This is a genomic window from Pseudobacteroides sp. (assembly GCF_036567765.1).
Taxonomy (GTDB): domain Bacteria; phylum Bacillota; class Clostridia; order Acetivibrionales; family DSM-2933; genus Pseudobacteroides.
This window is the reverse complement of record NZ_DATCTU010000093.1, coordinates 1-57671: the sequence shown is the minus strand read 5'-3', so window position 1 is coordinate 57671 and position 57671 is coordinate 1. Positions and strand designations below refer to the sequence as shown.

General features: G+C 34.7%; 52 protein-coding genes, 1 tRNA gene and 1 riboswitch (1 of these 54 running past the window's edge). Of the genes, 23 read left to right on the top strand and 30 right to left on the bottom strand.

Annotation, left to right across the window (positions count from 1 at the left end):
- The 3 genes from VIO64_RS14400 to VIO64_RS14390 all read right to left on the bottom strand — a co-directional run.
- Nucleotides 1–465: the beginning of an AMP-dependent synthetase/ligase gene (locus tag VIO64_RS14400; RefSeq protein WP_331919425.1), read on the bottom strand. It extends 1359 nt beyond the left edge of the window; only the first 465 of its 1824 coding nucleotides appear in the window; it begins with the start codon at nt 463–465; its stop codon lies beyond the left edge, outside the window.
- 41 nt (nt 466–506) lie between these two features.
- On the bottom strand, nt 507–1088 hold the full coding sequence (gene yihA / locus VIO64_RS14395) for a ribosome biogenesis GTP-binding protein YihA/YsxC (RefSeq protein WP_331919423.1): 582 nt from the start codon (nt 1086–1088) through the stop codon (nt 507–509).
- A gap of 102 nt (nt 1089–1190) precedes the next feature.
- The gene (locus VIO64_RS14390) at nt 1191–1907 is read right to left on the bottom strand and encodes a lysophospholipid acyltransferase family protein (protein WP_331919421.1); all 717 of its coding nucleotides are present in this window, start codon (nt 1905–1907) and stop codon (nt 1191–1193) included.
- Between the two features lie 177 nt (nt 1908–2084).
- On the opposite strand from VIO64_RS14390, the gene VIO64_RS14385 reads away from it, so the two are divergent.
- Nucleotides 2085–2525, top strand: coding sequence for a transcriptional repressor (locus tag VIO64_RS14385; protein WP_331919419.1), 441 nt, complete (start codon nt 2085–2087; stop codon nt 2523–2525).
- 28 nt (nt 2526–2553) lie between these two features.
- On the opposite strand, the gene VIO64_RS14380 is transcribed toward VIO64_RS14385, so the two are convergent.
- The 4 genes from VIO64_RS14380 to VIO64_RS14365 form a co-directional block, all read right to left on the bottom strand.
- Complete coding sequence (locus VIO64_RS14380; RefSeq protein WP_331919417.1) at nt 2554–3252, bottom strand: SDR family oxidoreductase; 699 nt, start codon at nt 3250–3252, stop codon at nt 2554–2556.
- 62 nt (nt 3253–3314) lie between these two features.
- On the bottom strand, nt 3315–5120 hold the full coding sequence (locus tag VIO64_RS14375; RefSeq protein ID WP_331919415.1) for a MutS-related protein: 1806 nt from the start codon (nt 5118–5120) through the stop codon (nt 3315–3317).
- Between the two features lie 41 nt (nt 5121–5161).
- Nucleotides 5162–5482 (bottom strand): DUF2752 domain-containing protein, encoded by a 321-nt coding sequence (locus VIO64_RS14370; protein ID WP_331919413.1) that lies wholly within the window; start codon nt 5480–5482, stop codon nt 5162–5164.
- A 139-nt stretch (nt 5483–5621) separates the two neighbouring features.
- Nucleotides 5622–6059: a DUF4190 domain-containing protein gene (locus VIO64_RS14365; RefSeq protein WP_331919411.1), complete on the bottom strand. Its 438-nt coding sequence runs from the start codon at nt 6057–6059 to the stop codon at nt 5622–5624.
- 307 nt (nt 6060–6366) lie between these two features.
- On the opposite strand from VIO64_RS14365, the gene VIO64_RS14360 reads away from it, so the two are divergent.
- The gene (locus VIO64_RS14360; RefSeq protein WP_331919409.1) at nt 6367–7563 is read left to right on the top strand and encodes a putative glycoside hydrolase; all 1197 of its coding nucleotides are present in this window, start codon (nt 6367–6369) and stop codon (nt 7561–7563) included.
- Between the two features lie 79 nt (nt 7564–7642).
- Here VIO64_RS14360 and VIO64_RS14355 read toward each other — a convergent pair whose 3' ends face one another.
- The 3 genes from VIO64_RS14355 to VIO64_RS14345 all read right to left on the bottom strand — a co-directional run bounded on the left by VIO64_RS14355 (nt 7643) and on the right by VIO64_RS14345 (nt 13672).
- The gene (locus VIO64_RS14355; RefSeq protein WP_331919407.1) at nt 7643–8509 is read right to left on the bottom strand and encodes a cation diffusion facilitator family transporter; all 867 of its coding nucleotides are present in this window, start codon (nt 8507–8509) and stop codon (nt 7643–7645) included.
- A 65-nt stretch (nt 8510–8574) separates the two neighbouring features.
- Nucleotides 8575–8665, bottom strand: a riboswitch (NiCo riboswitch).
- 49 nt (nt 8666–8714) lie between these two features.
- The gene (locus VIO64_RS14350) at nt 8715–11831 is read right to left on the bottom strand and encodes a bifunctional diguanylate cyclase/phosphodiesterase (RefSeq protein ID WP_331919405.1); all 3117 of its coding nucleotides are present in this window, start codon (nt 11829–11831) and stop codon (nt 8715–8717) included.
- Nucleotides 11832–12253: 422 nt separating this feature from the next.
- Nucleotides 12254–13672: an MATE family efflux transporter gene (locus VIO64_RS14345; protein WP_331919403.1), complete on the bottom strand. Its 1419-nt coding sequence runs from the start codon at nt 13670–13672 to the stop codon at nt 12254–12256.
- Nucleotides 13673–13991: 319 nt separating this feature from the next.
- Here VIO64_RS14345 and VIO64_RS14340 point away from each other — a divergent pair, with 319 nt between their 5' ends.
- Complete coding sequence (locus tag VIO64_RS14340) at nt 13992–14882, top strand: AraC family transcriptional regulator (protein ID WP_331919401.1); 891 nt, start codon at nt 13992–13994, stop codon at nt 14880–14882.
- Between the two features lie 88 nt (nt 14883–14970).
- Here VIO64_RS14340 and VIO64_RS14335 read toward each other — a convergent pair whose 3' ends face one another.
- From VIO64_RS14335 to VIO64_RS14315, 5 genes are all read right to left on the bottom strand, one after another.
- Complete coding sequence (locus VIO64_RS14335) at nt 14971–17292, bottom strand: vWA domain-containing protein (protein WP_331919399.1); 2322 nt, start codon at nt 17290–17292, stop codon at nt 14971–14973.
- Between the two features lie 60 nt (nt 17293–17352).
- Complete coding sequence (locus VIO64_RS14330) at nt 17353–18132, bottom strand: copper amine oxidase N-terminal domain-containing protein (protein WP_331919397.1); 780 nt, start codon at nt 18130–18132, stop codon at nt 17353–17355.
- Nucleotides 18133–18219: 87 nt separating this feature from the next.
- Nucleotides 18220–18387: a SymE family type I addiction module toxin gene (locus VIO64_RS14325; RefSeq protein WP_331919395.1), complete on the bottom strand. Its 168-nt coding sequence runs from the start codon at nt 18385–18387 to the stop codon at nt 18220–18222.
- Nucleotides 18388–18476: 89 nt separating this feature from the next.
- Nucleotides 18477–19349, bottom strand: a complete 873-nt coding sequence (locus VIO64_RS14320) for a DMT family transporter (protein WP_331919393.1) — start codon at nt 19347–19349, stop codon at nt 18477–18479.
- A complete protein-coding gene (locus VIO64_RS14315; protein ID WP_331919391.1) occupies nt 19336–20082 on the bottom strand; it encodes a YebC/PmpR family DNA-binding transcriptional regulator in 747 nt (248 codons plus the stop codon). The genes VIO64_RS14320 and VIO64_RS14315 overlap by 14 nt, the downstream gene beginning before the upstream one ends.
- A gap of 200 nt (nt 20083–20282) precedes the next feature.
- On the opposite strand from VIO64_RS14315, the gene VIO64_RS14310 reads away from it, so the two are divergent.
- Complete coding sequence (locus VIO64_RS14310) at nt 20283–21404, top strand: HAMP domain-containing sensor histidine kinase (protein WP_331919389.1); 1122 nt, start codon at nt 20283–20285, stop codon at nt 21402–21404.
- Between the two features lie 22 nt (nt 21405–21426).
- Here VIO64_RS14310 and VIO64_RS14305 read toward each other — a convergent pair whose 3' ends face one another.
- The 4 genes from VIO64_RS14305 to VIO64_RS14290 all read right to left on the bottom strand — a co-directional run bounded on the left by VIO64_RS14305 (nt 21427) and on the right by VIO64_RS14290 (nt 25469).
- Nucleotides 21427–22080, bottom strand: coding sequence for a YigZ family protein (locus tag VIO64_RS14305; RefSeq protein WP_331919387.1), 654 nt, complete (start codon nt 22078–22080; stop codon nt 21427–21429).
- Nucleotides 22081–22224: 144 nt separating this feature from the next.
- A complete protein-coding gene (locus VIO64_RS14300) occupies nt 22225–22650 on the bottom strand; it encodes an NUDIX hydrolase (RefSeq protein ID WP_331919385.1) in 426 nt (141 codons plus the stop codon).
- Nucleotides 22651–22932: 282 nt separating this feature from the next.
- The gene (gene hflX / locus VIO64_RS14295; RefSeq protein WP_331919383.1) at nt 22933–24663 is read right to left on the bottom strand and encodes a GTPase HflX; all 1731 of its coding nucleotides are present in this window, start codon (nt 24661–24663) and stop codon (nt 22933–22935) included.
- A 185-nt stretch (nt 24664–24848) separates the two neighbouring features.
- Nucleotides 24849–25469 (bottom strand): PilZ domain-containing protein, encoded by a 621-nt coding sequence (locus VIO64_RS14290; protein WP_331919381.1) that lies wholly within the window; start codon nt 25467–25469, stop codon nt 24849–24851.
- A gap of 207 nt (nt 25470–25676) precedes the next feature.
- On the opposite strand from VIO64_RS14290, the gene VIO64_RS14285 reads away from it, so the two are divergent.
- Together VIO64_RS14285 and VIO64_RS14280 are read left to right on the top strand one after the other, a co-directional pair.
- Complete coding sequence (locus VIO64_RS14285) at nt 25677–25874, top strand: cold-shock protein (RefSeq protein ID WP_331919379.1); 198 nt, start codon at nt 25677–25679, stop codon at nt 25872–25874.
- Between the two features lie 258 nt (nt 25875–26132).
- Nucleotides 26133–26330, top strand: coding sequence for a zinc-ribbon domain-containing protein (locus VIO64_RS14280; protein WP_331919377.1), 198 nt, complete (start codon nt 26133–26135; stop codon nt 26328–26330).
- Between the two features lie 40 nt (nt 26331–26370).
- Here VIO64_RS14280 and VIO64_RS14275 read toward each other — a convergent pair whose 3' ends face one another.
- Entirely contained in the window at nt 26371–28149 is a 1779-nt protein-coding gene (locus VIO64_RS14275; protein ID WP_331919375.1) for an ankyrin repeat domain-containing protein, read from the bottom strand.
- A 442-nt stretch (nt 28150–28591) separates the two neighbouring features.
- On the opposite strand from VIO64_RS14275, the gene VIO64_RS14270 reads away from it, so the two are divergent.
- Nucleotides 28592–28664, top strand: a tRNA-Met gene (locus VIO64_RS14270).
- A gap of 53 nt (nt 28665–28717) precedes the next feature.
- Here VIO64_RS14270 and VIO64_RS14265 read toward each other — a convergent pair.
- From VIO64_RS14265 to VIO64_RS14255, 3 genes are read right to left on the bottom strand one after another with little or no spacing between them, the layout of a single operon-like run.
- Nucleotides 28718–29611, bottom strand: coding sequence for a hypothetical protein (locus VIO64_RS14265; protein ID WP_331919373.1), 894 nt, complete (start codon nt 29609–29611; stop codon nt 28718–28720).
- A 24-nt stretch (nt 29612–29635) separates the two neighbouring features.
- Nucleotides 29636–30223: a hypothetical protein gene (locus VIO64_RS14260; protein WP_331919371.1), complete on the bottom strand. Its 588-nt coding sequence runs from the start codon at nt 30221–30223 to the stop codon at nt 29636–29638.
- Between the two features lie 47 nt (nt 30224–30270).
- Complete coding sequence (locus tag VIO64_RS14255) at nt 30271–31245, bottom strand: hypothetical protein (RefSeq protein ID WP_331919369.1); 975 nt, start codon at nt 31243–31245, stop codon at nt 30271–30273.
- A gap of 385 nt (nt 31246–31630) precedes the next feature.
- Between VIO64_RS14255 and VIO64_RS14250 the strand changes: the two genes are divergently transcribed.
- Together VIO64_RS14250 and VIO64_RS14245 are read left to right on the top strand one after the other, a co-directional pair.
- Entirely contained in the window at nt 31631–33610 is a 1980-nt protein-coding gene (locus tag VIO64_RS14250; RefSeq protein ID WP_331919367.1) for a DNA gyrase/topoisomerase IV subunit B, read from the top strand.
- A gap of 54 nt (nt 33611–33664) precedes the next feature.
- Nucleotides 33665–35848, top strand: a complete 2184-nt coding sequence (locus VIO64_RS14245) for a DNA topoisomerase (ATP-hydrolyzing) subunit A (RefSeq protein WP_331919365.1) — start codon at nt 33665–33667, stop codon at nt 35846–35848.
- A gap of 150 nt (nt 35849–35998) precedes the next feature.
- Here VIO64_RS14245 and VIO64_RS14240 read toward each other — a convergent pair whose 3' ends face one another.
- Both VIO64_RS14240 and VIO64_RS14235 read right to left on the bottom strand, forming a co-directional pair.
- Complete coding sequence (locus tag VIO64_RS14240) at nt 35999–36151, bottom strand: small, acid-soluble spore protein, alpha/beta type (RefSeq protein ID WP_414705291.1); 153 nt, start codon at nt 36149–36151, stop codon at nt 35999–36001.
- A gap of 509 nt (nt 36152–36660) precedes the next feature.
- Entirely contained in the window at nt 36661–37101 is a 441-nt protein-coding gene (locus VIO64_RS14235; protein ID WP_331919361.1) for a CBS domain-containing protein, read from the bottom strand.
- A gap of 185 nt (nt 37102–37286) precedes the next feature.
- Between VIO64_RS14235 and VIO64_RS14230 the strand changes: the two genes are divergently transcribed.
- Nucleotides 37287–38423 (top strand): alpha/beta hydrolase, encoded by a 1137-nt coding sequence (locus VIO64_RS14230; protein WP_331919359.1) that lies wholly within the window; start codon nt 37287–37289, stop codon nt 38421–38423.
- A 307-nt stretch (nt 38424–38730) separates the two neighbouring features.
- On the opposite strand, the gene VIO64_RS14225 is transcribed toward VIO64_RS14230, so the two are convergent.
- From VIO64_RS14225 to VIO64_RS14215, 3 genes are all read right to left on the bottom strand, one after another.
- The gene (locus tag VIO64_RS14225; RefSeq protein WP_331919357.1) at nt 38731–40266 is read right to left on the bottom strand and encodes an ArnT family glycosyltransferase; all 1536 of its coding nucleotides are present in this window, start codon (nt 40264–40266) and stop codon (nt 38731–38733) included.
- Between the two features lie 78 nt (nt 40267–40344).
- Nucleotides 40345–42495 (bottom strand): transcription termination factor Rho, encoded by a 2151-nt coding sequence (rho, locus tag VIO64_RS14220; protein ID WP_331919355.1) that lies wholly within the window; start codon nt 42493–42495, stop codon nt 40345–40347.
- 457 nt (nt 42496–42952) lie between these two features.
- The gene (locus VIO64_RS14215; RefSeq protein WP_331919353.1) at nt 42953–43627 is read right to left on the bottom strand and encodes a hypothetical protein; all 675 of its coding nucleotides are present in this window, start codon (nt 43625–43627) and stop codon (nt 42953–42955) included.
- A 184-nt stretch (nt 43628–43811) separates the two neighbouring features.
- On the opposite strand from VIO64_RS14215, the gene rd reads away from it, so the two are divergent.
- The 12 genes from rd (at nt 43812) to VIO64_RS14155 (ending at nt 54000) form a co-directional block, all read left to right on the top strand.
- Nucleotides 43812–43976: a rubredoxin gene (gene rd, locus VIO64_RS14210; protein WP_331919351.1), complete on the top strand. Its 165-nt coding sequence runs from the start codon at nt 43812–43814 to the stop codon at nt 43974–43976.
- A gap of 367 nt (nt 43977–44343) precedes the next feature.
- A complete protein-coding gene (locus VIO64_RS14205; protein WP_331919349.1) occupies nt 44344–44685 on the top strand; it encodes an STAS domain-containing protein in 342 nt (113 codons plus the stop codon).
- Between the two features lie 241 nt (nt 44686–44926).
- A complete protein-coding gene (gene glnA / locus VIO64_RS14200) occupies nt 44927–46261 on the top strand; it encodes a type I glutamate--ammonia ligase (protein WP_331919347.1) in 1335 nt (444 codons plus the stop codon).
- 167 nt (nt 46262–46428) lie between these two features.
- Nucleotides 46429–47004: an ANTAR domain-containing response regulator gene (locus VIO64_RS14195; protein ID WP_331919345.1), complete on the top strand. Its 576-nt coding sequence runs from the start codon at nt 46429–46431 to the stop codon at nt 47002–47004.
- A gap of 48 nt (nt 47005–47052) precedes the next feature.
- Complete coding sequence (locus tag VIO64_RS14190) at nt 47053–47769, top strand: gamma-glutamyl-gamma-aminobutyrate hydrolase family protein (protein ID WP_331919343.1); 717 nt, start codon at nt 47053–47055, stop codon at nt 47767–47769.
- Between the two features lie 355 nt (nt 47770–48124).
- Nucleotides 48125–48991 (top strand): hypothetical protein, encoded by an 867-nt coding sequence (locus tag VIO64_RS14185; protein WP_331919341.1) that lies wholly within the window; start codon nt 48125–48127, stop codon nt 48989–48991.
- A gap of 33 nt (nt 48992–49024) precedes the next feature.
- On the top strand, nt 49025–49150 hold the full coding sequence (locus VIO64_RS14180; protein ID WP_331919339.1) for a cyclic lactone autoinducer peptide: 126 nt from the start codon (nt 49025–49027) through the stop codon (nt 49148–49150).
- A gap of 198 nt (nt 49151–49348) precedes the next feature.
- On the top strand, nt 49349–50170 hold the full coding sequence (locus VIO64_RS14175; protein ID WP_331919337.1) for a mechanosensitive ion channel family protein: 822 nt from the start codon (nt 49349–49351) through the stop codon (nt 50168–50170).
- Between the two features lie 74 nt (nt 50171–50244).
- Entirely contained in the window at nt 50245–50442 is a 198-nt protein-coding gene (locus VIO64_RS14170; RefSeq protein WP_331919334.1) for a DUF951 domain-containing protein, read from the top strand.
- Nucleotides 50443–50533: 91 nt separating this feature from the next.
- Nucleotides 50534–51169, top strand: coding sequence for a response regulator transcription factor (locus tag VIO64_RS14165; protein WP_331919332.1), 636 nt, complete (start codon nt 50534–50536; stop codon nt 51167–51169).
- Between the two features lie 636 nt (nt 51170–51805).
- Nucleotides 51806–52531, top strand: coding sequence for a sensor histidine kinase (locus VIO64_RS14160; RefSeq protein ID WP_331919330.1), 726 nt, complete (start codon nt 51806–51808; stop codon nt 52529–52531).
- A gap of 113 nt (nt 52532–52644) precedes the next feature.
- Nucleotides 52645–54000 carry an ATP-binding protein gene (locus VIO64_RS14155; RefSeq protein WP_331919328.1) on the top strand — a complete coding sequence of 452 codons (1356 nt, stop codon included), beginning with the start codon at nt 52645–52647 and terminating at the stop codon, nt 53998–54000.
- A gap of 288 nt (nt 54001–54288) precedes the next feature.
- Here VIO64_RS14155 and VIO64_RS14150 read toward each other — a convergent pair whose 3' ends face one another.
- Together VIO64_RS14150 and VIO64_RS14145 are read right to left on the bottom strand one after the other, a co-directional pair.
- Nucleotides 54289–54954, bottom strand: a complete 666-nt coding sequence (locus tag VIO64_RS14150; RefSeq protein WP_331919326.1) for a hypothetical protein — start codon at nt 54952–54954, stop codon at nt 54289–54291.
- A gap of 175 nt (nt 54955–55129) precedes the next feature.
- Complete coding sequence (locus tag VIO64_RS14145) at nt 55130–56404, bottom strand: hypothetical protein (protein WP_331919324.1); 1275 nt, start codon at nt 56402–56404, stop codon at nt 55130–55132.
- A gap of 975 nt (nt 56405–57379) precedes the next feature.
- Here VIO64_RS14145 and VIO64_RS14140 point away from each other — a divergent pair.
- Entirely contained in the window at nt 57380–57550 is a 171-nt protein-coding gene (locus VIO64_RS14140; RefSeq protein WP_331919322.1) for a sigma factor-like helix-turn-helix DNA-binding protein, read from the top strand.
- Nucleotides 57551–57671 lie beyond the last annotated feature (121 nt).

Here is a 57671-nt window from a genome sequence, read left to right as displayed (position 1 = left end):
AAAACATTTTATTCTATTATTGGAAGTTGCAACCTCATCCATTACACTCTGGTAGGATGAACTGTAAAATATAGCCTCAACTCTTCCTCTTTCAATAAGGTTTTCAACCTCTTTTGCCGGAAGGTATTTATCCATAGGCACCATAACTCCTACACCATTTACTACAGATAAATAGCAAACCCCCCAGTCATATCTATTTTCACTCAGTATTGCAATGGATGCATCTTTTAAACCCATTGATATAAGTGCCGTACCGAGGCAGTCAATGTCGTCTGCAAACTCCGTATATGTTTTGCCTGTTATTTTTCCGCTCTTGTCTTTATATCTAAAACCTATATCATTACCGTATTTTCTTGCAGAGTCAACAAGCTCCTTGAGGTCTTTTACTACTCTCGGCTCATAGTATCCTGTTCCCTTTACTATCCTTCTGCCGTCTTTATTATAAATCTCAATGCCATTTTTCATATTCAGCACCATCCTTTTTGTTTTTTAAGGTGATTCATAATTTACAATAAAGTTCCTATTATCTCAAGTATATCCTCCTTGCCCTGCCTCGTTTGGGATGAAAACGGTATTATTTTTATATCAGGAGATATTTGCAGCTCCGTCCTAATAACCTGTACATGCTTTAAAATTTGCCCCTTTGATATTTTATCGGCTTTTGATGCAACTATTATATAGGGTATTTCACTATCCAATATCCATTTGTACATTATTTTATCATCTTTTGTAGGACTATGCCTTATATCAAGCAGCATAATTACCATCTTGAGGTTGGATCTTGTAAAAAGATATTGTTCTACAATAGTTTCCCATGACGATTTCTTGCCCTTGGATACACTTGCATATCCATAGCCCGGTAAGTCAACAAAAAACATTCTTTCATCTATATTAAAAAAGTTAATTGTTTTAGTCATTCCAGGAGTGCCTCCCACCCTGGCAAGATTTTTTCTATTGGTCAATGTATTCAAGATTGAAGACTTACCTACATTTGAGCGTCCTACAAAAGCAACCTCTGGAAAATCCGACACCGGATACTGTGCCGGACTAACCGCAGTAATTTCAAAATCAGCGTTTTTTATAATCAACTTTAGTCCTCCCGTTTTTCAATTAATGAAAAGTGGTTTATCTCTTAAACTTTTCACTCTGTATATTTTATTTATATTGTTTACTTTTTATAAAATAAATACTTATTTCAACTTCTCCATAATTGCACTTCTTATCTTTTCTGTAAGATCATTCGTATCCTTCTTTGCCACTTCGTCCTGTAAAATAGGCGGAAGAATAAATATTTCTACATTGGAAGGCTTTATAGCAAACTTCTTTTTAGACAGTATATTAATGGTACCTTTTATAACAACAGGCACAATAGGTGCACCGGATTTTACAGCAAGCTTTAAGCTTCCGGGCTTAAACTGACCCAATGTACCGTCAGAGCTCCTGGTTCCTTCCGGAAATATAACCATGGATTTACCTTTTTTAACCTGCTCTGCCCCTTGATTAATAGCTTTTAGTGACTGTTTGGGGTCATTTCTAACTATAAATACCCCGCCTAATTGCCTTATCCACATATTTAAAATAGGTATTTTTAACAGCTCAATCTTTGCAATAAATCCTTTTGGCTTCTCTATAAAACCTATCATTACGGGAATATCCAAATAACTCTGGTGGTTTGCTATAAACACAACACCTTTATCCTTCGGGATATTCTCCTGCCCAAAAACAGTCACCTTAGAGCCGGTAACCCAAATCACATGACGTGCCCACAAAGCTGCACGATAATTAATAAATTCGTTTGCTTCCTTTTCCAATCCCCTTTTATTTAATATGGCAAGCCTAACCCAAAATGTAAGGGAATACAAAAGATAGCCTATAAAATAAAGCAGAACAATTAAAGCTCTAATCATTTATACCTCCAAATATTTTACAAAAACCATTTTATACAATACTTGTTTTTATTATAGATAACCTTCTTTAAATCTAATATAATATATTTGTACCCATTGTGAAATATTAAAGTTAATATTTCACAATATTTTATGACAAAAACAAACTTTTGTCGATGTAACAAAGGAGCAGCCCAAATGGATTCTAGATCAATAAATTTAAGTGCCCTTCTCAAAGAGAAGGGGTGTAAACTAACCCTGCAAAGGCAGATTATCCTTGATATAATAGGAAGCTGCCAGGAAAAACATTTAAGTGCTGAAGAAATACACGATATGGTAAAAAAGTCTAACCCTGATATTGGCCTGGCAACCGTATACCGCACCATGCTTTTATTTAATGAAATAGGCATTGTCCATAAGCTTGATCTTGATGATGGGCTAGGTAGATATGAGCTTAACAGACAAAAAAGCAGCCATAGGCACCATCATCTTATTTGCACTTCCTGTAATGCGGTTATAGAAGTTGAAGAAGATCTTTTAGAATCTCTTGAGCAGCAAATACTAAACGAACATGGCTTTATCGTTAAGGATCATAGGGTAAAATTTTATGGTATCTGCAGCATGTGTACCACCACATAATTGAAAGCCACTTTAATGCCACTTTATATTATTTATCTTCTCTGAAATCCTGGGCACAAAAGAACTTTCCTGTGTCCCCATCATTATCCAAAAGAGCGGGTACCAGTGCACCTGGCAATACTGTTGTAACCTCATGCATTGCATTTTCACCACCCAAATCGGTTTTAAGCCAACCCGGATCCAGGAAGTTTACCAATACTCCGGTTCCTCTAAGATCTGCTGCCAAATCCATGGAATATTTATCTACTGCAGCCTTTGAAACACTGTAGGGTGCCAGCTGAGGTATGTCCTTTATTCCCGAGGTAAGGTTGATTATTCTGCCGAATCCCCTTTCTTTCATTCCAGGAGCAAAGGCATTGCAAGTCATAACAATGCTGTAAAAGTTAATCATGAATGTTTCCTTCCATTCATCAAGGGTTATATCGTAGATCTCTTTCCATTTATTCTGAATGGCTGCATTATTATAAAGTATGTCAATACAGTTGTGGTTTTTCTTAACTTCGCCAATCATCTTTTCTATATCATCAACTTTAGATAACTTACCTTCTACCACATCGGTCTTAATACCATACTCTTTCAAAAGCTCCAAGGTTTTTATACAATTTTCTTTTTTTCTGCCATGTACAATAACATTACATCCTTCCCTTGCCAGTCCCATTGCTATCTGCTGTCCTATCCCTCTTGCAGATCCTGTCACCAAAGCCCATTTCCCTTCCAACTTTTTCATAAGTAGCTCCCCTTTCAAAATTTTATAAAATTAAATTTGGCTTAAACGTTGTTTTTACAGATTTATTCGTGAATATCTATACCTGCTAACCGCATGAGGTAAACCGCATTTCTCGTAGTTGATACCCCATTTTTTAATTTGTAATCAAAGTTTATCCTGTTGTCCTTATAGTATTCTTCAAAATGGTAATTTTTAACTTCAAGCCCTTCCTTCTCAAGGTCACTAAGCTCAAGATCATGTGTGGATACAAGACCTGAGCAGTTTAGCTGGCAAAGCCTTTTAATTAGAACGCGTGCCCCCATATGCCTGTCTCTTGAATTAGTACCCTTAAATATCTCATCCAGCAGGAAGAAAACTTTCCTTCCGCTCTCTGCTCCATTTACTATTTCCTTAATCCTTAAAAGCTCAGCATAAAACGATGATATGCTCTTTCCCAGATCATCACTGACTCTCATACAGGTATAGATATCAGCAATAGATACTGAAAAGCTTTCGGCACAAACAGGGGCACCTGCATAAGCCAAAACTAGGTTAATCCCTACAGTACGCAGCAGTGTACTCTTTCCAGACATATTTGAACCTGTAATAAGAAGCACCTTTACGGGATTTTTGATTTTGAGGTCATTGCTAACTCCATTTTCCCCAAGCAAAGGATGACCTAGCCCTTTTGCTTCAATAAAAGGCCTTGATTCCTTAATATCAGGCATGGGCCAGTGAGGATTATCAAAACTGATTATGGCCAGGCCGCATAAAGCCTCAACCTTACCCAATGCTTGAAGCCAGGACAAAAGATATTTCCCCGAACTTTGTTTCCATTTCTCAATAGCTACCATACATTGGTAGTCCCAAAGAGTAAGAATATTCAGCAATTCAAAAAATGCACTATGTCGTGCTGATATGTTATCAATTATTTTTGACAGTCTATCCAGCTGTTTAAATGCTTTAAGGCCTTCATTATTTACCATTTGACCCTTAACAGCCTTGATATATCCAGATTTAAAATTATGCTTTTCAAAGTGCTTTAGGGCATTATAATAGACTTTTATATCCTTACTATATTTCTCCGCCAGTCCAAAGATCTCACTCCTTCGTTTTCTGTTGATTCGCAATAATGCAGCTTGCAATAACAGCAAAAGCAACGGGATATGAAAAGTTAAAAACTGTGTGTTTATAGCAAGTAGAATAAAAATCCCTGTAAACACAGGTAAAACTTTGACGGATGTGGAAATCCACTTCTTAAGATAAAAAGTTTCATGAACCAAGGCCCATTTTATAAGCTCTTCAGGGTCTATAGTCCTCCCTGGCACCCTCATGGCTTCAGCTTGGAATCTTTGCCTCCAGCCAAGCTTCATTGACAATTCCGCAACAGCCTGCTGCCTTTCAACTATTTCTTCAATGCTCTTAGGTGTATTTCCCAGTATATCTCTGAAATACCTTCTGCCATAATAGGTTTTTGAGGAGTTTATCCACTGGAACAAAGATCTATCGCCGAATATATCCAGGTCTTGAAAGTATCTGTGCCCTGCATCCGAATATTCCTCGCCCTTATCCTTAAATTCACTCCATTTACCTTCAAGTCTTTTTATGGAGTTAACATTTATATCTAATAAAAAATCAAGAAAATTTTTTATTCCTATAAGCTTCTCATGTTTAATAACAAGGTATACAAAAGCAGCAACAAATGCAATTATAGTAGCAATAAGCAATATATAAAGCTTAGCAAGGTATAACACTACCCCTACTGCAACTCCGGCTATAAAAACTCCCAGCCTTAAGTTACTTACCATATTTATAGTCTTTGTCTGGCTCTTTATTAGCTTGCTGTACTTATTTTTCCTCTTTGTGTATGAATTATAAGGTGTTTTCATCCGATTGTCTCCTTCTAAGGAACGGCTATATATTACCAGTTTTATATAAATTGAGCAACAAATTGTACTACAGCGATAACACCAATAAGTATTAAAGCCCCTACTCCAATTCTTGATATCCTATCTTGAAACGGAGCACTCCCCCTTACAATTAATATCAACCTATAGGGTATTTGTAGTGCCATAAAGGCATACAGCATAGCTGTGGCCTTATTGGAATTCCATGCAGATACTAAAGATAGCTTGCTCATATAAGCAAAGCTTCTTGTACCTCCACATGACGGACATTTATATCCTGAAACTGTTTTAAAAACACATGGCATCCTGACTTCATAAAAACCATCATGAAATCTGAATGCCACCCCTTGCCCATCTGTTTTTATAAAAAACGAACCAATAATCGGCACCAAGCATATTAAAACTAACATTAAATTTAATAGTAAATTATCTCTTTTCAAGTTTTATTCCTGCGTTATCACTATTTATATTTTTGTAAGTCTACTAAAAGCTATTGTTATCATTGTTTAACTCGTTCATTTTCTGAAAGTAAGTATTCCAGTCAAATCCTTGCAAATTATATACTATAAGAATTAGAATTAGTACTCCTAATAAAATTCCTACAAAGCCAGTAATAATCCCTGCAATGGCAAAACCGCTTCCTTTTTCTCTTCCTTGTGAGTTATCTATCTTTTTCTTCGCCATGAACCCGAATATTACCCCTAGTATACCAGGAATAATACCTATCCCATAGCAGCACCCCAAAACAACTGATGCTATACCTAAAACCATTGATGCAATTGAAAAACCGTTGGTTGCAACTGGCATAGGCGGCGGTGCAAAACTGTTGTATTGATTATAATTATCCAACTGAGTACCGCAGCTTACACATACATTATCAAAATCCTGATTTGAATAGTTGCATTTTGGACAGATTTTCATCAGTCAGCCTCCCGTCATTGATTTACCTTATAAAAAGGCACATCAAAATTTTATATTAAATTTGGCAATATTACAATATAGTGCATAAATTTTTATTATAATAGTGTTATCCGAATAAAATTTCTTTTTCATGCCTTAATGTGAATATATTAGGCATTGATAATTTGAAATTTTTTTGATAAATTTTAATCATATAATTAATCATATTATTGTATTTCGTTTTATTTATCTTTATTCAAAAGTTCCCATAGAAATATTGTTTATTCTATCTTCTTAAGCTAAATTAATTAAAAGGAGCCGATAATCTATGAAAAAAATCCTGAGCAAGAAAAATCTACTGGTGGCATCCACAGTTATCGCTTCGCTGCTTCTATCGTCATGCGGTTCTACCTCCGGCACTCCGGAGAAGGAAGCCGACAAAATGCCTGGCTCCATTATAGCAGGTTCAAAACCATCAGGCACACAAATACAAACAAACATTCCACAGCCAACACCTACACCAGTCCCAGAAAAGAAGACAGTTAAAGCCAAAGGCCTTTACCTTACAGCATCTTCCGCTGGTGGAAGATTAAAGCACTATATCGAGCTTGCAAACACTACTGAAATTAACAGTTATGTCATTGACTACAAAAATGATGAAGGTATAGTAAGTGTTAATTCATCAGTTCCAGCAGCAAAGGAGGTTAAAGCCATTCAACCGATATATGATGCTGAGAAGGTAACCAAGGAGCTTCGTGACAACAATATTTATTCTATAGCTAGAATAGTTTGCTTTAAAGATCCATTCTTCTCTAAAGGTAAGCCTCAAGCTGCTATAAAGAATAAAAGCGGAGACTTATTTATCCACAATGGGGTAACATGGGTAAACCCTTACAGCAAAGAAGCATGGCAGTATAATATTGACCTTGCAAAAGAGGCTCTGGCAAAAGGTTTTGATGAAGTACAATTTGATTATGTTAGATTTCCTGATGGGAAAAAGAGCAATATGGTATTTGGGGACACTAGCAATAAAATGATGTATGAAACTATTAATGAATTTTTGGCTGAAGCAAGAAAGCAAATGCCTAATGCTGTTCTTTCTGCAGACGTATTTGCAATTATATGCGAAACCCCTGGGGATAACGAGGGTATAGGCCAATACCTTGAACTTATAGGAAAAGATATTGACTATATATGCCCCATGGCTTATCCATCCCATTACGCTTTAGGTCAGATAATCAATGGAACTGCATTCAAAAAACCCGACTTTGAACCCTACGGAGTTATTAAAAACACACTTGTAAAAGCTAAAACACGCTTTGCCAAGGTTGATGGACCTACACCAAAGGTAAGAACCTACCTACAGGATTTTGATGCCTCTTGGATAGGCAAGGGAAACTGGCAGCGTTATGGTGATGAACAGATAAGGCAACAGATACAGGGCGTTTATGATGCAGGCTATGAGGAATGGTTCCTATGGGATCCAATGAACACTTATCACGAGGGAGCTCTGAAAAAAGAATAGAAAGTCTTTGACATAAAGTAAGGGGGCTTGAATGGCCCCCGTTTTTATTTTGAATAAAACTACCTAAAAGCTTATTTCACTAAATGCCAGGCTCTATATGTATACTCACGTTTGTATTTTTTAATACCTCTTCCAAGTCACTTTCTATGCTGTCACTAAGTTTATGGGATTGCTCAACCGAAATATCTTTGTTTACGGTCATGTGAAAGTCTATGTATTTGATGCTTCCTGATTTTCTGGTCCTTAACTCATGAAAATCAATAATCTCATTTTTATATCGGTTTATGACGCTCTTTATTTTTTCTTCATCGCCATCGGATAGCTTTGTATCCAATAAGGGGCAATACGCATTCCATATAAGTGAAATTGACTCTTTTAAAATCAACAATGCAACTAATATTGCTACAATGGGATCAAGTATGGAAATACCAGTAAACTTTATTAGCAACATGCCTATACCAACCCCTAGAGAGGTATACACATCAGTCTTAAGATGAAGAGCGTCAGCCTCTAGTGCTACTGAGTCAACCTGTTTTGCCACCCTGTAAAGCTTTCTAGATACAAAAAAGTTCACTGTCGCTGATATAAACATGACCAAAAGAGCTATGTTGGTTTCACCAATGTGTGTAGGTCGTATAATCTTTTTTATAGCTTCCCAGATTATAATTACAGCTGCCACTAAAATCAAAAGACCTTCAATAACTCCAGAAACATTTTCAACTTTTCCATGTCCGTAAGGATGGTCTTTATCTGCAGGCTTTGCAGATATTTTTACCGAAAAAAATGCAATTAATGCCGCAACCAAATCCATTCCTGAATGAATAGCCTCGGAAATTATACTGACCGAACCGCTTAAAATACCTGCGATTACCTTTAATAAAATTAAAAACGAATTAGAAACAACCGATAAAATGGCAACCCTTGTTTTAATACCTAAATCATCCATACTCTAAATCCCTCCACAATTTCCCACAACATTAAAAAACCTGCAAAACTATAAGTATTTAACAATATAGTCCCACAGGCATTTTTTACCCTGCTGCCGTTAAGCCGGCCCGGCTCCACAAAGTCCACGACTCAGTGGCCTGATCCATTTTACTCTTCAATTTAAAGTGATTAAGAGTTATTATATAATAATTAGGGAAGTACTGTCAATAAAATTGGTAATGGTTTTTGTTGAAATGCTGCTTAACCTTTTTTATTGTTTCTTCTTCAGGTTCCGGCATTCCGAGATAAAAACCCTGGACCACATCGCAGTTAGTATTAACCAGGTGCTGATATTGTTCGTAGGTTTCAACTCCTTCTCCGATAACCATTAGCCCCATCTTTTGACCTATATGTACAATGGAATCTGTGATATCAGTACTTATACCAATATCATCTATAAATTCCTTATCTATTTTCAATGTATTTACCGGAAGATTCTTTAGATAGCTTAATGACGAAAACCCTTTACCAAAATCATCAAGAGATATCTTTATGCCATGCTCCTTAAGTTTTTTTAGTTTCGTAAGATTATCATCTATAGATTGAATAAGTACGGACTCTGTAAGCTCAATTTCCAGAAATCCCGGTTCTATTCCGGCTTCATTAATTATACCTAACACTTTATCAACGAAATCCTCCTGAGCTAATTGAACTACAGAAATATTTACAGAAATGCTATAAAATTTTGCACCTTCCTTATGCAGTCTCTTATTAAATAAACAGGCTTGTTTTAGAACCCACTCACCCATAGGAATAATAAAACCGTTTTCTTCAGCAAGCCCAATAAACCTGCTTGGCATAACCAACCCGTATTGAGGACTGTTCCACCTTATAAGTGCCTCAAACCCATAAATATCTTTTGTTTTTGTTGTATATTGAGGTTGATAGTATAGTTCAAACTCATTGTTTTCCAATGCCTTTCTCAGATTGCTGGCAAGTATGACCTTTTCCATTATTTCATCGTTAAGTGATTTGGTATATATCTTATAATTTGATTTTCCTTTTCTTTTAGCATAATTCATAGCAGTATCGGCATTTTTTAATAATGTGTCAAAATCTTGAGACTCATCAGGAAATAAAGCAACCCCCATACTTGCCGTAATATAAAATATATCACCATTCACATTAAAGGTTTTGGAAAATACACCCGTTATTTTGTCTAAATATTCCTTAATAGAAGAATCTGATCTAATACTCGGTATAAGTATGGCAAATTCATCTCCCCCAGGCCTTGATACCATACATGGGCTGTCAAACATGGAAATCAGCATATTACTAAGTTCTACAAGAAGGACATCCCCGTAATAATGACCAAATGAATCATTTAAAAGCTTGAAGTTATCTATGTCAATAAGCACCAACATTCCAGAATCTCCGTTTTTCATAGAATCCTCTATAACTCGTCCCGCACACTCCTTAAGGACGAGCTTGTTTGGAAGACCCGTTAGCAAATCATAATAGGCCAGCTTTTTAATCATTTGTTCATGATTTTTTTTATCATTAATATTTGTAATTGAGCCTGCCACTCTGACAATATTACCTGACTCATCCTTTACTGCCTTCCCCTTTATCAAAATCCATAGATAGTCAAGTTTTTTTGTCTTTATTCTTACTTCATATGAGAAGTTAGGTGTTGCTCCTTCAAAATGCCGCCTTTTAGCTTCCTCAGCCCACTCAATATCTTCCTGATGGCAGAGAGCTTTAAGGTCATCTAATGAATGCCCAATTTCATCTCTATCATACCCAGTAATTTCATAAAACTTGTCTGAATAAAAAAGCCTGTTATCAGAAGCATTCCAATCCCATATTGCATCATTAGACCCTTCTAATGAAAGCTGATACCGCTGCTCGCTGTCCATGAGCTTGTTCTTTGTAATATTAAGCTCGTCATATTTATTTTTCAACTCTTCTTGAGATGCTTCCAACTCTCTTAGCACCCAGGTAAGTTTAGCATTATTATTCCTTATGTTTATTTCTGCTTCAATTCTTTCTGTCAGATCCATTCCTATAAGGTTTATTATAAAAAATATGGATTTGTCCTTATAATTATCCTTCATGTTTACATTCCATAAAATATGAAGCAGCTTACCGTCTTTACGCTTTAGTGACATCTGCACATTTCCCGAACAATTGGATTTTTTTAATGCATTGCGAATCTCAAAAAATTTTACCCTGTCTTCCTTGTCAAGCATTTCAATAAAGCTTTTGTTTATTACATCCTTTGAGCTGTATTGAGTTGTAATTTCTGCATATTTATTAAAGAACAAAATGGTTCCATCATACTTTAGTCTTAAGGAAAGGATATTTGCAATATCTATGAGGTCTCTTGATGCATCTTCCTCATATATAAGCCTCCTTTTCAAGTACTGACTGTATATTCCGGATAATACAGAAATGAGAACAAACAATAAGATAACAATGTTTATTACATAAATGATCTTACTTACCTTTTCAGTAGCCTGGGCTTTAGAAGCTGTTACAGCTATTGACCAATCTGTGCCATTAACAGGTGAGTAACCTATATAGTAAGTCATTCCCTCCATTGTATACTCTCCAGATCCCGGCATACCCATCATCATATTGTCTCCAAGCCTTTTCAATTCTTCTCGGCTTTGATCACTTCTTAATTTATCGAAATAACTTTTGATAGAATATGCCTTTTGTTGATCTCCGCATGCTATTACTGAGCCCTCTCTATTTATCACAAAAGCAATACTGTCATTTCCGAATTTTATTTTTGAAACAATATCATTTATATAATTGATATTATATGTGGAATGTACTACACCAATAATACTTCCACCTTCATCTTTTTGAGGAACAGCAAATGCCACTACTGTACTGCCATCAACCCTACTTATGACCGGACCTTGAATATTCTTTTTACCCTTTAAAGCCCTTTGAAAATACGCTCTGTCCCAGTTGTTGAATTTTTTCCCGTCAGTTGTAAAAGAATTACCATTTAGATCAGATATTCCATACCTGATTGGGCTCTTTAATGCTGCCTGCCTTTTCATTTCCTGTAGTTTGGTATCAATATTTTTATGCGGATCGGAAACTATGCTTTGTGCCGCAATAGAACTAAGCAAATCAAGATTTAGTCTGAGTTCTGATTCAACTGTCTGGGCACCTTGCCTTGATAGATCCACGAGAGATTCCATAACATTGCTTTTTAAATTTTCATAGGCTAGATAATAAGTCGAGCCGCCTATCACCAGTATTGCAATAACCGTTAATATTGTATAAAAGGCTTTAGGTCTATTATAAACCCGAATTTTCATGAAACTCCTCCATCATAAAAAGCTTTATAATACAGAGTTCAAGCATATTTGATATTTAAAACACATTACAATTGGGGAACATCAAACGAAAAGTCAACATGTAGTTCTACAAATAGTCAATGTAATAGATAAATCACTTTAATATAAATAATACAGACTTGCTAATAATTATATATTATGTAAATGGATTTTGGAATAACCAAATTATAAAATTTTGGACAAAAAAATAAATAATAAACTGTGAAGATAAAATATACCTTATATCAGCTTATTATTTATTTAAAGATAGTGTTATGCTGTTATTATTTACTAAATTAAAAGTGTTAATAATCTTACATTTGGCGAAGCAAATAACGAACGGTTCAACGGGATTTGCGACAGACAAATGTTATAGATTTATCACTTTTAATTTAAATTCAAAATTAATTTACACTTTGCAGCAGTTCCTCATCTTTAGTTTCAATACCAACTTTATCTTCCTTTGAAACAACAGACATTTTCTCCCATGCCCTCGAACGCCATCTTTTAAGCATCACTATTCCTCTTATCCATTCATCCATCGCAAAAGCTGTCCACACACCTATAAGACCTAAATGTAGAACAACACCTAGAAAATATGACATAAACACTGCAACCGACCACATTGAGACCAATCCCAAATACAGGATAAACCTTGCATCCCCAGCACCCTTCAGTGAGAATCCTACAACAAGATTAAACGATCTGCCTGGTTCAAGTATAACAGTTATAGCAAACAACATTCCTCCAATTGTTATAATGTTCTCATTATCTGTAAAAAACCCCAAAAATACTTTTCCGAATATAAAAAACATTACAGCTACGATAAATGATACTGTAACAGCAATTTTAAGACTTCGCAGGCATGTCTTATATGCATCATCAGTTCTTCCTGCTCCAATAAGGTGTCCTATCATTATCTGTGTAGCCTGACCTGTAGCCAAACCAAACAGCATTATATAAAACATCAGGTTGAAAACATAAAATCTTGTTTGGAGTGCATACTCTCCCATATATGTTGCTATTAAGCCGGTTATAACAACCTGGGATATGTTATATGATATGGATTCTCCTGCGGAAGGACCTCCAATCTTGAAAATGCTTTTTAGTATTTGTGCTATGGCATTCTTGGGCATTTTTAGCACTTCTACCACAGAAAACCTTAATCCAACCTTATTCTTTAGGATAATAAAAATTACAATAAGACCAATAAGCTGACTGGAAACCGTTGATATGGCAACACCTTTAACTCCTAATACAGGCATTCCAAACATACCATAAATGAACATAAAATTTCCCAGTATATTAAGTGCATTTGCACCCATATTTACATACATCGGATATTTAACATGACCATGGCTTCTTAATATAGCTGAAATTGTTATGCTAACTGCCTGTATAAATGAAAATGAACCCAGTATAGATAAAAATTCTTTTGAATATTGATAAACATCTCTCTGAAAATTCATTAGTCCAAGTATTTTTCCAGAAAACACAAGCAATATAACACTTATGAATAGTCCAAAGACCAGATTAAACATTATTGATACCATTGCAACATCAGAAGCCTTTTTATTATTTCTGGCACCAAGATACTGGGAAATAATTATCGACGATCCTCCCGATACCATCTGAAATAACAGTATCAGTATTGATACATATTGGTTTGCAGCTCCAACCCCTGCAACTGCATTATCGTTATATCCACTCAGCATAAATGTATCCACAGTACCAAAAAGCATCCTTAAAAACGTTTCAATAAGAATTGGCCATAAAAGTGCGAAAAGTGTTATTCGTTTGTCAAGAACCTGCCCTTTTTCCATTTGATCAACTCCTGTAAAGTTTGATTTTTAACATCAAGTCAAAGAACAAAATCACTTAGTGATCTTGCAACCTTAACGCCTACCTCTAATTATTTTAATGTTTGAAAATTGGAAGCCGCGGAAAGTTTTCCGTATTGGAATTTCAATCAAGAGGCTTACGAATTTTTATGATAAGATTCAACCCGGTAGTCTTAACTTATATCACAAATTATATTAATATTATAAGGCTATATACTTATAAAAACAATTCATTATATTATTCATTTTTTCAAAATCTTACGATAAAATATATATGGGCATACAATTTGTGAGGTGTAAAATGAAAAGAAAGATGTTACCAATTAAATGCGAAAACAGGGATTTATCACCACTGGTACTCAAGTCACTATTTTTTACCCAGGGAGCTAATCTACCCAGAGGCTACCGCCTTAGAGAGCGATACGTATATGATTATGAATTGGAGCTCATTGTCTTTAGCGAGGGCTCTATGGTCATTGAGGACCAGACTTATCCTATTCGTCAGGGAGACGTTATTTTCAGAAAGCCCGGCCAGTACACTCAGGGAATTATGCCTTACAGCTGTTATTTTATCAGCATTGATCTTATTGGTAATACCGGAAAGGACCCTTCCTCATATGATATTTACAAAAAGCAGAATTATCAAAATTCTCTTATTAATCCTATAATTGATTCTATCCCCACAGTGTTCCACCCTCCCCACGCGGAAAAATATCAGTTTGTTTTTGATTCAATTTTAAAAGAGTATATTGCCTCATCGTCAGGTACTGAACTAATTATGAAATCTTATGCTTTAAACCTGCTATATATGCTTTATCAGGACTGTATAAACCCATTAATCAACAAGACAGTTCCCATGTCACCCCATTATGGAACAATCAAAAAGGTTATTGAATTTATTGATGAGAATATTGAAAAGAAAATATTGCTTAACGACTTGGCCGGACTTACCAACTTAAGCCCTAATCACTTTCATAAGGTTTTTTCCGAGACAATGGGAGTTACCCCTAATCTTTTTATAACAAAGCTTCGTCTTGATAAGGCTAAAGATCTTTTAATAAGGACGGATTTACCTGTGTCAGATATATCGGCAAAATGCGGCTTTGACAACATACCTTATTTCAGTTATTTATTTAAAAAACAGATTAAACTGTCACCGGGAGAGTTTCGGAAGAAGCACAGCTATATATGATCTATACCCATAAAATGCAGAATAATTCTTTAGACACAAAAATAAGAGCTGCGAGAATTGTAGATTCTTCACAGCTCTTATTTAATTTTTAGTTTTGATCTATTTTCATATATACATTTACAGTAAAAGGTGTAATAGTTGTTGATATAACCTTATCAGGTATTACTGCTCTGGTTTTCTCGCCACCTATACCTGTTTCATACCCTGAATATTCAATTTCATATTCTACCTTGCAATCACCAGCCAAAAATGTAACCGGTTTATAATTCTGTCCTTTGCCCAGTTTATCTACTAATACAAATTTTATATCTGTTATTTTTTTATCGTTAAATAATAAGTTATCAGGTATAACATATGTTACTTTGTTAGTAATTGTGTCTCCCGTTCCGTTAACTATAACAGGTGCTTGGGAACTTGTCATAATATCCCCAGTTATAGTCTGTGTACCGTCTGCATTTTTTGTTGATTTAAACCCTGAAGGAAGTTTGCTGTCATTTAACAGCTTTGCACCTTTAGGAAGTTTAAATTCAAACTTTGCAGATAAAATCTTTACAGAGTAGGAATTTTCCAGCTGTTCTAATACATTATCTATTATTGTAGACAATTCCGATTCATTTACAGGCTCCGAGCTGTACAACGAAAATGTACTGCCAGGATTAGCTTTCTCAAATTCTTTTTTAAGCTTTTTAATAATAGGTACAGTCTCATCATTTATTTTTGCTGCAATATTACTTAAAGCAGTGTTAACACTAAGCCAATTGTCATGTTCCTTAGGCAAATAGTTTATGAAATACGGTACAATTGAACTTTCGGTAGCCATTTTACCTATTTCAATTGCATACTCACTTGGCTTTTTGGGGTCTGGATCATCTACAAAGTTATCACTATTTGTTAAATCTATAGCACCCTTGTAATTTACCCCTTTATTATCTACAGTGTATCGGTTGGGAACACTTCCTGAGATTACAATTATAGATTTTGAAGCAATGCTGTTACTTTTGGTAAGAAGGTGGTACGCCTTTCTTAAACCGTCGCCTAAATTGCTCTTTCCCAATATATCATCAAACTTTATATTGTTCATTTTGGAATACAAAGCTACTTTACCCGCTTCAGTAGCAATATTATACAGCTTATTGTCAGTATCATTTCCGTTGAAATCATACTTTACGACATTAACTCTGGTAGCTGTTCCCGACAACGGATAATTGGCAACAAATTTCTCTATTTCTGCCATCATAGTTTCTGCAGGTGTGGGTAATTTAGTTATTTCATCAACAACCTCATCAATGGCACCTGTTTTATAATTGACAGTTAATTTGGATTGTATGGAGTTTAACCTTTTGGCTACTACACTTCCATTAACCGTTACATCCGATCCCTGTAAAACAATATCCCCCTCAGGAGCATACAGCTTTCCGTTAAAAGTTGATAAGTTGGTCTCAAGCCTAATACTCCCTTTTTCTGAGTAAATCATGGAATCTACTTGGTCATCTGGACCAACGGGCGGTGTTATTACTTTTCCACCTTGAATAATAACATCTCCCCCAGCTATCAAAATCCCTTTACCCTGAAAAATCAGGTCTTTTGAAAGCCAAACGGGACGATCATGAAATCTGAGAATCATGTTATCCGGGATAGTCAAGGTCCCCTCTATATAAAACTTGCCATCTCTTTCACCAATCTTTGTTTCTTTATTTAGTTCTTTTAAGTCTTTATAAGCAGGTCTGCTATCATTAATGTATGGCATACTTCTATAATCCCCGAAGTAGAAATCCTTTGTTCTATTGAAGACACTCTGCTTGGTGGGATCAGTCAGATCATCTGCCAAATCCATCATCTCAATCCATGGAGATTTGACGAATGAATCTGTAGAAATTTTATCATCTTTATCTATTATTGTACCCGTGTTGGGAACCAACTTTCCATCTACTATGGTTCCACCGTCAACAACAGATCTTACATACTCTATGGTGTTAACTTTGGAACCGTTATTTGTTACGGAATGATTGTTACCTCTTATAACCACATCCCCGTTGGCATGAATTTTACCGTTTATTATTTGTCTATCCCCCTGGATATTGAAAGCCTCTTCATTCCCTCCGCTAAACAGGGCAAAATCAAACGGATCTGGCTTTGGAGTAGGTCTTTCGTTTAAACTTCCTGATGTGTCAAACAAAAAAACTATTTCCTTATCATTAACCGCTGGATTATTGATAGTAAAACCACTGTCTTGATTGAAGGTAATATTTCTTTTTTGGTTTACCTCAACCTTATTCCCGCCATCCCCTGCTTTAAAATCAACCGTACGATTTAATACCGGACTTTGGACAACTGCCGCAGACGCAGGTAGAAAATTCAATCCTGCCGTCAATACGGCTGTCAATAAAACCGCTATTCCTTTTCTTCCCATAAATAAACCCCCTTTTTATTCTGAGAACAATTTTTATAACAAAATACACTTATCCTTTTATTAATTCTTTATCATGTATTCCGCCACTTTTGTTTTTTTACCGTTTGTAAAGTCATAAATATATATATAATTTACCTTATCGATTTTCAAACTCCGAAATCTTCCACATTCAAAATTAAAATAATCTCCATCCTTCTCCAATAAATCAAAATTTGCAAATACATATTTATCGGGATTTTCATATAGGTATGCGTATAGATCTCTTGCGTCGGTATTTACCTTACCTGTAACCAAATACGTTTTTGCCTTGTAATCTATATCCACTTTATCTATTGACACATTTAAATCCCCGAGAGAAACACTTTCCCCAATATCTTTTATTTTGTCTTCATAAGTAATGGTTACTGTCTTTGTCTTACCATCCCAATCAACTACAGCTCCAATGCTTTCTCCAATAAACCTCAGAGGGACGAATGTCCTGCTGCTTGTTATCTCCGGTGGTGCATCAAGTCCTTTTTTTGTACCATTTACATAAGCTGTTGAATCGTTGATTTTCAAACTTATTTCTGTCTTTCCTGTGGCCAAAACAGTTTTGTTTGTAGGATTCCACTGTACATCCAACCCGAAGGCTTCAAATATCTTCCTGAAAGGCACCAGAGTCCTGGAATTTTTTATGTATGGGTTTACATCAAACTCAAGCCTTTCACCGTTTAAAAACACCTTAATTTCGTTACTACCGGATCCTTCAGCTGTACTTATGTTTGCTGTCATGCTGCCGCACATAATGATGATGATTAAAAAAATGAGCACATGTCTAATTTTTTCGTGCAATCTCTTCATCCCGCATAACCCCCTATTAATACTATTATATACCATGGAAAATCTTTTTTCACTAATATTTTTTGGTTTTATGTCTATTTTTTTTGTCTATTCTGCTGGTACTGCAACTTTTATAACAATTTGGTCTTTAGATGCTTCAATGACAATACTTTTTCCTATGTCAAATCCAAATTTCTTAAGCCATTTCCCGGCAATATTAATAGCAGGAGTATCGTCCTCCAGCCAAAAATCCGATACCTTCATAATAAGAACCATGTATGACCCCAAATATTTTATACTGCTATATTATATGAGGACGGCAGCTTTTCTTGCCATAAGTTTAATATTATATTCGTGTAAAAGATTTATCCCTTATCAGCTACCAATATCAAAACGCTGGATGAAACAATCAGAGCAGCACCTATTACCTCATGAACGGAAAGTGCCTCATTTAGAAATAGAATCCCGAGAAGTGCAGTAAAAACACAGGTACTCATTGACAGAACCCCGCCCACCGCAGCTTTGCAGTATTTGTAAGCTGAAGTCATCATGACCTGTGCCAACATTCCCAAAAATCCTGTAATAAGGAGCAGTGCATATTGCATTGGGTTTGGCCATTTCCAAGTGGGTATGGCGAAAATTAGAGATGCAATTAGGCCGAAAGAACAAAAATAAAAGAAAATTGTCCAAGCCGATTCATTACGCTTTCTAAGCTGGCGTACACTGACAATTGCAAAACCGCCTAAAACGCCTGATGCCAACGAAAGCATGTCTGCATAATTAATTGAACTCATATCGGGACGAACTAAAACGATTATACCAACCCATGCGATTAAAATACTTATCGTCATCTTTGCAGTTATTTTTTCTTTCAAAACCAAAATGGCTATCAGAGCAGCAAAAATAGGATGTGTATTATTAAGGACTACGCTGTTGGTGAGGGTACCGTTCGCAATGCCTATGAAAAGCAGCAAAACAGCACTTCCCCCAAAAACCCCTCTAGCAACCAAAAGCCTTTTATTGCTTGAAGAAATATTCACAACCCCCGCAAGTGAAAGCATCAACACAGTAACTACACCGAAAAGCAGCCTGAAAAATGCCACCTCCGAACCGGAAAAATCCTCTGATGCCAACTTTGCAGTATAATTCATTGTAGCAAATAATATGGATGATACAAGCATTTGCAGGGGCCCTAATACAAACTTTTTCTCTCTTTCAGATAAATTAATCTTCTTCATCTTCCTCAGGCATATCCCAATTGTGGTAAACATTCTGTACATCATCCATGTCTTCCAGGTGTTCTATTAATCTATCCATAAACTCAATCTGTTTTGGTTCAACAAGCTTTGTCATTGTTGCAGGTATCATTGTAAGCTCTGCTTCAATAAACTCATAGCCCTTTTGCTCAAGGCTCTGCCTGACATTGGAAAACTCCTCCACAGAAGTAGATATTTCATAATACTCCTCTTCACTCTTAAAATCTTCTGCACCTGCATCTATGGCTTCCATCATCAGATCATCTTCATTTATTTTGCTGCTTTTTTCTATCATCATTACGCCTTTTTTACTGAACATAAAGGACACACATCCCGTTGTTCCAAGATTGCCACCGAATTTGTCAAAGTAATGACGTACATCACCGGCTGTCCTGTTTTTGTTGTCGGTCATTGCTTCTACAATAACGGCAACTCCCCCAGGGCCATACCCTTCATAGGTTATTTCCTCATAATTTGATCCATCCTGCTCTCCGGATGCTTTCTTTATACATCTCATAATATTTTCATTTGGCATATTGGATGCTTTTGCTTTAGCTATTGCATCCTTTAATTTGGGATTTGCTTCAGGATCCGGTCCGCCTTGCTTTACGATAACACTAATCTCTCTGCCGAGCTTAGTAAATAATTTTCCCTTTTGTGCGTCGGTTTTTTCTTTTTTTCTTTTAATATTAGCCCACTTCGAATGTCCGGACATAATATACCTCCTGTAAAAACTAATGAATAATAAACCACCTTACGGTCGCATGTTATAAATTATAATTTAAAAACATAAATTAATAAAGTCGTTTTTTGCTTTTACAATTATAAATATAATTTCGAGAAATATATTTACATTCTTTCTTTGTTTATGTATTATATATATGTTATTTTATGGTTATCGAAGGAGTTAATTACATGCCTAAAAGATTTAATCATATAAAATTAACAAACCATACCTACAAAATATTGATAAAGCTATTAATGGTCATATCTGTTGCCATCGTTTTTTTTGCTCTGTTCTACTTTCTTTACAGCAGCCTTATGCTGAGCTCTGATAGCTTTATATTTATACAACTTATTACAATAGTAATACTGGTAGCTTCGTTAGCTATTATACAATTTCTGAAACACAATCCTTCGAGCAAAAGTTCCCGCGAGGATTGCGGGAAGGAATTACATCCAGATTTGGCTCCTTCTCAACTAAAGCTTTTAGAAGAACTAACCATACTCAATAAGCAACTGACTGAAAATGACAAAAGAAAAACCGAGTTCTTTTCCAACATATCTCACGAGTTAAAGACACCCATAAGTATTATTCTGGGGGCTATACAATTGATTGAAGCAAAATGCCCTCCTTACATAAACGATAAAAGAAAATCATCAAAATACCATAAAACTATCAAGCATAACTGTTATCGACTACTAAGGCTAATAAACAATCTGCTTGACATAACCAGAATGGATTCAGGCTTTATTAAACTTAATACAATAAATTATAATATAGTGTATTTGATTGAGGAAATTGTACAATCCATTGCGCCTTACTCAAATCAAAAGGGATTAATAATGGAATTCGATACCGAAGAAGAAGAAATATTCATGTCGGTGGATGTGGATAAAATAGAAAGAATAATACTAAACCTGTTATCGAATGCAATTAAGTTTACTCCGGCAGGAGGTAAAATTTTTATAAATATAAAGCGAAATGGAGACAGTGTTCTTGTTTCTGTAAAGGATACAGGTCCTGGTATCCCTAAAAGTCTTCATTCAGAGATTTTTGACCGTTTTAAGCAAACAAACAGCAGTCTGACCCGCGAAAACGAAGGCAGTGGAATCGGGCTTTCTCTTGTAAAATCATTTGTAAGTCTTCACAACGGAAACATTAGCCTAAATAGCGAGGAGGGCCATGGAAGCGAATTCATAATAGAATTGCCCGTACTATTAAACTGTGAGTCAAGGGAGCCTGTAACGGTTAATTCCAGCAACGGGCATAGGATAATAGAGGCAATAAATATCGAATTTTCGGATATATATTAAAATGTGAGTTATATGGTAACTCTTAAATTTCTATAATCCTTCCATTTTCATCTACAGTTACATAAACCTCACCTTTAACATCAACAATTGCTCTTGCATTAGTTAGTTCGGTCATATTATCTATAAACACCCCTACCATATCAACAGGGATATACACTGTTAATTCTACATCTTGCTCATAATTAATTTCTTTTATGATATAATCACCGGCCATTAACCTGTTCTGTACTTTTCCAAATATAGTATACTCAACTATAATAGTAACCTGCTGGCACAACAGCCTTTTTATTATGTTGGCTGCCTCAATTCCTGCTGCCGCACATTTGCCATAAGCCCTGATAAGCCCTGCTGCCCCAAGCAATGTCCCCCCAAAGTACCTTGTTACCACAACTACTACATTCTGTATACCCGTTCTCTTTATGACCTCAAGAACAGGTATTCCTGCGGTACCGGAAGGTTCTCCGTCATCACTGAACCGTTGGATCACATTATCTGCACATATATGATAGGCATATACGTTATGGGTAGCATCCCAGTACTGTGTCTTGAGCCGGTTAATAAATTCCAACGCTTCTTCTTCGCATATTACAGGCTTTACCGATGCAATAAATTTGGACTTTTTTTCTTCTATTTGTGCCACTGCTTCATTTAATACTGTTTTATATTCCTTAACCAATCGTGCTTACTCTCATTCCTATAAATTATTTGTACACTAAAAAGATAGCAATATTTTATCTACCGCTATCTTTTATATTAGCACTAATATTTTATTGATTAAAGAATTTAAATAAAATTAATTTATTTTTATATTTTTTATCTCCTAAACTGTAATACATTCAATCTCTTTAATTTTTTTAAAAGAAAGGTTAACAAGGGATTTATCCTGACTGTAAGTAATACGTCTTATGGCGTCATCAATTTCAAAATAACCGCCGTCAGTAAATTGCTCATCAGTATTAATTTTGTAATCTTCATTTGAGGATCTCATTATATACCAAGTAATTTTGTTATAGACAGGTCTTTGACGTGTTACAGAAAAGAATTCGTAATTTGTACATCCAGCAGTTGTTACTATTTCAGCAGATATTCCGGCCTCTTCCTTTACTCTTCTTATGGCTACTTCACTTGAAAAGTCACCTTTTCTAATAATACCTTTTGGTAGAACCCACTCGTCCTTCTCGTTCTTTAAAAGAAAAACCTTATTGTTGTAAAAAACAACTCCACCTGCACAATTCCTTACAAGCATATATAAAACCCCTTTCAATTATATTATGAATACGTATTTCAAGGTGCAATAGCCCAAAAGCACCTAAAAATTAATTTTATGGGAATATTAGCTTTAGTATATTAAATGCAAGTTTTAGATTTTATTAAAAACAATTATTAATGCTTTTAATTTGTTAAAATAGAAAATATTACTTCTTATATATTATATTACTATTTATTGTACATTAATTCAATGAAAAGTTTTAATTAATAAAAAAGATCTTACTTTTTTTATATATCAAAAGTAAAATCTTTTTAATCCTTATAAATACTTTTTAATTTTATCAATTTTTGTGTTTCTAATTACAGCCCTAACCTTTATTCCATCCTCTATATACTCAGTTTGAGACACCTTCCCGTTTTCATATAGGTACGGCAGAACCCATCCTTCACTGTATGGTATGGTAAACTCTACGTCCGTTTCATTCTCCGAAAGCAATTCCGAAATTCCTAAAATAAGCTCTGGGATTCCTTGCCCTGTAACTGCTGAAATCTCATAAATTTTACAATCTCTATCAGGTATTCTGATATTGTGCGTGCCCTCAAGCATATCAACCTTGTTTAAAACCAGAACCATGGGCTTTTGTAGAGCTTCCAGGCTGTCCAATATACCCATGACAACAGCAATTTGCTCTTCGGCCTCCTCATTAGCCGCATCCACCACATGCAGCAAAACATCGGAATACACAACCTCTTCCAATGTAGACTTAAACGCTTCCACCAGCTCATGGGGCAACTTTCTGATAAATCCTACAGTGTCAACAAGGAGGGCAGTTTTACCATCAGCTAGATGAAACTTTCTTGCAGTTGGATCTAATGTTGCAAAAAGTTTATCTTCAGCAAACACATCAGAATTGCAAAGCTTATTCATTAAAGTTGACTTGCCTGCGTTTGTATAGCCCACCAATGCTATCGAAGGGACCGTATTCTTTTTTCTCGCTTCCCTTGTACGGCTTCTTCTTATACTTAATTGGTTGAGCTCAGATTCGAGAAAGTTAATCCGCCTTCTAATATGACGTCTGTCAACTTCCAGCTTCTTTTCCCCTGGCCCTCTTGTACCTATACCTCCACCTAGCCTTGATAATTGACCTCCCATACCGATAAGTCTGGGGAGCCTATACTTTAGCTGTGCCAACTCCACCTGGAGCTTGCCTTCTTTAGATCGTGCCCTCTGGGCAAATATATCCAGTATCAGAGTAGTCCTGTCAACAACTTTTGCTCCTGTTACATCCTCTATATTCCTAACCTGTGCTCCAGAAAGCTCCACATCGAAAATCAGTGTATCCACCCCTGATGCCTGGCACAAAAGCCCTATCTCTTCTGCCTTTCCTCTTCCGATATAGAAGGCAGGATCTTTAACAGGCTTTTTCTGAAGTATTTTGTCTATAACAACAGCACCGGAAGTGTTTGCAAGCTCTTCCAACTCATCAAGGGATCTCTCCGCTTCACTTTTATCACCGATCATCCTACCGGACAACGTTTCCAAACCTACAAGAATAGCTTTCTCCGCTTCAAGATCATTTTCATAGAAGGCAGATTTGCTGTTTTTATCCCGCTCAAGTATAAGCCCGAATATATAATCCAGCTCAGGGTCTTGGGGCTGAAAAGGCCCAAAAATATCCGCAGAGTTAAATTCCCCCGATTCATCCCTTGAAGCTACGGAAACATAGGCCTCAGTGAGCTCTCCATCCTTTACTCCCAAAGCAATCATAGCATCAAGCCTGAGATTTACCAGGGAGCTTATATCTACAGATGATAATTGCCCTGTAGCGTTTGGGTGGGTATGAATACACCGTATACCTGAAAGCCGCATTTTGCTTTTGCGTCCCTCAAGCTCAGGCAGTGATACCGTTGAGCTGTCTCCAATGCTAATATCGGTAACATTTCCCTTTCTGTCAAGATAAACAGCAATTTCTCTGTTTATTTTTTGAGTAAAAAAAGTAAGCTTTTGAACAAGTTCTTGAGGTATCAGGTCTCCCGATTCAAAAGTCATATCAAAAATGCCTTCAATTTCAGTAAGTACTGATTCCCTAATGGATTCAAGATTTCCAATTATATTAATAAAATTCACCCCTAGAATACTTAGGTATTTAGTAAATAATTTATATTATAGCATACATATGCCAGTCAGCAAGGCCCCTCCTACCATAAAGTTAAATATTTTTATAAATAATGTTATTAGTCTCCTTCAATTATACACTCCTGTTGGGACTTAAGTTTTTCCAAGTACCTTCTCAACACATTTTGCTGACCATACTCCATGTGAATAATTCTAAGCCCATAGTCATACACATATTCATTTCTCGCGGACCAAACTATCTCTGCTGTTAAATTAACAGGAGTATTATCCAGATACATTTTCACATCAATATTTTGCTTGGCTTCAATATCCTTTTTAGAGCATATTAAAAGACCATTAAAGCTTATGTTTTTCACTACAGCTATAAATTCAGACTTGCCGTTTCTTAAAAATATGCTGGAGTACAATGATACCGGAAATCTTTCGAAGGCCCTGTTATTAATAACATATTCTTCGTTTTCTACCACCAGCTCTAATGCATTCTTATCTATATTTATATTAACGATATGGCAGCTTGTAGTATAAATACTATCACTGCACTTGAAAGCTATGGCTATTGTATCGCCTTCAAACAACATGCAGTCTGCAAACTCTCTCATGATTTTAACAGTTATAAGCTGTCTTCCACTTTCATGATCCTGTACATCAATTACCTGACTCCTTAAAACATTGGTTGAATGATGGCTTATGGAGATAATTTCACCAGGTTTTATAAACATTGATTCTGCTCCTTTATTTTAAGAATCAAACCAATATTTTTATCGGCATAAAAGTGAAATGTTTTAACAAATGAATGAGTTTAACTAAATTTATAAACCTTTATACAACAAAATATGAATAACCAACGTAATATTTTGACATAATATACTAGTAAGCATGGTATTTACATGCTTAAATCATTAGATTTTTAGGAGGTACAGTACTGAATGATTGGTACAGTGAAATGGTTTAGTTCGGAAAAAGGCTTTGGATTTATTGAAAGGGATAACGGAGAAGATGTTTTTGTACACTTCTCTGCAATTAAAGGAGAGGGCTATAAGTCACTTTCAGAAGGCCAAAAAGTTGAATTTGATTTGGAAAAAGGCCAGCGTGGTCCGCAAGCTGCAAATGTAAGATTATCTTAGTCAGGTATTTACATTTGGATGCATGTATAAAGTATATTATCTTTAAAGTTATGATAAACGTTTATTATCTTTGTAAATAACTTGTAAATATTTTGAAATATTTTAACAAATGTTGCTTAATATAAAATATTGTGATATACTTATGAAGTTAGTCTCTATATAAGTCGGATTGATTTTCTGAATATAACTCTCTTTAATTTTTTGGAGTGAAAAGTCAGGAATAATTAGATCCAAATAAATAAAGGGAGGTATATAGACATGGCTGATAAAACTATAACTTGCAAGGATTGCAACACAGATTTCATTTTCAATGAAAGCGAGCAGGCTTTCTACAAAGAAAAGGGATTTGAAAATGAACCACAAAGATGTCCTGACTGCAGAAGAGCAAGAAAGCAGCAGAGAAGCAATAACAACAGAGGCGGCGGAAGAAGCTTCGGCGGTGGTAACAGGTGGTAATTTAGAGGAGAGCTTAGCTCTCCTTTTTGTTTTCATTAAGTTATTTTACCTTGCTTAGAATTTTAGCTATGTTTTTGTTTTTTAAATTTTTAGCATAATCCATAGCTGTGCGTCCATCTTTGTCTTTCAAATTCATATCAGCCTTATTTTCAACTAAAACTCTGACGTTATCTTCCCAGCCGCAGGAAACAGCTCGTATTAATGCAGTTTCACCCTTATTGTTCTGGTAATTGATGTTTGCTCCCTTTTTTATTACATATTCCAGTATGTTCCTGCTCCCATTTTCACCAGCCGTAATTATTGCTGTATTCCGGTTATTCCACTCATTTTGAAACTCCAGATTAGATCCTTTCTCCACTAGCATTTTAACAATATTAAAATCCCCGACAGAAATTGCAGTCATTAAAGCACTATATCCATCAATGTCATCCATATCTGCACCATTCTTGAGCAAATATTCCACGGCTTCTGCATTTCCATAAGAAATAGCTCCCCTTAGAAAGTCTCCTTCATTCCTGAATCCATTAATATTTACCCCTAAATCAAGAAAGAATTTAATATCATTTAAGTCAGAAAGGACTGGAAATAAATCGCCATAAACATCATGTTTCTTGTAAAGGTCAACACCATTAGCCAAAAAGAATTTAAATGCCTCATAATTTTTCTTTGTGCATGCTCTCTGAGCAGCTCTCCATAAGACATCATCATTTACTGGAAAACCATGATCAAGTATCATTTGAATTATTTTAACATTTCCGTTTTCAGCAGCGTCAAACAATACATTGACTTCTCCTCCCAATTCAGGCTCAAATGGCTTAATGTTCGATCCTCTTTTTATCAAATACTCAACCGTGTCAAGTTGACCATTAATTACTGCAAAATTCAAAGCTGAGTTATCGCTTGAGTCTCGTGCTTGAATGTTAACCCCTTTACTTACTAAATATTTAACAACATCAAGGTTCCCATAATACGAGGCAATCATAAGAGGCGTATACTTATTCTTATCAGTATAGCTTAAGTCAAGTCCTTTTAATTCCAACAGTTTGATTGTCTCCACACTGCCAAAAGCAGCAGTAAAAAATAATATCTTCCACTCATCGTCTCTTTTAATTTTATTTTCTTTTACAAATTCAATTAGTTTTGATGATTGTCCAAGCATTGCTGCCTCCAAAGTAGGATCAAGCCCTGATTGGTATCCTTCCTTTATTAGGCCTTCCAGTATCCTTTTCTGTACTCCCAGGTTTGGTGTAATATATGTACTTCTTCCCTCCAATGCAGCTTTTAACGTAACAGGCCTGATTTTAGCCCCATGTTCCAAAAGCATAGTAACTATTGTGTCGATGTTTTTTTCTGTCGCTGTTGCCCTACCATTATTATTAAGTACACGTTCAAGTGCAGTGTAGCCATTACACTCTATATCAATTTTGGCTCCATGCTTTATTAAAAATTCACATTTATGTACATCTATATTACTTGCTGCCCACAATAAATAAGTTGAACCTTCAGATGTAGTATAATTAACATCTGCCCCAATCTTAACAAGATACTCAGGCACTCTTAAATTGTTGTTTTGTGCATGATTATATGCAAGCCATAATGGATTGGTCTCCGGAGTAATGATTCCCTTCAACTTATTTATGTCAGCTCCATCATCAATAGCTTCCTTAATCATCTCCAGGTTTTCATATTTAATACCGTCAAATAATTTACCATCGCAGTCCGAACTGCCTAATAATCCGGTAATATTTACACAGGAAGATAAAAGCAATCCTATCGTAATTATAATAATCATTGAAACTAACCTTTTGCCCTGTCTCATCACATATGCCCCTTATGCTATATTATAAATTATAATTTAATTCTAACACACAATATGGAAAGCTGAAAGGCATATCTAATTGATGTATAAACCTAGAATAACCTATAGATACGCCTCTCCAGCCTACATAATAAACAAACTTAATTAAAATAATTTGTTAAATCAAAAAACTTTTCAAAATACTGTAAATAGCTCATAAGTCTGTTATAGGCAGCTTTGACTTGGTCTTTTATTTCACCTAGGTCTACTAAGATAAAATAATATTTTTCATTGATTCATCTTGTTCTTTCTTTTTGCCCGAAAAACATCAAATAACAATATTTCACGCATAATAAATCACTAAAGTGTATATACTTATATTGACCAAGTATTAAGCTAACCCAAAAATTAACATTTACATTTGCAAGAATGTGTGTTACATTATTAAAGCACGTTAAATTATCGCGGGGTGGAGCAGTCGGTAGCTCGTCGGGCTCATAACCCGAAGGCCGTTGGTTCAAGTCCAGCTCCCGCAACTAAAACAAAAACCTCTTGTTCGTCGGAACAAGAGGTTTTTAATTTTTATATTCTACTTTAAAAAGTGTATAATTATGTTGGCTATGGAAACATATAAAACAACCTGGCCTATGGCAGCTCCCATATTGTTCTGCTCATAAACCTCCGCCCATATATTCACCTTCAAAATAGCTGCAAAAATCCATTTCATTAAATATGCCAATACTAGAAAAACCGCCAGCCCGATAGCACATACCACCATAAGATCGATAAAATCAAACTCCAACTGATACTGTATAATATGAGTCAGGATAGTTTCAACTGCCAGAACAAACCCTCCAAGTGCCACCCCTGCTGCAGGGTTATTATCTACGAATATTTCTTTAAAAAGAGTTGTTTTTGATCTTAAAACCATCTCATATACAATCAGTGCCATTAATGAATAAACAACAACCGTCAGCATCTTAAAGAGAGATGAAAATAATTCTTCCGGCATGAAGTCCATAAACATTATTACACTTACCGATACAATTGAAAGCGTTGCTGAAAACAATGAAGCAGCTACGTTTTTCTGATTGTAAACCTCGTTGTTAAGGCTTATTTTGCCTTCAATATCCGGCGGGCTTATCTGTCTTATTGCCAGGTTGGAAAACAGACGCAAAACGGTAAAAAGGACTATAAATCCTGCTTCATAACCAATACAAATCAAAAGATCCATAAATACATCTTCATGAGCAGGTCCTTCAATTGCCTTTGCTGCCAGGTATAGAGTGGGGAATATAAACGCCCCTAAAAACTCAATCCATGCTGCAAGGTTATCCTTTTCAAACAATGCGTCCTTTAGATTTATTTTTCGCAGAATTATCTTAGAATACATAAACCATCCCAGTATGAATCCTATTAAAATAATAGGTATATTAAATAACAAGTTATTGCCTAAAAACTCCAAGTAGCCTCGTAAATCCATCACTACCCCTCCTTATAAATAGTATTATTCTCCCTGATAAACCTTATAGAATATATCTTCAATCATTTCTCCGACAAAGATCCTGAACATTCCTGTATCCTCAAGCATTTCAACATTTAGGTATTCATCCCTGCCGTCCACAGATCTGCTGTAGTCCCACAGCTTTACGCGTATCTCACGCTCTACATCCTCCGATTGAACATCATAAACCCTGATCCGTCCTGATATTCCATCGATTCGGTCTTCTTCCTCAGGCATATAGCATCTCTCATACTCATCCCCTTCCGGTGATGTGAGATATCTTTGACCAGCCACGTTAAACAAAAAATCCTCATCAAAGGGTATGGTATCTACCATACTGTATAAGTAAGTTTCCAAACTATCATTGTTATCCTTGAAAACCTCAAGGACATACTCGGTGTTTTCCGATTTTGAATATATAACATATCTTGAATAGGACTTTTCTCCTACATTCATCTCAATTACTTTCATAAACTTGAAAATACCTTTGTTTTTAAGCTCTCCCACATTGAACTCAACCATGGAATTTGGCGTTATCTGCAATGGGTTATACACTTTTGTTATTACCGAGCTTTTATTAAATCCGAACATTTTATGCCTCCTTTTTGAGTACCAGTCATATTAATGCAACAATCATATTAATACATCCTGCTCTGACCCCTTGGTTTTTTAGGCCGCGAAACTCTCCTTATGATAGCTATAAGGATTACAATTATTATTAGTATTATTATTATTGTTACTATTGGATTACCCACTCTTGAAGGATATCTGTTAGAGTAATAGATAGTATCAACATTTCTTCGCTGATAATCGTCTGAAAACTGGAGATCAGGATCAACATCAGAATCTAAATAGTCGTCATCCCTTGCTATGTTTCTTGCCTCCAATGCCCTTACCCTCGCCTCCATCTGAGCAAAATGTGCAGCATCAAAGTAGTTTTTGTACGGATGAATGTCCATCCAATGATGATACCAAAATAGTTCGGATGCTCTCATAAGAAACCACAAATCCCAGGGCCCGACTGATGCATACCCGTAGGAGAAAGGACTTCTGAAATAGCCTGTGTTATAGTTGACTATTACAGTCCTGGAGCTATAATAATTTATCCTCTGGGGCCTTGTCTTCAAAGCTTCTTCAAAATCCATCCTGTTGCTTACATTATACTTTTTCTTCATCGACAAATCATAAACCTTTTTCTGATCCGCATTTAAGCTGGCATTATACTTCTTAACAGATGCCTGCTTTTTATAAGTATCCTCCATGTATGTTTTCTTTGAGGAATTTAACTTGCTGCTTTTTGAAGCACTTCCGGTCGAACTGCTGGAACTGCTCCAACCGCTTGAGCTTCCGGAACTCTTCGAACCGCTCGAACTTCCAGAGCTGCTTGAGCTCTTTGAAGAACTCTTTTTAGAGCTTGATGACCCCGAATATCCGGAAGAGCTCTTGGTACTCTTAGTACTTTTACTGGAAGACCCGGAATAGCTTTTTGAACTTGAAAAGCCCGAGCTTCGAGAACTTCTGCTTCCCGAATAGCTTCTCCTGGCATATACGTCACAGACTTGTGTAAATAAAAAAATTAAAACAAATAATAGTGCTAATATTCTTTTTCGCATTTTTTCACCCCTGGAAAATTATTTATCACCAATCACCAATATAAAAATCATTAATTTATTTGATTTTTATATAAAAGATTTACAAATCCTATTATAACATTTACAGATGAAACCGCAATGCGGATTTAAAACCATAGAAGCCCGCCATGATAAATTACAGTTTCCACATGTAACGGGACCAAATAAATTCCATTCTTAATCCGCACAGCTATTTCCTGGACAATAATGAAACTTTCCCATTCATATCTCAACTACGCTTGACACGAACACCTGTTCGTGCAATAATTATTATGTTGAAATAATTTCAAAGACTAAAGGTATTGCAAAAATACTGATAATTCAATAAAATCATATAGTGTAGCAAAATGGTAAAGGATGGTTATTAATGACAAAGAACACCAAAGCTGACAAGTATGGTAATGAAAGTATATCTTCATTAAAAGGGGCGGACAGGGTTAGACTGCGTCCAGGAGTTATATTCGGTTCTGACGGCCTTGAAGGATGCCAGCATTCGGTATTTGAGATACTCTCAAATTCCATAGACGAGGCAAAGGAAGGCTATGGCAATATTATAGAGGTAACAAGGTTTAATGATAATTCCATAATGGTTAAAGACTACGGAAGAGGAATTCCCCTTGACTATAATCCAAAAGAGGAAAGGTTCAACTGGGAGTTGGTTTTCTGCGAACTCTATGCCGGAGGCAAATATAAAAACAATTCAGGGGAAAATTACGAATTCAGTCTTGGGTTAAACGGTCTGGGGAGCTGTGCAACTCAATACAGCTCCGAGTATATGGATGTCACTGTTTTCAGAGATGGGTTTAAACACGATCTTCACTTTGAAAAGGGTGAAAACATAGGCGGCTTGAAAAAAGAAAAATGCAGCTATAAAAGCACAGGAACCTGCATAAAGTGGAAGCCTGACCTGGAAGTATTCACAGATATAAACATTCCACTAGAGCACTTCAAAACAGTCCTTAAAAAGCAGGCGGTAGTTAACTCAGGCATTTTATTCAAGCTATTTGATGAAGAATCCGGAGAAGGCTTTGAATTCTATTACGAAAACGGTATTGTTGATTATATAAAAGAAATTAGCGGTGACAAGAGCTTTACCGATGTACAGTTCTATGAAACATCTACAAAAGGAAGAGACAGGGAGGATAAACCGGAGTATAAGGTTAAAATACAGATTGCCTTTTGCTTCAATAATGAAATTAATCTTCTTGAATACTACCATAATTCCAGCTTCCTTGAATACGGTGGTGCACCTGATAAAGCAGTAAAGGCTGCTTTGGTATATGAAATTGACAAATGCCTAAAAGCAAGAAACAAGTACAATAAAGACGAAGCAAGGATCACATTTACAGATATTCAGGACAGCCTTATACTGGTAACCAATTCGTTTTCCACAATTACCAGCTATGAAAACCAGACCAAGAAATCCATAACCAACAAATTTATTCAAGAAGCAATGGCGGATTTCTTAAAACAGCAGCTGGAAATCTATTTTATAGAAAACAGAATGGAAAGTGAAAAAATATTAGAACAGGTAATTGTAAATAAACGCAGTAGAGAAACAGCAGAAAAAACGAGGATAAATATAAAAAAGAAGCTAAACGGCACAATTGATATTTCAAACCGCGTAAAAAAGTTCGTTGACTGCAGGACAAAGGACTTGTCAAAACGAGAGCTTTATATAGTTGAGGGTGATTCAGCCTTAGGCTCTTGTAAGCTTGGCAGGGATTCAGAGTTTCAGGCAATTATGCCAGTAAGGGGAAAAATATTAAACTGCCTCAAGGCCGAGTATGACAGCATATTTAAAAACGATATTATTGTGGATCTTTTAAAGGTCTTAGGGTGCGGAGTTGAAATAAATTCGAAGCATAACAAGGATCTTAACACCTTTGACATGAACAATCTTCGCTGGGACAAAATAATAATATGCACCGATGCTGATGTGGACGGATTCCAGATACGTACACTGATACTTGCCATGCTGTACCGTCTGGTCCCTACTCTCATACAGGAAGGAAAAGTTTATATAGCTGAGTCTCCTCTATATGAGATAACATATAAAAACAAGTCTTATTTTGCTTATTCGGACAAGGAGAAAGTAGAAATTACCGCTAAAATGAATGGGAAGTTTTCAATCCAACGTTCAAAGGGTCTTGGCGAGAATCAGCCTGAAATGATGTGGCAAACCACTATGAACCCGGAAACCCGCAGGCTTATACAAGTTGTACCTGATGACTACAAAAAGACCGCAGAGTATTTTGATTTGCTTCTTGGTGACAATCTACCGGGAAGAAAGAGCTTTATTGAAGAGCATGGTTACAAGTACCTTGAGATGATTGATGTTAGTTAAGGTATGATTGATGTATAGATTAATTGTTTTAAACAGTTAAGGAGAAAATACGCAATGTCACATAAAAATAAAATTGAGCAAAAAATTGTTGAGACGCTTGAGAAAAATTACATGCCTTATGCTATGAGTGTCATAGTTTCAAGGGCAATACCCGAAATAGACGGATTTAAGCCTTCCCACAGGAAGCTTCTTTATACCATGTACAAAATGGGCCTTCTTACTGGGAACAGAACCAAGTCTGCCAATGTTGTAGGCCAGACAATGAAACTCAACCCCCATGGTGATATGGCTATATATGAAACACTGGTGAGATTGACCCGGGGAAATGATGCTTTACTTCACCCTTATATAGATTCAAAGGGAAACTTCGGGAAACAGTACTCAAGGGATATGAGATTTGCAGCTCCTCGTTATACAGAGGTTAAGCTTGATAAGATTTGTGAGGAGCTTTTTAGAGATCTGGAAAAAAATGCTGTTAACTTTGTAGATAACTATGACGGTACCATGAAGGAACCCACCTTGTTTCCTACAACCTACCCCAATTTGCTTGTTAATGCAAATCAAGGCATAGCAGTGGGAATGGCAAGCAACATATGCAGTTTTAACCTACGGGAAGTTTGCGAGACCGCCATACAGTTTATAAACAATGAGAATGTTGATATATTACAATATTTGAAAGCCCCTGATCTTTCAACAGGTGGTCAGTTGATTTATGTGGAAAAGGACATAAATGACATATATAATACAGGAAGGGGCAGCTTCAAGCTCCGTGCGAAGTACAAATTCGATAAGGAAAACAACTGTATAGAGGTTTATGAAATACCTTATACCACAACCACTGAATCAATAATAGATTCAGTCATTGACTGTGTCAAGGACGGTAAGATAAAAGACGTAACCGATGTTCGCGATGAAACAGACCTGAGCGGTCTGAAAATCACTCTGGATCTTAAAAGAAATACTGATCCCGAGGCGTTAATGAATAAGCTGTATAAACTTACCCCGCTGCAGGATTCTTTTAGCTGTAATTTTAACATCCTTGTAAATGGCAGTCCGAAGGTTATGGGAATCAGGGAAATACTCAGAGAGTGGGCAATTTTCAGGATAAACTGCATAAAACGTCAAACCCTCTTTGATATTGGCAAGAAAAAAGATAAACTCCATCTTCTCTTAGGTCTTAGAAAAATACTTTTGGACATTGACAAGGCAATTAAGATAATAAGGCAAACAGAAGAGGATTCACAAGTAATTCCCAACCTTATGAACGGATTTACAATTGATAATATCCAGGCTGAGTTTATTGCTGAAATAAAGCTCAGGAACCTGAATAAGGAGTACATTTTAAACAGGGTCAGCGAAATTGAAAACCTGCAGAAGGACATTGAAGAGCTTGAAAAGATTTATAGCGACGAAAAGAAGATTCGCAAAATTATTACTAAGCAGCTTTCTGAAGTCATGAAAAAATATGGTCATGACAGGCGTACTGAGATAATCCATGAACATCATATAGAGGAGATAACCCATGAGCACTTTATTGAGGATTACAATTTAAAGCTTTTCCTTACAGACCACAACTATTTAAAGAAAATCGCTCTTACATCACTGCGTACAAGTCCTGATCACAAGCTTAAGGATGATGACTTTATAATGCAGGAGCTGGAGTCCCATAATAAATCGGATTTACTCCTTTTCTCCAACAAATTTACGGTCTATAAGATGAAAACATACGAGCTTAATGACTGCAAGGCAAGTAGCCTTGGCGAATACCTTACCAATGTGCTTCAACTGGAAGCTGATGAAAAGATCATTTACCTGACTGCAACGGATGATTATAAGGGGTATATGCTGTTCTTCTTTGAAAATGGAAAAGCAGCCAAAATTGATTTAAACAGTTATGCTACAAAAACCAATCGTAAAAAACTGGCTAATGCATATTCCAATCTGTCGCCTCTTATAAGCATTATGTATATTAATGAAGATATTGATCTTGTAGCTTACAGCAATATTGACAAGGTGTTGATATTCAATACCTCCTCGATAAATCCCAAAACTACGAGAGACTCTCAAGGCGTTCAGGTGCTTCTTTCTAAAAAGGGAAGTACGCTTACAAAAGTAAAAACAATCAATGAAGTTAATTTCAATAGCCTCGACTACTACAGGACAAAAAACATTCCCGCAGTGGGTTGCTATCTGAAGGATGAAGACCGGGAAGATAACCAAATAAGATTGGATATCTAAAATTACTGAACAAAGCTAATCCCAATGTGATTTTGCAACCTTTATAAAATAGGATAGCCGGCAAAAAGCCAGCTATCCTATTTTATTGAACAATTTATTTTTCGCTTAAACTAAAACTACAAAGTATTTATTATAAGCGATTTGACGAGGTTATTTTCCTTCAAAGTTACGTTCGGCCATCTCAATAGCTTTCCTGACAATGTTACCGCAGTTCCTTGACGATACCGATCCCCAACCTTCAGTTTCAACCGTGTTGTAGACTCCAAGTTCCTTTGCTATCTCAGTCTTAAGCTTATCAGACATGATACTGCTTCTGTGTCTACTCACAGCAAATACCTCCTCGTTTTTTTAAATTTTACACATAATTCAGTTTACTAAAGCTAAAATACAAACATCAATTAAAAGCATTCAGTCTTACATTTGGCAGTGATTATAACGAAAGCTATAACATTATTATGTGACAGACAAATGTAAGAGGTTATTCAATTTTCAAATGTTTAAGTTATCATTAATCCGATACATTTGCCTATCACAAATTATTAAAAATAATTTTGCACTGCCAAATGTAAGATTAATATAATAACTTTATTAGCAATAGCTATTTAGCATGCATGCCTTCAAACTGTAATATCAGTGTAATTTCGTTAAACGTTAGTCATTCAAAACCATTATGACAATTTCGTTTAACTTCGAAATGCTTAAAACTTAAATCATATAAGTTTTATCAAGCACTTCTGATATTATTATTATCCTAATACCTTATTTTATTACTAGAACTTTTTGCTATATCTTCTGCAATAGTCACTTTACTTTTATTGCTTTTTCAATTTCTCCGGCTTGGCTGGTATTGATATTTCTGAAAGTGCTTTTGATGCCTCTGTATCAAAACGGTTATCAGCAGCCATATCACCTAATGAAAGTATTCCAACAAGCATATTATTCTCCACAACAGGCAGCCTTCTTATTTGATTTTGAGACATTATCTTTGTTGCATCATCAATATCAGTATCTGGGGATATTGTTGTAACCTGTGATGTCATAACATCCTTTACAGGTGTTTCACTTGGACTTTTCCCATGTGCGATATTCCTTACGACTATATCTCTGTCGGTGACCAATCCTATAACACCATTCTGGTCACAAACAGGAATAGCACCCACATTATGCTTCTGCATTAGTTGTGCAGCTTCAACAACTGTACTCATAGGATTAACATAAGCTATATTTTTTGTCATAATTTCTTTTACCTTCAAACTAATCATCTCCTCTTTTTTATATATAAAGACTACGTTTTATTTTTCCTTATTAATTGAAAATAATTTATGAAAATATTTCCATTTATATACTGTCATTATATTTATATAATATTTATATCTATGTTTAATTTGAAAGTGTTAATAATCTAACTATAGATATATAAAGTTAAAGGTTGATGCTTATGAAAAAATTCAAACCAATTTTATACGGTTTAGGTATCCTGATGATATTAGCTTTATTATCAAGCCTCCAAAATATTTCTGACTATATTAAATACAAAATTTTCTTTGCTAATAACCTTATAATAAGTATCTCAAAAGTTAATCCCAATGTTAACTCGATCTCATGCGACAACCAAAATCAATTGGTTCTTGTTGCCAAGGTACGTGACATAAACGGAAAGCCGTGCCCCGATATTCCGTTGAGATTTTTTGTAAGTCCTGGTGTGGGAAATGTGCTTCCTGCCCAGTCAAGAACAGATTCTACGGGGGATGCGATCATAAAGTATATACCTCCAGAGCAATTGAACACCTCAAAGCAGGCTGAAACTACTGTAAATATAACAGCCAGTATTCATGATACAGGTGTGAATAGCATGACAAAAGTCAGGCTTATAAGACCTCCTGTTGTTTTGCTGCACGGATATCAGGAGCATCCCGATATCTTTGAGGGAATGAAGGAATTCTTGATAAAAAGAAAATTTGAATGCATGGTTCCAGGCTATAAATCGGAATTGGGTGTTGAGAACGGTGCAAAAGAATTGGACAGCTACTTGAATAAACAAAAACAGATATATTTAGCTAACGGAATACAAATAAATAAATTTGATATAATAGCCCACAGCATGGGAGGCCTTGTAGCAAGATATTATACCTGTGCACTCAGTTATATAGGCAAGGATGATATCAATAAAATAATATTTGTTTCTGTTCCACACAAAGGTTCCTATTGGGCTTCCTTAGGATCAAACCTTTATAATGATCAGGGAATAAGAGATCTTACGCCGGATAACCCCCTTTTGTCTAAGATACTGCCCTCTCTCCTAAATAACGGTTTAAATAGATTTATCCAAACAGGAAGCATACTAGGTCAGTATGATGAGGTAGTAACTGCCGAAAGTGCAAGTCTTGACGAATGGAATATAGGTACTGAGATTTTTAATGTAGGTGAAAACAACCTGACAATAGAAAACTTTTTAAACGGGAGCATCCTTGATGCTGCCAACCATAAAAACGTTCTTTTTAATAATAAAGTTTTCGAAAAAATTGAAGATATGTTAGACAGGAAACTGCAACTCCCAGAAAGCAAAACCAACTAATATGTGGACTTTATCCACACAACTGTGGATAACTAATTTGAGTATAAAAACCTTAAAACCCTTTATTTATAGCCTGTTAACCATTTTAGTATTATGTAAATAAAATTATATGTGCAAAAAATGTGTATAACTTTTATGTTTATCCACAGGCAATTATGTGAGATATCGTTTTTTAAAAAACACTCTTAAATATTTTTGACATTGAGAATTATATCTCAGTAATTGCATTGTGTCAATAGAATAAATTTGATTTATAGGAGCATTTTTTCACTAAAAAAGTTTTCTCTTTTAATTGCAGCTTATAGCTTTAATTGAAATTAAACTGGTATGCCTCGGGTGATGCAGTACCTATTTTAAGGACGAAAATAGCCGAAATTAGACAAAATGCAACAGTAATAAACGCAAGTACATATTTCATAAATTTGAACCTTGAATTGGAGAATTTATTAACCGCGTGGCCATAAAAGAATGCTGCAGATATTAAACCGACACCTGCATACCTGAAGTTTTGTCCACATACCACAGGATTTGATAACCGGGATTGAAACAAAAGTGCAAAAGGCAGAACCAGGCATAATAGAAATATAAAACCATACCCATTTAGAAGCTTTTTATTCTGAACAATCAGATATGCTGCCAGTATAATTATCAAAACCGATGTTGATATCAGCAAGGCGGTTGCTATGCTCTCAAGTCCATTAAAACGCCATTCACCAAATAAAGAGGATTTCAAAACATAATCGGCAAACAACTCACTTCTACCTGTAAAGGGGTCCTGTGTAAAAGGCTGTGTCTTAAAACCTTGAATGGGTATATAGAAAAGGTTCTTTAATGTGTTTGCATATTTTTCAAAATTAACTTCAGGTACATACATAAGCCCTTGATTAAACAAAACCAGATTTCTTAGGGAATAGCTTATAGATAATGGTACAGAAACCAACAAAAAAATACCAGCCTGTTTTACTATACTTTTAGCACCTGCCTTATCTCTTATATATGCGGCAACAAAAACAGCGAAGACAGCAGGAATAAGTATTATTCCATTCTTTTTTGCAAGTATGGTAAGGGACATAAATAAGCCCAATAGAACAACATTTTTGACACTTTTGTTCTTCATCCATCTGATCATATAGTATACAGTTACAATATAGAAGAAGTACATTGTATTATCATTGTTTAAGAAGGATGCAAAGTATATGTTGTAAGGAAAAAACGCAAATACAGCTAGGGCCGCCAGGGTTACCAGCTTCTTGGGCTTAAACTCCTTTATTATTTTGTAAAAATAAATAAGTGTCATGCTGTTTAGAAAAATCATTTCTAACTGTACAAGCCTAAAAGAGTAAAAGTCATTTAATCCAATTACCTTTCCTAACTTGTAAAATACGGCAGAAATAGCATGATGTAATGGGGGATGGTATGCCTGACAATAGCCCACATCCGGCAGAGACATTTTATCGGCAATCTGCCTGATATAATCAAGATGATTAAAGGAACTTCCTATAACATCGTGCTGCCTTATTGTAAAAGGAGTGTATAAGGTATAAACCACCCTCAACAGTACTCCGACAATTATGATCATAACCGCAATGGAATCGGTATCTAGTTTTTTCCTGGACTTTAAATAAACAGTATATCCTAATATCGGTATAATGCCTATAAAAAAGGATATTTGAATATTGCTGCTGCTTATAGTTTTGTCATTAAGAAAAAACACCGTAAATACGACCAATAAAAAAACCGCTAAAATAGGCACATAAAAATTCTTAACCAACCTATGAATAAGGCTTGTACTAGCCGCTTTAACAACGTTACCCTTCTTGCTTTCTTTAGTAATATTTGTCATACCATCACCATTTCTTTAATTACTTTAACCCAATCCTGCAAAAGGTGTAAGTCTAACTTTTAGACTTACACCTTTTATTTATTTTTCTACAAATGACACGTTAACGTTCTTAACAAATTCTTCATTGCTTCTTGTCTGCATCAGCTTGTTTACGATCATTTCGGTAACTTCAGCCGTTCCCATATTGCTCATTGCCTTTCTTATAGCCCATATGCTTTCAAGCTCCTTCTGGCTAAGAAGCAACTCTTCCCTTCTTGTACTGGACTTGTTTATATCTATAGCAGGGAAAATTCTTTTTTCAGAGAGCCTTCTATCTAGATGAAGCTCCATATTACCTGTTCCCTTAAATTCTTCGAATATGACGTCATCCATTCTGCTTCCGGTTTCTATGAGAGCAGTTGCCATTATTGTCAAACTGCCTCCAAACTCAATATTTCTTGCAGCACCAAAAAATCTTTTGGGCTTATGGAGTGCTCCCGGATCAAGACCTCCCGATAATGTCCTTCCTGTTGGAGGTATTGTAAGGTTATATGCCCTTGCAAGCCTTGTTATACTGTCAAGAAGTATTACCACATCTCTCTTTTGCTCCACAAGTCTCTGTGCTCTTTCCAAAACCATTTCAGCAACTTTAATATGATGCTCCGGAACTTCATCAAAGGTAGAATATATTACTTCGCCCCTTATTGAACGCTGCATATCGGTTACTTCCTCAGGTCTTTCGTCAATAAGGAGGACAATTAAATCTATTTCGGGATAGTTTGTTGTAATGCTGTTGGCAATTTTTTTGAGAAGCATTGTTTTACCGGCTTTAGGCGGAGAAACAACCATTCCGCGCTGTCCCTTACCAATTGGAGCAATCAAGTCAATCAATCTTGTGGAAAGCTCTCTTGGTGAAGTTTCAAGTGTAATTCTCTTATCTGGATATATTGGCGTAAGATATTCAAATGGAGTTCTTTTTGAAGCAACTTCAGGAGAATCACCGTTGACAGACTGAACATACAAGAGTGCCTGGAATTTCTCGCCTTCCTTCGGTATTCTGCCCTTACCCTTTATCTTATCACCGGTTTTAAGACTGAATCTTCTGATCTGTGAAGGAGAAACATAAACATCCTTCGCCCCAGATAAGTAGTTGTCACTTCTTAAGAACCCATATCCGTCAGGTAATACTTCTAAAACCCCCTCAACGGGATCATCACTTTCTATCTTCTCTAACGGCGTCTGCTGATTATTCTCAGCTCTTTGCTCAGTCTTTTGTTCTGTTTTGTTTTCTAACTTCTGCTCCGGCTTTACTTCAGTCCTCTGTTCAGGCTTTTGTTCTGCTCTGGCTTCAGGCCTTTGCTCTGTTTTCTGATCAGAAGCATTTTCAGTCCTGACTTCAGATCTATTTTCCATCCTTTGCCCGGGCTTAAATTCTTTTGGCTGATCGAACTTTCTTATTCTTGCAGGTTCATCCCTTTTGACTTCATTTGATACTTTGCCACCACCGGAAGAAAACCTATTAGCTGTAACACTGCTGCTACTTTTATCATTTAAATTGGGTTTTGTAGCAGCCTCAATTTGGACATCATTTGCTTCTGCATCTTGAGGCTTTATTTTTTCATCCTTTAATGCTTCCTCTGTCTTTGCCTCACTTTTGGGCACAACAGTTTCCTGCAATGTTTCTTGCTGAGCCTTCTCATCATTTACTTTTGGCTCTTCCTTAACTTCGGCCTTTTCACTATCCTGAGTTTTTATATTTTCGGGCGTTTTGTCATCAGATAATTTACTTGATTTCAATCTGGAACTGCGTTTTTCTTTGGATTTGCCTGCTGACTTATTGCTTTCTTTATTTGCGTCATTATTTGCTATATCAAGTATTGCTCTAACCTCATCCGCCTTTTCTGCTTCCTTTGCCTCTGCTTCCTTTTCTTTTTCCTTTTCCGCTGCTGCTTTTGCAGGTCTTCCACGTCTGGATTTCTTAAGAACAGGCTCAACTTCATTTTGTTTAGCTTCGCCATCTGAAGCTTGGCTTTCACTCTTTTCAGTTTTGTTATTGGTTACATGTGCAGAAAGAGCAGATTGTAAGTTTTCCCTTGTATCATCACCTTGAGCAACTTGACTGTTATCAGACTCTAAAATTTTCTCTATCAATTCATTTTTTTTATACTTCATTACATTTTTAAGTCCTATCATCTTTGCAATATAGCGCAAATCCTCAAGGGTTTTACTTTCGAGATTTATTCCCTCCATAGTCCACCACCTTATATAAGCTTTATATATTTATTTCCATCATTTTGGGAATTCATTCAAGTAGATATACAACTACAACCTTCAAAAACAGAAGATTTTTGTGTAGGTGAGAAAAATCGATTGCTACTTTGACAACATTATAGCATCCAAAAAATACTTTGTCAACGCAGTTAGGAAATGTTGTAAATAATTTCCTCAAGTCAAATACATGGTTTTATAACTAATGCGACATTATTTCCACCTTTATACACATTTATTGTACTTTAATGGACATTTTTTATGTGTATTTTTATTTGTTTATTTCCATTTTCACAAACACAAAGATACTAATGCTTGCAGCAACAAAACAGCTTGGGGTTTTGCAACCTTGGTTGTTTTTGTAATAAATAAGAAAATCCAGGGTATACTTTACGATACCCTGGATTTTCTTATTTATTCATTATTGAATATACTTTATTTAAAATTGGTTATCATCAGTCTTTCGTACAAATTGCTTAGAAGGGCTCTGAGCAAAATCATTCGGTTCTTTAGTCAGCATTATCTGGTGCCTTTTCAATATATCCTTAAGATCCTTATTCGAAGATGCATCTATCATTACATTTGCAAAACACCTTAAGCACTTCAAATGTATCCCGTCTTCATAAAGAAGCATTTCAACCTCGTTACTGCCGCACTCACAGTAAAGATTTCCGTTTTCAGCAATGTCATGAATCTTGTTTAGTGCATCAAACATTACCTGGGTGTTTTTAAAATATTTATCGTACCCAAAGAGATCAATCAACTCATCAAATTCCTTTTCAAGTCTGTCGATTCTTTTTCTAACTTCCTCATCTGTGCCGATAAAACTCAATTCAATACCGGTACCAGGACAGTGTAATACACTTACCGGCTTTACTAAAAGCTCGTTTCTGGATAATGTAAATATATGATTGCTGCCGCAGCCTATACACGGAGTCCTTATTTTGAACTCATTTAAGTTATCATTAAAAATTGTAATTTTCGAATTATTACAGCGGCATGTAAGAGTATATGCCCTTTTGCCCAATAATCTAAAAAGTGAAATATTGAAAAATTCAAAGGAGCCGCAAAAATTACACTTATAACCCATGGTCAAACAAGTATTTATCAGCATATAAAAACACCTCATTATTATAATTCGCCAAGTATATAAAAAAATCCTCTTTTAAAGAAGTTTCATTAATAATCTTTGTGATATTTGGAATAAATTTTATTTTATATTAATTATTAATAAATATTTTGTTATAATATAATATGCTATGGGTATTATATTAAAAATCTTATTTAGGAGTGATATGATGGATAAGTACATTTGTGTTGTATGTAGTTATATTTATGATCCTGAAGTAGGTGACCCGGATAGCGGTATTGCACCTGGAACTTCATTTGAAGATATCCCGGAAGATTGGGTTTGCCCATTATGCGGTGTTGGTAAGGATTCTTTTGAAAAATATTCAGAATAATATTTACCAATCAAAGCCACTCTTATATATCGTGGGAAAGACTCTCTCAATAGAAATCTTTTTCACGATATATATCCTAAAATGAGTCTAGAAGCCTCTGTTAGAAATTAATCCAGCCCATAATGCCCAAACTTATTGAATTTAATTATTAAATGATATATAATTGAATTAATACAAGCTTTATAAATTAAAAATCATTACTTTTCTTTTTGAACAACAATCAAATACATATGCATTAAGCATAAATTAAAGGGCTGTCTTTTTAACTTATGTTAAAGTCTTAAAATGTTATTAGGAATTATTATTGAAATAATACACCAGGACTAGAAGCTTTATCAGGCTAAAAATTTCAGAGGGGGCTTAAGCAATGAAAGTTGAAGTCAAGGAACTAAACAACGTTAAAGTTGTTAAACTAATAGGACAGGTGAGAATATCTACTCAGAATGAATTCAAAGATCTCCTTGATAATCTTGTAAAGGAAAGTGCCGGTCAAATTGTAATAGTTAATATGGAAGGTATTATTTATATGAATAGTATCGGCTTGGGCATAATAATAGATACCTATAAGAAATTTAAGGAAATGAGCGGCCGAATGGTACTTTGCAATCTTTTACCAGAGATTATGAATTTATTTGAGGTTACACGGCTTAATAGATTTATAGAGATCTATGGAAATGAAAGTGAAGCACTTAAGAAAGTAACTGCATAAAATAAATTAATTATATAAAAATATTTGTTGCATAGTGTTTATATTGTGATATAATTTAGATTAATTAATTTAATTTATATTAAAATATTTGTTTTGGACAAAACTTTTAGAACAATGGCGTTCTCAAACAAGGTTGTGACCTTATTTGAGTGCGCTTTTTTAATGTGTTTAAATGGTATAAAAATTCGTATTTAAAATTACTTATTGCAGTTAATTATTAATAATTAGAGAGGTGTTGTATATGCCCAATTTTTCAAAGGAAGATATTTTAAGGATAACCAAAGAACAGGATGTTAAATTTATCAGACTCCAGTTCACCGATATATTCGGTATATTAAAAAATGTTGCTATAACAGTTGAACAACTAGAAAAGGCTCTTGACAATAAGTGCATGTTTGACGGCTCCTCCATTGAAGGCTTTGTTCGTATTGAGGAATCGGATATGTACCTAAGGCCGGATATCAATACCTTTGCTATCTTTCCATGGAGACCTCAGGCAGGAAAGGTTGCCCGTTTAATCTGTGATGTTTATAACCCTGATGGAACCCCCTTTGAAGGAGATCCAAGGTATATACTTAAAAGGGCAATTAAAAAAGCGACTGATATGGGATACGATGAGCTTAATGTAGGCCCTGAGTGTGAGTTCTTCCTATTTCTCACAGATAACGAAGGAAACCCAACTACCGAAACCCATGACAATGCTGGTTACTTTGATCTAGGGCCGGTTGATCTTGGAGAAAATGCTCGCAGAGACATGTGTCTGGTACTTGAGGAGATGGGCTTTGAAATTGAAGCTTCTCATCACGAAGTCGCTCCCGGACAGCATGAGATAGACTTTAAATATGGCGAGGCTCTTGCGACTGCTGACAATATAATGACCTTTAAGCTGGTGGTTAAGATGGTTGCACAAAGAAACGGCCTCCATGCAACATTCATACCAAAGCCTATTTTCGGTATTAACGGCTCTGGTATGCATACTAATTTGTCCCTATTTAAGAACGGAAAAAATGCATTCTTCGACGAAAAGGATCCGCTGCACCTCAGCAAGGACGCCTATTACTTTATCGGCGGAATCATGAAGCACATGAGATCAATAGTAGCAATAACCAATCCTATTGTTAATTCATATAAAAGACTTGTCCCCGGTTATGAAGCACCGGTATATATTGCATGGTCAGCCAGAAACAGGAGTCCTCTCATCAGGATACCTGCTGCAAGAGGTTCATCAACAAGGGTAGAATTGAGATGTCCCGATCCATCATGTAATCCGTATCTTGCTTTATCTGCTATTCTTTCTGCAGGACTTGACGGAATCAAAAACAAGATAAATCCTCCTTCATCCATTGATAAAAACATTTTTGAAATGACGGAAGAACAGCGTAAAGCAGAAGGAATCGACTCCCTTCCAGGCAGCTTGAAGGAAGCAATTGATGAGCTTAGCAAGAGTGAGCTTGCAAAGGAAGTATTAGGAGACCACGTATTCAGTAAGTTTATAGAAGCCAAAAATGAAGAATGGCAAAATTACAGTACAAAAATAACTCAGTGGGAAATTGATCAATACCTTACAAAGTATTGACACTATTCCATATTGCATAATTAAATAATTTAGAATTTTTCCAGCAGCAATGGAGCAGCCGGGCCTTTAGGTTCGGCTGTCTTAATTTAGATAATAGGAAATTATGGTGACTTTTACACCATAATTTTGAACAGGTATTTTATTTTACAGTAACAGGGGTGTGTTATGTGGGATCACCAAGAATTTTGATTGCCATGAATAATGAAGTTTCATCTGGAAAACTTAAAACAATTTTTGCCGAAAACGGATATTTAGTTGCAGGCCAGGTTTCAGACGGCCAGGAATGTTTAAGACGCGTCCGTGCTCTTGGACCGGATCTTGTGGTTCTTGATTATGATCTACCATTAACTAACGGTTATGAGGTAGCAAAAATATTATTGGAAGATAAGCTTTCTGATGTTATACTTATAGCTACTGAATCTCAAAAAGCTCTAGTAGAGGAACTGTGTAATGATATAGGTTTTTCCTGTATTACCAAGCCTCTAGGAAAAACAAACCTTCTAAATACAGTAGATCTGATGTTCAAAGCAAGAAGGAAGATTAATACCCTTGAGAAGGAAATCACTGACCTCAAGGAAGTTTTAAATACAAGAAAAGAAGTTGAAAAAGCCAAAGGCCTTTTGATGAAGCACCTTAACCTCTCTGAAGCAGAAGCCTTTAAACGCATACAAAAACAGAGCATGGATAAGGGTATCTCAATGAAAGAAATTGCAAAAGCCATAGTACTTGCATATGATATTTAGGTATATTTAGATTTCCCTTGATTTGTTAATCGCAGGAGGTGCTATTTTATGAGCAATAAACGTCCATTAATAGGTGTTACTCCTTGGTATGACTATGATAAGCAGCTTACTTTCATTAAAAAAGGGTATTGTGAGGGTGTCAATAAAGCCGGTGGCCTAGGGGTTTTGCTTCCAATGTGCACACAGCCGGAACTAATGGAAAATATGGTACAGAGCTGCGACGGATTCCTTATATCCGGCGGCCCCGATGTGGATCCCAAATATTTTAATGAAATGAACCTTCCTTTCAACCAAGATATATCTCCATATAGGGATACCCTTGAAATCTTTATAACTAGAAGGGCTATTGAGCTGAATAAACCTCTTTTCGGTATTTGCAGAGGGATACAAATAATGAACGTTGCAATGGGCGGAAGTCTTTACCAGGATATTCACTCACAAATAAATGACAGAAAGCTTATAAAGCATTCACAAGCTGCCCCCAGATGGTATCCTACCCATAAGATCAATGTTAAGAAAGACTCTATCTTAAGCAAGTTATTAAAAGCAACCTCAATAGAGGTTAACTCATTCCACCATCAAGCAATTAAGGATACGGCACCAGGCTTTGAGATCAGTTCCCTGTCTGAGGACGGTATCATTGAATCAATCGAGTACAAAAACCATAAATTTGCACTGGGAGTACAATGGCATCCTGAGTTGATGTGGGAGGCAAACAGTGTATTTCTATCATTATTCGAGGGTTTGGTACAAAGTTGCAAATAATTTTTTGAATTTTAATAAAAATTTTGCTACACTATTATTTAAAATACGCTTCCTTTCGATTTTTCTTGTCGTTTTGCGGCGTATTTTGTCGATTTAAAACTTTGTATTGAACATAGTTTTTCCTTGTGATAATTTAGTATTAAGAAAGACATAGGGAATCTTGCTACCCAAGCATTTGATAACATTATTTTATTTTAATTTATCGATTATTTATTCATTGAATATTGAAAACTTAATATCGAGTTTTGTAGTATAATGTTAAATAGTGTCGAATCCCTCTCTAATATTGTGTTTTATAGCAGAATATGATAGTGTATAATTGTCATCATATTTTGAGGGGAAGGAATTATAGTATATGGAGCAGTTTTCGCTAATAAACTTTTTAACCATGTCAATTCCTGAAGAATTTTTATTATCGTTTTTTGTATGGACTATTCTTGGCAAAAAGGATACTGTCAAATTTAGATATGTAATATTCACTACGCTAATAACAGCCATGGCTTTTATAAGTGTACAATTTTTGACTAATTGGGATCTATCTTTATCTGCAGTACTTAATTTAGCTATATTTGCTGTTATAATTTTTTTCACCTATAAACTTAGTATATTTGAGTCCGTTATAAGTGCTTTATTATCTATGGTTATTTATATCCTTATACAGTCTGTTACGATTAATATTGGTATGCTTATATTAAATAAATCAAACGGCATGGACATAGTCCCTTACGAAATACGAATTTTATTATTTATTCCAGTTTTTATTATACATTGCTTAATATCTTTAATTTTGTTTAAGAACAATATTAAAATTCTTAATTTTAAGAAGAAGAAATCAAGCATTTACTACCTTAGTAGAATACGTTTTATAGTTTTACAATTAACATTCACATTTTTAATAATATTTCTTAATTTTAGATTGTATTGGAATAATAAAAATCTATTTAGTTCCTCTAATGATAAGATATTGATAATAATGAATTTAGTCTTAATAGTATTCTTTACAGTCTTAATATTAATTAGCGTATTCAAACTAGGTAAAGATATTCAGCTTGAGGAGGAACAAAAGAGATCCTTTGATGGCAGAGAGTTTTTACAAAATATAGATTACTTGTGTAAACTTATGGAAAATAAAGATTACGTAGAAGCAGAGAGAATGCTTGAATCAATAAAATCAGACGTAAATACAGGATTATTAAGCAATTCAGGAACTAATAGGGGGTAACTCTATTAAATAAAGGGATAAGGGGATGTTACTATGAAAGCCATTTTTTTAAAGTTGTTATCAGCAGCACTTTTTATCATTGCTTCATTAGTAAGTAGTACCGCGTGTTATTGGTTTTTTTACCAGCCTAAAACGCCAAAAGTGCTTACAAAAAAATAGTTTGTAGTATTCCTCTATTTCTACCCTTTTCGGAACGAAAAAACACTTTATTTAATATATGAAGTGTTTTTTCGTTTTTGCCATTTATAATGTTTATATTATAGAAATTATTTATAGAATAATTACATATAATATGTTAAAATTTTTGATAATTACTTTTGCATTAAATGAAATATATTTTGAAAGGGTAAAAGTGTAATGGATAAAGTGATTAAATTTATTCAATCAACCTTTGGTAATATTAATTCTCCAGTAATATATACCATAAAGTCTTTGGGTATAATACTAATTGCCATAGTGGTAGTCAAAGTTGGGAATTTTATTATTAAAAAGACCTTTGAAAAGCAAAAAAACTTTAAGTACAGTAAAAATATAAAACGCCTTGATACCATGTCGACCCTGACAAGAAGTATATTTAAGTACTTAATTTATACAATAGCGGTTATATCAATTTTGACTGATGTTTTCGATATACGTTCGGTTTTGGCTGCTGCAGGTATAGGAGGTTTGGCTATTGGTTTTGGGGCACAAAGCCTCATTAAGGATGTTATAACAGGTTTTTTTATTGTATTTGAAAATCAATTTGAGGTTGGTGACATTATTACTATTGATGCCCTCAATGGTACAGTTGAACATATAGAATTAAGGGTCACCAGAATAAGAAACGCAAACGGAGACCTTTACATTATACCTAACGGTGAAATAAAAAAGGTCATCAACCATTCAAAAGGAAATAAAACAGCTAACATCGATATTCCTATATCCTACGATTCCGATTTGAGTAAGGCTATTGATATTATAAATACAATATGTACAAAGGTTGCCGGTGAGTTTTCCGTAATAGTTGAAGCCCCTAAAATTTTGGGAATTACAGAGTTTGGTAAGGATAATGTAGTGTTAAGAGTAACTACCAAGACTTTGCCCAATGAGCATTATGAGGTTGAAAGAAGGTTCCGGAATCTTGTAAAGGATGAATTCAGCAAGGCAAACATCGAGTTTTACAGGCAAAGGCAAGCATAAAAACGGAATCATTTGTACAAGGTCTGTTTAGGTATGTTGAAAAATATAAAATTGTTACTTCTGGAGGAATTCAAATGCCTATTAAGTTTAATGTTGGTGATGTGGTAGAAATGAAAAAACAGCATCCATGCGGAAACAAGCAGTGGGAAGTAATGCGTACAGGTGCTGACTTCAGAATAAAGTGTCTTGGCTGTTCTCACCAGGTCATGCTTCCACGTCCGAAATTCGAGAAAAATGTCAAAAAGGTAATAAAATCTGTCAGTGAATTTTAACATTATATTGCATAATTCTTTCTTATTGACTATAATTATGAAATATATATAATTATTTCAAATCATATGTTAATTAGGGGATATTTTAATAGTGATAAATATAATAATAGCAGATGATCAAACAATACTTAGTGAAAGCCTCAAACAATTAATAGAATTGGATAATGAATTAAAAGTACTAGCTTGTGCTCATAATGGTAAAGAAGCATTTGATTTATGCTGCAAATTTGTTCCTGATGTCATCCTTATGGATGTCCAAATGCCGGATTGCAGTGGTATAGAAGGAACAAAGCTGATAAAAGATAAATTCAATCATGTAAAAGTATTGATGTTAACCTCTTTTCAGGACGAGGAATTTATATCTCAAGCACTTAGCTTTGGTGCCGACGGTTACCTTCTCAAGGATGTTAATCATGATATGCTCAAGCTTGCAATTAAAAATGTCCATTTAGGCATTCCCGTCATACATAAAAATGCTTTAGCTGTATTGACAAAGAATCTAATCTGTTCAAATTCATTGAATAGTATCAGTGCTATTCGATTTACACCAAGAGAATTGGAAATAGTAAGCTTGGTAGCAAGAGGAAAAACAAATAGGGATATAGCAAAGGAAGTTTGCCTCAGCTGTGGCAGGGTTGCTAATATTATAACTGCTATTTTTGAAAAGACGGGATTAAATGACAGGACCGAGCTAGCTGTCTTTGCAATTAAAAATAGAATCATATAGATAAAGAGGGAGAAAAATTATTTGACTTTAAGTACATCTTTTTTAGTTTCTTTTTTTAGTAACGCTTTAGAATCTATTGCTGTATTGCTCTTTTATACATATATTATTGACCAAAAACAATTTGTACTTCAAAACAAACTAAAATCTCTTTTGTATATTGTAATATACATTGTATTCTCTATGTATATTGACACATTTATAGCAGAGAATATACGAACATTTTTTTATGCAACTTTTATGATTATTATTTTAGGGAATATTACTAAAATCACATTTATTCGGTCTTTCATAGTAATTGCTTTAGTATCTATTACCTTTACGCTTACAGAATTATTTACACTGGCTTTGTTCATAGCTATAACAAAAAAGGGGCCTACTGAAATATTAAATACAGTAGAGCTAAAATCCATTTCACATTTAACTGTTAGATTTATACAATTCACCTGCATTATTTACTTGTATTGGTTCAAACCTAAACTATTTGAACTAAGCATATTTAAAAAGAAAAAAAACATAATATCAACCGGATTATTGCAAATTTTCATATTTATTATATTCTTTGTGGCTTTCTTCTTTAAAGATAAGTTTTACGAACAGCAATATGCTTCATCCCAAATATTTGCTCCGATTTTAATTATGTTAACTTTGATATTTAGCATAATTGATTACAAAGAAAGAGAGAGACAAATAAAAGTAGGTTATAAACTGAAGCTTCAGGAAGTAAATGTCGAGAATATGGAAAGACTAGTAAAGATCCTCAGGAAAAATCATCATGATATTGGAAATCATTTAAATACCATATTAGCTATTACACAAATGCGGAAAGATGATACTTTAGATAGAGTCGAGGAATATGTCAGTGCCCTTACAGATAATGTCAAGTCCTCTTTTAAGTCATATGATACTGGTAATAGCTATTTAAGCGGCCTTCTTGCTGTAAAGTACAATGAAGCATCTGAAAAGGGAATCAGACTTGAAGTAGATTTCGATGCTAAGCTGGACCTTTTAGGCATCAACGATCAGGCACTTATAAGCATTATAAGCAATATAGTTGATAATGCTTTTGAGGCTATAGATAATCAAGTTTATGCTGAGCATAGATTTATTTCGGTATCTGGGTATGTTAAGAATGGTGAATACCATCTCTCAATTTGCAATAATGGTGCAGTGATCTCAAGCCAAAATGTGGATAAAATATTTGATCTTGGATTTTCTACAAAGGGTAATATAAATGGCTATAATGGATATGGTCTATATATCGTCAAGCAATATGTTAGGGATAATAATGGCCAAATTTCGGTGACCAGCAATGATGATGAAACCGAGTTTTTAATGAGGTTTCCTATATCTTCAAAATCTTGATCCTGCAAAAAAGCTAAGTAAAATACTGTCTTGGAACAGTACTATACATAAATATTTTATCTAAATTTACATAGTTTTTAATATTTGAATTTTAATAATGGGGGAGTTATACTTTGACAATTAACACATCTATGGTTATCTCATTTTTTAGTAATATACTAGAAGGTACTGCGTTTTTACTTTTTTATACATATATTGTAGGCCAGAAGCAGTTTATCCGTAAAAACATGCTGAAATCACTATTATTTATGATAATATATATTGTATTTTGTTTTTATGTAGATGCTTTAACAACATCAGGGATGCACACATTACTTTATACAGCTTTTGTGATTATTGTTCTAGGGTACATAACAAGAATTACATTGTTCCAATCTCTTGTTGCAGCAGCTATTTTAATTATTGTCTTAATGCTAACTGAAGGAATTACACTTTTTTTATTTATGGCTATAACAAGAAAAAATCCTCATGATCTATTAAAAATAGTTGAGCTAAAATTTCTTATACACCTAGCCGCAAGATTCATACAATTGTCTTTAATATTTTTCCTATATAGGAAAAATATTAAACTCTTTGATCTGGGCTTATTCAAAAAGAAGAAACATTTCATATCAACCGGTTTGCTGCAAATATTTGTTTTTAGTCTATTATGCATGATATACTTATGGAATGGAATGTCCCCAGAAAAACAACATTCTACTTACCAATTACTTGCGTTCATTTTAATTATATTAACTATAATATTTAGCATAATTGATTATAAAGAAAAAGAAAAACAAATAAAGATAGGCTATAAATTAAAGCTTCAGGAAGCAAATGTTGAGAATATGGAAAAGTTAGTTAGAGTTCTGAGAAAAAACCACCACGATATCGGAAACCATATAAATACTATACTTGCTATGGTACAAATGGAACAGCCTGATACTTTAGGAAAAATCAAAGATTATTTAAGCAAACTTAATGACAATGTTAAGTCTTCATTTAAGTCATATTATACCGGCAATAGTTATTTGGACGGTCTTCTTTCTGTTAAAAATAACGAAGCTAAAGAAAAAGGAATAAAGCTTGAAGTTGACTTTGATGCAAAATTGGATATTCTGGCCATAAGTGATCAGGCCCTTATAAGCATTGTAAGTAATATAATTGATAATGCCTTTGATGCAATGGAAAGTCGAGTTCGTGATCAAAAGTTCATTTCTATCTCAGGGTATATAGAAAATGATAAATATATTCTATCAATATGCAATAACGGTCCTGTGATCTCTGAACCGAGGTTGGACAAGATATTTGAGCTTGGTTATTCTACAAAGGATGACGTAAGTGGCTATAATGGTTATGGGCTATATATTGTCAAGCAATATGTGGAAGAGAACAATGGTGAAATTTCTGTGACTAGCAACGAGGATGAGACTGAGTTTTTGATGAATTTTCGGGAGTGTCGCTCAAAAACCTTTTATTGCCATCATTAGGCCTGGACGGATCGCCAGCAGTTTACGGCAGTATAATTGCATCCTACAATCAAGCCAAAGGATAAAGGATTCACTAGCACTTACCCGCAGGCTTTATCCTTGACATGATTTTATATACAATTATAGAAATGCTTAATCTGCTTCGCAAATATGCCAGAAATCTTTTGTTGCAACTTTATGAAATTTTACTTGCAACTAACATATAAAGTTAATAATCAAAAACTCATACTTTTTCAAGTGCTATAAAATAAACTGTTGAGGACAAAACTAACAGCAGAATAAGTTAGATTAAAAAGTAAACACATAGATGCTTCCATCACTTGATTGAATGCTAGTTCGATCTTGAAATTTTAATACTTTATTGCCTGTAACCGCGAATGCTAGCCCACGGGCTGTCTCATCCTTGTTGATTAGCTTCTCTTTATTACTATTAGTTACCTTATACACATTAGAGGCAGAAGTTTTTGGGATGTTATTAGTTTCTTCAAAATATCTTGCAGTAAAAGAGTCATAAATACTATTACCATTTTGATATAATGTTAATTCATCAAAACTTAATTGTTTATAAGATTCAATTAATTGATTTTCATCATATAGCATCTCATAGCCTAACCACTTTTCTGGTTCTCTATTTTGAATAATGTATTGCTTTTTTATAGTGTCATAATTTATCTCATAAAATAAATATTTATTGTTGTCCTGGCATATAAAATTTAGTAATAACTGCTGGATTGACCCGTCTTTTCCATACCTTAACTGAAACTTATCAATTTTCATGATATCGCTACGGTCTATTGATTTTTTAATGCTCTTTATTTCTTTTTGTAAGTCTAGCTGTTTAATATTTTGAAGCGAACTATTCAAAGTATTCTCAGAGTTATTAGAAACTCCACATCCAAAAAATAATATAAATAGTATATTGACAAGTACTATATATTTTATATTTTTTTTCATTGTCGATTTACCTCTTTCAATTATATATATAATAATAGGGACAAATCAATTATATGCTATTTTATCTTACTAATTCCTAAAAAGCAATAATGATTTGACCCTATACTTTCTAGTTGCTAAGCAATAAAACTCAGACTATTCTTAAGTTGGCAATATAAAATATCAGGCTTGTAGTTTAGTTTATATACCCACCTGTATAATATCCAGCATCACAAGTGCCTATTTTTTGATATTCAACTGTGAAAATTTTTGGCACTTGTTTATATATATCTACCCAATAATGCATTCCAGTATATCCCCAAATTCTAGATGACGAGGTAGGCACTGTAAATTCAGCAGCTTGTTTAACCATATTTGAAAAAGTCGTTTGTCCCGAAGAAGTATACTTAATTTGTAAATTGCCAGCATTGTAACCACCTGCAGTCTTAGCTACACTTAAACTGTTTGCAGTTGAAAAATTAAATGTTGCATATGCAGTGTTATATCCCAAACTTATTGAAAAATCCTTTTTGTTATACGCATCTTGTGGTCCATATGAATATATTTTACCATTAGGCCCAAAATCTTGGTATATCGAAAAGTCCTTGTATGTATTTTTAACGCCATTTATAGACATAGGTGTTATTTTAACTTCAGAACTACCTATTAACCAATGGGCTCCAGCCATTGGATTTGATGGGTGTTTTTGCAAAAGAATATTTCCTTCAACGGTTGCACCTGGATATATTATATCGCGACCACTACTATCAACTCCTTGCCAAAGACCAAAAGTATCATAAAACGTATATGCTACACTAACAGGTGCCCACTCTAATGCTGCCGCACTTGCAATATTTACTGATACCAAACTTGTTTCTGGTTCTATCTTATTGGAGACATAGTCTGATAATGTTGAATTATAGAGTCCTGTATTCACTAGATCATCATTTTCAATTGATACTCTCAAAACAGTAGGAGCATATCCGTTTTCCATGTAGTCTTTTTTAACCATTAATCCATATACTTTTAACTTTGGATCGCTATAAGCACTTGTGTAGAGATCATTAATACTATATTGATCCGGATTAATATTTAATGCATTAATAACTTCCTCAACTTGAAAGTTTTTCTTTTTAAATAGTAGTTTTTTATTATCGTTAAACATCTTTATGATTTTGTCTATTATTTTTGAATCTTTCAAATCAACGGTATCTAAATCTACCCACATACCGTCACATTCGCTGACCTCATCATAAGTTAAATGTTTTTTACTTTTACTAATTATGTTCTTTTGGAAACCTTTTTCTTTTAAATAGTTGTCATTAAATTTTTCTGTTAAATAAAGAATTTTTGAATTTGAATTAATTTCATTCTTTAATTTTTCTCTTTTAGCTAAAGCCTCTAAATTAACATTTAATCCACAAAGTGCAAGTGATAAGGCAAGAATAGTGCTTAAAATCTTTTTTTTCATTAGCTTTTCCTCCTGTAATTAGTTTTAATTTTATATTAAGATGGCCACTTAATATACCGTAATTGGGGGCATCCGCCTATATTCCTACAACATAACGATACACATTACTAAGGTGCACGTGATAACAATTGTCATGTAAACTATATGTTAATTGTTAACCGCAAGCGATGCCTAATGTCAACAATATTTATAATACACATTTGCATTTAAATCCAAAAAACAAAAGAATTATAAATTTAGTTATTCAAGTTATTCACAACTCTTAAGTCATGCACCCAATAGTCAAAATGTAGTTCCTAGCAGATGCTCTTTTAAATTATAGTACAGACTCAAATTTACAGAAGTTTTTGCCAATATATGCCTCAATATAAATAGGTCTGTACTTAATATTAATGATATTCTATCAAATATATAACTCAATAGTTTATTCCCTTAAGGTTACACAGTGATATCAAATGATTTATTGTGTTCCTACCTAGTAACAATCTCGATTATATAAATCGAATTATATTATTATGTATATATCAAGAACGTGTACTGCTGTAAACTGCTGGCGATCCGTCCAGGCCTTTATAGGAACCGTGTCACCTCCTTTTAGTAGACAGATAGTCATGCTCATTTAACGGTTTAATACCTTTCATATATGGAATTGGGTAAATTCGTTGAAACTCAATAGTCTCATGAAATTTTTAATTACCTAGCTCACAAATGAAAGTTTAAGATTTAATAAATCATACTATTTTTTGATGGTAATAGCCCCAATTTTACCAATCCTATATATAAATTCCTGGCCCAGGTTTTTATATCAAAATAATCTAAAAATTTTGCTTATATTTAATATACTATAAGCATTCTTATTTGATAAGGTGTATATACTCACGATTTTAGAAACTTAACGTGAAACCTTTAATATTACGTTAAATATTTAACAACGTATTTAATTAAAGATTTAGAATGTGAAACTTATTTTTCTTAATGATCGATGAGACCGAAGATAGTATAATATTTAAAATAGATATTGGTAAGGCAATTGATAAATTAAAAATAGAAGATAAAACAATTATTATGTTGAAATACTTTGAGGATTTTACTATAACCCAAATATCAGAAGTACTTGCGTGTACGGTTGGCGGATTAACCCCTTAAGTTTGGACAATTTCTAAATGAATCTTTTGTTATCTTAATATTTGAAAATTTCCAGTTTTTCAGGCGGGAAAATTTTTTGCAAGAATCCAGTTTACAACGAGCCTCACCTATATGAGTAGTC

Bases quoted from the DNA above. Each gene is read 5' to 3' on its own strand.
- VIO64_RS14390 (WP_331919421.1), bottom strand. From the start codon at position 1,907: ATGATTAGAGCTTTAATTGTTCTGCTTTATTTTATAGGCTATCTTTTG.
- VIO64_RS14385 (WP_331919419.1), top strand. From the start codon at position 2,085: ATGGATTCTAGATCAATAAATTTAAGTGCCCTTCTCAAAGAGAAGGGG.
- VIO64_RS14380 (WP_331919417.1), bottom strand. From the start codon at position 3,252: ATGAAAAAGTTGGAAGGGAAATGGGCTTTGGTGACAGGATCTGCAAGA.
- VIO64_RS14375 (WP_331919415.1), bottom strand. From the start codon at position 5,120: ATGAAAACACCTTATAATTCATACACAAAGAGGAAAAATAAGTACAGC.
- VIO64_RS14365 (WP_331919411.1), bottom strand. From the start codon at position 6,059: ATGAAAATCTGTCCAAAATGCAACTATTCAAATCAGGATTTTGATAAT.
- VIO64_RS14360 (WP_331919409.1), top strand. From the start codon at position 6,367: ATGAAAAAAATCCTGAGCAAGAAAAATCTACTGGTGGCATCCACAGTT.
- VIO64_RS14355 (WP_331919407.1), bottom strand. From the start codon at position 8,509: ATGGATGATTTAGGTATTAAAACAAGGGTTGCCATTTTATCGGTTGTT.
- VIO64_RS14350 (WP_331919405.1), bottom strand. From the start codon at position 11,831: ATGAAAATTCGGGTTTATAATAGACCTAAAGCCTTTTATACAATATTA.
- VIO64_RS14345 (WP_331919403.1), bottom strand. From the start codon at position 13,672: ATGGAAAAAGGGCAGGTTCTTGACAAACGAATAACACTTTTCGCACTT.
- VIO64_RS14340 (WP_331919401.1), top strand. From the start codon at position 13,992: ATGAAAAGAAAGATGTTACCAATTAAATGCGAAAACAGGGATTTATCA.
- VIO64_RS14335 (WP_331919399.1), bottom strand. From the start codon at position 17,292: ATGGGAAGAAAAGGAATAGCGGTTTTATTGACAGCCGTATTGACGGCA.
- VIO64_RS14330 (WP_331919397.1), bottom strand. From the start codon at position 18,132: ATGAAGAGATTGCACGAAAAAATTAGACATGTGCTCATTTTTTTAATC.
- VIO64_RS14325 (WP_331919395.1), bottom strand. From the start codon at position 18,387: ATGGTTCTTATTATGAAGGTATCGGATTTTTGGCTGGAGGACGATACT.
- VIO64_RS14320 (WP_331919393.1), bottom strand. From the start codon at position 19,349: ATGAAGAAGATTAATTTATCTGAAAGAGAGAAAAAGTTTGTATTAGGG.
- VIO64_RS14315 (WP_331919391.1), bottom strand. From the start codon at position 20,082: ATGTCCGGACATTCGAAGTGGGCTAATATTAAAAGAAAAAAAGAAAAA.
- VIO64_RS14310 (WP_331919389.1), top strand. From the start codon at position 20,283: ATGCCTAAAAGATTTAATCATATAAAATTAACAAACCATACCTACAAA.
- VIO64_RS14300 (WP_331919385.1), bottom strand. From the start codon at position 22,650: ATGCTTGTAAGGAATTGTGCAGGTGGAGTTGTTTTTTACAACAATAAG.
- hflX (WP_331919383.1), bottom strand. From the start codon at position 24,663: ATGACTTTTGAATCGGGAGACCTGATACCTCAAGAACTTGTTCAAAAG.
- VIO64_RS14290 (WP_331919381.1), bottom strand. From the start codon at position 25,469: ATGTTTATAAAACCTGGTGAAATTATCTCCATAAGCCATCATTCAACC.
- VIO64_RS14285 (WP_331919379.1), top strand. From the start codon at position 25,677: ATGATTGGTACAGTGAAATGGTTTAGTTCGGAAAAAGGCTTTGGATTT.
- VIO64_RS14280 (WP_331919377.1), top strand. From the start codon at position 26,133: ATGGCTGATAAAACTATAACTTGCAAGGATTGCAACACAGATTTCATT.
- VIO64_RS14275 (WP_331919375.1), bottom strand. From the start codon at position 28,149: ATGAGACAGGGCAAAAGGTTAGTTTCAATGATTATTATAATTACGATA.
- VIO64_RS14265 (WP_331919373.1), bottom strand. From the start codon at position 29,611: ATGGATTTACGAGGCTACTTGGAGTTTTTAGGCAATAACTTGTTATTT.
- VIO64_RS14260 (WP_331919371.1), bottom strand. From the start codon at position 30,223: ATGTTCGGATTTAATAAAAGCTCGGTAATAACAAAAGTGTATAACCCA.
- VIO64_RS14255 (WP_331919369.1), bottom strand. From the start codon at position 31,245: ATGCGAAAAAGAATATTAGCACTATTATTTGTTTTAATTTTTTTATTT.
- VIO64_RS14250 (WP_331919367.1), top strand. From the start codon at position 31,631: ATGACAAAGAACACCAAAGCTGACAAGTATGGTAATGAAAGTATATCT.
- VIO64_RS14245 (WP_331919365.1), top strand. From the start codon at position 33,665: ATGTCACATAAAAATAAAATTGAGCAAAAAATTGTTGAGACGCTTGAG.
- VIO64_RS14240 (WP_414705291.1), bottom strand. From the start codon at position 36,151: ATGTCTGATAAGCTTAAGACTGAGATAGCAAAGGAACTTGGAGTCTAC.
- VIO64_RS14230 (WP_331919359.1), top strand. From the start codon at position 37,287: ATGAAAAAATTCAAACCAATTTTATACGGTTTAGGTATCCTGATGATA.
- VIO64_RS14225 (WP_331919357.1), bottom strand. From the start codon at position 40,266: ATGACAAATATTACTAAAGAAAGCAAGAAGGGTAACGTTGTTAAAGCG.
- rho (WP_331919355.1), bottom strand. From the start codon at position 42,495: ATGGAGGGAATAAATCTCGAAAGTAAAACCCTTGAGGATTTGCGCTAT.
- VIO64_RS14215 (WP_331919353.1), bottom strand. From the start codon at position 43,627: ATGCTGATAAATACTTGTTTGACCATGGGTTATAAGTGTAATTTTTGC.
- rd (WP_331919351.1), top strand. From the start codon at position 43,812: ATGGATAAGTACATTTGTGTTGTATGTAGTTATATTTATGATCCTGAA.
- VIO64_RS14205 (WP_331919349.1), top strand. From the start codon at position 44,344: ATGAAAGTTGAAGTCAAGGAACTAAACAACGTTAAAGTTGTTAAACTA.
- glnA (WP_331919347.1), top strand. From the start codon at position 44,927: ATGCCCAATTTTTCAAAGGAAGATATTTTAAGGATAACCAAAGAACAG.
- VIO64_RS14190 (WP_331919343.1), top strand. From the start codon at position 47,053: ATGAGCAATAAACGTCCATTAATAGGTGTTACTCCTTGGTATGACTAT.
- VIO64_RS14185 (WP_331919341.1), top strand. From the start codon at position 48,125: ATGGAGCAGTTTTCGCTAATAAACTTTTTAACCATGTCAATTCCTGAA.
- VIO64_RS14180 (WP_331919339.1), top strand. From the start codon at position 49,025: ATGAAAGCCATTTTTTTAAAGTTGTTATCAGCAGCACTTTTTATCATT.
- VIO64_RS14175 (WP_331919337.1), top strand. From the start codon at position 49,349: ATGGATAAAGTGATTAAATTTATTCAATCAACCTTTGGTAATATTAAT.
- VIO64_RS14170 (WP_331919334.1), top strand. From the start codon at position 50,245: ATGCCTATTAAGTTTAATGTTGGTGATGTGGTAGAAATGAAAAAACAG.
- VIO64_RS14160 (WP_331919330.1), top strand. From the start codon at position 51,806: ATGTTAACTTTGATATTTAGCATAATTGATTACAAAGAAAGAGAGAGA.
- VIO64_RS14150 (WP_331919326.1), bottom strand. From the start codon at position 54,954: ATGAAAAAAAATATAAAATATATAGTACTTGTCAATATACTATTTATA.
- VIO64_RS14145 (WP_331919324.1), bottom strand. From the start codon at position 56,404: ATGAAAAAAAAGATTTTAAGCACTATTCTTGCCTTATCACTTGCACTT.
- VIO64_RS14140 (WP_331919322.1), top strand. From the start codon at position 57,380: ATGATCGATGAGACCGAAGATAGTATAATATTTAAAATAGATATTGGT.